This is a genomic window from Dyella lutea (assembly GCF_024158035.1).
GTDB lineage: Bacteria > Pseudomonadota > Gammaproteobacteria > Xanthomonadales > Rhodanobacteraceae > Dyella_A > Dyella_A lutea.
In genome coordinates this window covers 559,650-614,547 of record NZ_JAMZEK010000002.1, presented here as the reverse complement: position 1 = coordinate 614,547, position 54,898 = coordinate 559,650, and the positions used below count along the sequence as shown (strand labels likewise).

Sequence of the window (54,898 nt, the reverse complement as noted above, 5' to 3'; positions counted from 1 at the left end):
TTTCGATCGGCCTGCTGGCGGGTTGTGCCGGCATCGACGTGCCGAAGCTGGATGCGCCCGTCCCGACCCGCTGGAACCACCCCGTGCCGCAGGCCTCGGCGATGCCGGTGGACCTGCGCGGCTGGTGGCGGGCCTTCCATGACCCCGCACTCGACGCCTTGGTCGACACCGCGCTACGGGACAACCTGCAGGCGGCCGAAGCCACCGAGCGCCTGCTCGCCTCGCGCGAGCGCTTCCGCAGCGCCCGGGTCCAGTACCTGCCGCGCCTGCGCGCCAAGACCGAGGACGCCATCGATCCGGATGCCAGCGCCTCGTTCTTCGTCGCCGGCTTCGATGCCACCTGGGAACTGAACCTGTTCGGCCGCGGCACGGCAACGAACCGCCAGGCGAGCGGCGCCGTGGATGCCAGCGCGGCCGAGTTGCAACGGATCCGGGTCAGCCTGGTCGGCGAGGTCGTGCGCGACTGGCTCGAGCTGCGCGCCGCCCAGCAGCGCGAGGCAACGCTCGATGCCATGCGCGACCTGCGCCAGCGCCTGTTGCAGCAGGCGCAGGTACGCGTCCGGCTGCGACTAGCCGCCCCGCAGACCGAGTCCCAGGCCGAGGCGGACTTGGCCCAGGCCGAGGCCGCCCTGGCCGAGCCGCGCGGCGAGATCGACCGCCTGTCCCAGCAACTGGCCGTGCTGCTGGGCCGCAATGAACCCGATCCTGCGTGGCTGAAGCCGGCGCCAGTGCCCTCGCTGGGTGAGCTTCGCATCGACCAGGCCCCGGCCGACCTGCTGCGCACGCGCCCGGAAATCGCCCGCGCCGAGGCCGAGGTACTCCGGGCCGCGGGCGACGCCGGCATCGCCCGTGCCGACCTGTTGCCGCGGCTGGGCCTGGGGGGCTCACTGGTGTGGTCGACCAACCTCACCACTCACCGTCGCACCAGCGACAATGCCCTGCTCTCGGCCGGCCCGGCGATCGACATCCCGCTGTTCGACTGGGGCGCGCGCGAAGCCGAGCTGCGCGCCAGCAAGCACGACCTGAAGGCCAGCGTGTACGCCTACCGCCAGGCCGTGCTGGAGGGCGTGGCCGAAGTGGAAACCTCGCTCGGCCAGCTTGAGCGCCAGCGCGAACGGCAGGATGCGAGCAAACGCGCCCATGCGGCGCTGGCCCGCGCCGAGCAGGCTTCCGCCACCCGCGTGCAACTGCATCTGGCCGCGCCCGCCGAGCAGATCGACAGCCAGCTGGCGCTGGCACAGGCGTCACTGGCGCTGACCGAGGCGACCGCCGCCCGCGACCTGGCCTTCGTCCGCCTGTACAAGGCGCTGGGCGGCGCGCCGCTGCCTGACGACGCGGCGTCTGCCGCCGACGTCGGCAAGGAGCCGCGCTGATGGTCGCGCTGGCCCGCAAGACACTGGTGTACGAGTGGCGGCGCTTCCTGCCGGCGATCCTGGCCGTCGGCTTCGCCGGCCTGCTGCAGCTGCTGCAGGCGGCGCTGGTGCTGGGCATCTTCTCCAGCGCCAGCGTGTACATCACCGGTTCCAGCGCCGACCTGTGGATCGGCTACCCCGGCACGCAGAGCGTGAGTCTGGGCCGGCCGATCGACCCGGACGTGGAAATGCGCCTTCGCATGGACCCGGCGGTGGCGAGGGTCGAGCCGTTCTACTGGGTCGACGCCGACTGGCGCGGCGCCCACGACACCGGCGGCGAGTCGGTCTACGTCACCGGTATCGACGCACGCGCCGACGGGCTGATGTTCTCGCAGGCGCTGCCGCCGGCGCTGCGCGAGCGACTGGCCGAACCCGATGCGGTAATCGTGGACCGCGCGGACGTCGACAAGCTGGGCGTGACGGTCGGCGACACCGCGGTGATCAACGGCCACCGCGTGCGCGTGGTCGGCGAGAGCAGCGGGCTGCGTGCACTCGGCGGCGTCAACGTGGTGACCTCGCTGGATACCGCGCGCCAGCTCGACAACGACCCCACCGACCTGGGCCGCCCGACCTACCTGCTCGCCCGCCTGCACGATCCCGCCCAGGCCGACGCGGTGGCCGCGCGCCTGCGCGGCGACAAGGGCTTCGGCCCCTACGACGTGTGGACCGCGCGCACGTTCGCGCGCCGCTCGGTGCTGTACTGGATGCTCGACACCGGCGCGGGCGCTGGCGTGGTGTTCCTGGCCGGCATCGTGTTCCTGGTCGGCGCGGTAATCACCAGCCAGACCCTGATGGCCGCGGTGGCCGGCTCGGTGCGCGAGTACGCCACGCTGAACGCGCTGGGCGTCGGCGTCGGCAACCTGCGCTGGGTAGTGCTGGAGCAGGCCTTCTGGGTCGGCGCGATCGGCCTGCTCGGCGCCACCGTGCTCGGCTTCCTGCTGCTGGTGGCCGCGCGCAGCCAGGACGTGCCGGTGGTGCTGAACATCCCGATCACCCTGCTGTGCGTGGTGCTGGCGATGGCCCTGGCCGCCGTCTCCGGCCTGGTGGCGATGCGCAGCCTGCGCCGCGCCGACCCGGCGAGCCTGCTGCGATGAGCCGTCCCGCGCCCGTGACTGCCACTGCAACCGTCGGCCCGGCCCTGCGCGCCGAGGGCATCGCCAAGGCGTTCGTCTCCGGCAAGGTGCGCACCCAGGTGCTGGACGGCCTCACGCTGTCGATCGAGGCCGGCGAACTGACCCTGATCTCCGGACCGTCCGGCTGCGGCAAGAGCACGCTGCTGGCGATCCTCAGCGGCCTGCAGAAGGTCGATGCCGGCCGCGTGATCGCGCTGGGCAGCGAGCTGGGCGGGCTGGACAGCCGCGCGCTGGAGCGCTTCCGCCTGCTGCATACCGGCTTCGTCTTCCAGGGCTTCAACCTGTTCCCCGCGCTCACCGGGCTGGAGCAGGTGGAACTGCCGCTGCACTACCTGGGCCTGTCCGGCCGGCAGGCGCGCGAGCGCGCCACCCAGTCGCTGGACGAGGTCGGCATGACCCCGCGCATGCACCTGCGCCCCAGCGAGCTGTCCGGCGGCGAAAAGCAACGCGTGGCGATCGCCCGCGCGCTGGCCAAGCAGCCCGAACTGCTGTTCGCCGACGAACCGACCAGCGCGCTGGATGCCGCCAACGGCCAGACCATCATCGATATCCTCCACCGGATCGCCCGCACCCATGGCACCACCGTGCTGTGCGTGAGCCATGATCCCCGCCTGATCCGTCACGCCGACCGCGTGCTGTCGATGGAGGATGGCCGCATCCTCAGCGACCGCCGTCCCGCGCCGCCGGCCGCGACGCCCGAAGGAACCGCGCCATGAAGCCGCTGCACCTCACCCTGCTCGTACCCCTGTTGCTGGCGGCCGCCGGCTGCTCGCACGAGACCCCGCCGACGCCCGCCAGCGTCGCTCCCACCTATGCCGCCGTCGCCCGCGGCCGCATCGACGTCGAGGGCGGCCTGCTCAAGCTCGACGTGGCGCGCGAGGGCACCCTGACCGCGGTCGACGTGCACGAGGGCGACCGCGTGGCCAGGGGACAGGTGCTGGCGACGCTGGACCCGGAGCCGGCCCGCCTGCAGTTGGAGGCAGCTGAGGCCGCACTGGCGCAGGCGAAGGCCCAGCGCGAGCTGATCGACGGCAAGCTGAAGACCAGCCAGGTCCAGGCCAAACGGCTGGCCGAAGCGGCCCAGGCCGGCGCCGGCGATGGCCAGAGCGCCGATGCCGCCGCTGCTGCCGTGCAGTCGCTGGTGGCCGAGCGTGCGGGGGCCGACGCGGCGGTGGCGATGGCCACCCAGAAGCGCGACGCGGCCCGCTATGAGCTGGACCTGCGGACCCTGCGCGCACCGCTGGCCGCCCAGGTGGTCAAGATCACCGCGCAGACCGGTGCCAGCGTCTCGCCCGCCTCCGGCGCCCTGTTCACCCTGCTGCCGCTGACCCCGCCGATCGTGCGGGCGGAACTGAGCGAATCCTACGTCGACGCGGTGAAGGTCGGCATGACGGCCACCGTCAGCACCGACGGCAGCGGTGCGGACCGCAGCTGGCCGGCCCACGTGCTGCGCATCGGCCGCGTGGTGGGTCCGTCCACGCTGGAGGACGACCCGCAGCAGCGGGCCAATCTGCGCACCGTGAACTGCGTCCTGGCCTTCGACCGGCCGCCGCCCGACGATGTGCGGGTGGGCCAGCGGGTGCTGGTCCGCTTCGGCCAACCCGCCAACCCCGCGAAAGTCCACTGAAAAGCGCACCCGGCAGGCTGTCAGCCCATGCGCAGGAATACCCCGTGATCCGACCCACCGATTTTCTCCTCGAAGGCGACCGCCGCGGCGTGCTGCTGATCCACGGCCTGACCGGCACGCCGATGGAGATGCGCCTGCTCGCCAAGGGCCTGAACAACGCCGGCTTCACCGTCTACGGCATGCAGCTGGCCGGCCACTGCGGCGACATCGACGACCTGCTCGCCACCGGCTGGCGGGACTGGTATGCCAGTGTGGAGGCCGCCGCCGACAAACTGCTGGAGCGGGTCGATCACCTGTTCGTCGGCGGTTTGTCGATGGGCGCCCTGCTCTCGCTCAAGCTCGCCGCCGAGCGGCCGCGGCAGGTCGCCGGTGTCGGCGTATACGGCGCCACCTTCCGCTACGACGGCTGGAGCATCCCGTGGACGGCGAAGCTGTCGTTCCTGTTGCCGCTGGTGAAGAAGCTCGGCCTGGGCCGCCACCGCATGTTCGAGGAACAGCCCCCCTACGGCCTGCGCGACGAACGCCTGCGCAACCAGGTCGCCGCGGCGATGCGCTCGGGCGACAGTACCGTGGCCGGCCTGCTCGGCAACCCCTGGCACTCGCTGGCCGACCTTTACCAGCTGTCCAACCACGTGCGCGGCCTGCTGCCGAAGGTGGTCTCGCCCTGCCTGGTCGCCCACGCCAGCGAGGACGACGTGGCCAGCGTGCGCAATGCCGAGACCGTGCTGCGCGGCGTGAACGCGCCGACCGAACTGCTGCTGCTGGACGACAGCTACCACATGATCACCATCGACAAGGAGCGCCGCACGCTGATCGAGCGGTCCGCGCGCTTCTTCGACGCCATCGTGGCCGGCCGCGACGCCGTCGCGGCGGCGGCCTGAGGCCGGCCGTGCCGCTGCTCACCGTCGCACTCTGGCTGGCCAACGTGGTGCTGGATACCGGCGGCCAGCTCGCCTTCAAGGCGGCGGCAGGCGATCCGGCTGCCGGCGACGGCTTCGCCCGCTGGAAGTACATGGCTTCGCGCCCCTGGCTGTGGCTGGGCGTGGGTTGCTACGTGTTCGAGTTCCTGGTTTGGATCGCCTTCCTCTCGCTGGTGCCGCTGTCTGAAGGCGTGCTGCTGGGGTCGATCAACATCGTGGCGATCATGGTCGCCGGGCGTTTCCTGTTCGGCGAGAAACTCACCCGGTTGCGCGTGGCCGGCATCCTGCTGGTGAGCGCCGGCGTGGCGATCGTGGGAGCCGGCGCATGAAGCGCTTCTACCTGGTCGGCTTCGCCCTGCTGATGACGTTCGACACGCTCACGCAGATCTCCTTCAAGATGGCCGGCAACCATGCGCTGCCGGTCGAGGCCAGCGTGGCCTGGCTGTGGCGGCTGTTCGGCGAGCCGTGGGTGTACGGCGCGGTGCTCGGCTACCTCGGCGCCTTCTTCACCTGGATGAGCCTGCTCAAGCACGCACCGATCGGTCCGGCCTTCGCCGCGTCGCACCTGGAGGTGGTCAGCGTGATGCTGCTGTCGGTATGGCTGTTCCACGAGCCGCTCACGGCGACCAAGCTGATCGGCGCGACGGCGATCATCGCCGGTATCGTCTGCCTGGGCCTGGCCGAACGCGAGGAAGCGCCGCCCGACGCGGCGTGACCGTCATGCTCCGCCGGCTGCGCGAGATCCCCCCAACCGCCGGCCTGCCCCTGCAGGCCGCCGACCTGCTGCCGCGGGGCGACGCGCTCGCCGGGCGACTGGCGGCGCAACTGGGAACGCCGCCGCTGCAGCTGGAATGCTCCGGCACCGCGGCCCTGCTGATTGCCCTGGCGACGCTGCGCGAGCGCGCGCCTGGCCGCGACGTGGTCGTGGTACCGGCCTTCACCTGTCCGCTGGTGGCCATTGCCGTGCACCGGCTGGGTCTGACCCTGCGCCTGTGCGACACCCGTCCGGACCACTGGGACATGGACCGCCGTGCGCTCGCCGAGCTTTGCGACGAGCGCACACTGGCGATCGTCCCGACACATCTCGGCGGCCTGGTCGCCGATCTCGACGCGCCACTGGATGTCGCCCGCGAGCACGGCGCCTTCGTGATCGAGGACGCCGCGCAGGCGCTGGGCGCGCGCGACGGCGGCCACAGCGTGGGGCTGCGCGGCGACATCGGTTTCTTCAGCCTCGCCGCCGGCAAGGGCCTGTCGATCTTCGAGGGCGGCCTGCTGGTGACGCGTGACGACGACCTGCGCCATGCCCTGTACGCCACCGCCGCACGCGACGTGCCGGCAAAGCCCGGCTGGGAGCTACGGCGCAGCCTGGAGCTGCTCGGCCTGGCCGCTTTGTACCACCCGCTCGGGCTGCGGCTGGCCTACGGCGTACCGCTGCGCCGTGCGCTGCGCGAGGGCGATCCGGTCGCCGCGGTCGGCGACCATTTCCCGCCCGAGATTCCATTCCATCGCGTCGGGCGCTGGCGCCGCGGCGTGGGCTCGCGCGCGGCGACCCGGCTGCCGGCCTTCCTTGCAGCCAATCGCACGCGCGCACTGGCGCGCGTCGCCCGGTTGCGCGCGCTGCCCGGGGTGACCGTGTTCGGGGAGACCCCGCACACCGCCGGCAGCTGGCCGTTCCTGATGTTGCTGATGCCCGACGCGCACCGGGCCCGCGCGGCGCTGGCCGCGCTGTGGACCTCCGGCCTCGGCGTGAGCCGGCTGTTCGTGCACGCACTGCCGGACTACGCCTACCTCGCCGACCGCGTGCCGCGCACGTCGACACCGCACGCCACCGACTTCGCCGCGCGGGCAATCACCATCAGCAACAGCCACTGGCTTGACGACGCCTCGTTCGAGCACATCGTCGCGGTGCTCGCCCCCATGCTCGACTGAACGCCACGGCTTCCGTAAGCCCGGCCTAAGCCGGCGATAAGCCCGAACTAAGTGCCATCCCTGAGGCTGGCGTAGCCACCCCGCGACCCACCGCGGAGAGGTGGCCACATTGTCCACACGAGGATTCCATCATGCGCAAACTCGCCGTTCTCGCCGCCAGCCTTGCCCTGTGCGGTTCCGCCTTCGCCGCCACGAAGCCTGCACCGAAGATCGACATCGCGACCGCGCGGGCCATCGCGCTGCACGCCGTGCCCGGGAAGATCGTCAAGGAAGAACTGGAAACCGAGCGCGGCGGCAGCGGCCTGCGCTACTCGTTCGACATCCGCGCCAAAGGCGTCGTTCACGAAGTGGGCGTGGACGCGCGCGACGGCAAGCTACTGGAGAACAGCATCGACGACGGCAAGGACTGAGCGTCCGTCCGCCTCAACCTGCCGCGGCGACGCCCTCGATCGCGCGCAGCAGCTCGCCGTTCAGCGCGTGCTGCTGCGCCTGCCACTCGGCCAGTTCGCCGACGTCCACTTCCGGTTGGTCATCGATCGCGGCCAGCCGCCGTTTCCACCAACTGCGGTAGCGGTAGGCGGAGATCTCGCCGGTGATGTCGCTGCCGACCAGGCCGCCGGCGCGCAGGCTGTCGATCACGCCGATCGCGTGGGACAGCTTGAAATGGCCCTGGTCCCAGTTGGTGCGGGCCACGTCGGCGGCGAACACGTCCTTGTCGATCGACAGGTAGGTCGGCAGCGGCGCATCACGCTGCTCGGCAGCGAACGCCTGCACCAGCGCACCGGCGTCATCGAAGGCATGAAATGCGTGCGCCAATCCGGCACGCGCCGCCCAGTCCACGTCCACGCCCACGCTCCAGTAGCTCAGGCGCCCCTCGCGCAGCGGCGTGCGGTAGTTCTCCCAGGCATGGCCGGCACCGATGTCGGACGAACCGATGCCGACCACGTGCACGTGGCTGACCGTCGGCAGCATCGCCACGCGGCGTACCCAAGAGCCGCAGTGCACGCCGAACGGGTAGCGCATGTTGTCCGGGTGGTTGTCCAGCACCACCACCTGGAACGGCACGGCAGCGCGCACGCGCTCGACCAGCGGCCAGGTCAGGTGATGGAAATCGCCGCTGCCCAGCATCACCGTGCCGTGCTCGGCCGGCAGGGTATCGTCGAGCACGCGCCGGAAGCGTTCCATGATGCGCAGCGAACAGCCGAAGCGCAGCGCTTCCTGCCAGTGCTCTAGCGGAATCACCAGCCGCTGCGGCAGCGGCCCGACGGAACGGTCGATATCGAGGACGATGGGGCGGGTCATGCCGGGTCCATGGCCTTGGCCGGCTGCACCGGCTCGCTTTCGAAGTGGTGGGCGATGCGGCGGAACAGCGCGCGCAACAGCGGGTTGCGCACGTAGACCGCGTGCCGGGTCATGCAGAAACGCGCACCGAGCTGGCGCTTGACCGCGGTATCGGTCCAGCCGGCCACGTAATGGCTCAGCCCGCGACGCCGCGCGTGCTCGAGGTTCTCCATCCAGCTGACGAAGTACAGGTTGTGCTCGCGCGCGGCCGGATAGGCCAGCCCGATGTACTTGTCCACCAGCTTGCCGGCGTACTCGTAGCAGAGGTTCCAGCCGATCAGCTCGTCGCCGGCGAAGTAGGTGAACACCAGGCCGCCGCTGCCGGCATCGCGCAGCAGCGCACGCAGGTAATCGGCCGAGAGGTGGTCGAAGTGGATCTCGCTCTGTGCGTAGACGTTTTCGTACAGCGCGATGAAGCGCTCCATCACCGATTCGATCGCGAAGGCCGCGTCGCCGGTGCGCCAGGTCTCGATACGCAGGTCCGCGCGCGAGCGCAGCTTGCGCTTCATCTCCTTGCGGCGGCTGCGCGAGAGGCGCGCGAGATAATCCTCTTCACTGTCGAAATCGATCGGCACCCAGGCCAGCGCCATGCCCTCGAGCAGCACACAACCCTCTGCCTCCAGCGCACGCGCCAGCGCGGCCGAGCGCAGGTTGTCGGCCACGTCCAGCAGCGGCGATTCCGGGGCGATGTCCTTCACCACCAACAGTGCGCAGTCGCGGCCGTAGCCGGACACCAACTCGCCTGCCAGCGCTTCGGGTTCGGCGTTACGCGGCAACGGTGCGAACTCGGTCGCAGTGCAGCCGACGAAGCGGGTGCGCCAACGCAACAGGCGACCCCAGCGGGCATAGCCCGGCAAGGCCATCACCCGCTGGCGCAGCGCGTCGTCCGCCGTGGTCAGCAGGTCGAACGGTGCCACGAAGGTGGGCATGCCCGAGGGCGTGGTGGCGGCCACAAAGCCGTCCGGCGGATGGGCAAGGAACTGCCGCAGCAGGTTCTCCGGCTCCAGTTGAGCGAGATAGGCCATGGACGTCGTCGACCGTGCGCGCCCGATGCCTCAGGCGGCGCGCACCGCCAGCACGGCGTTGAGGCCGCCGAACGCAAAGGAGTTGCTGAGTGCCGCGCGCACCTTGAGCTGGCGCGGCTGGTTGGGCACATAGTCCAGGTCGCAGGCCGGATCGGCCATGTCCAGGTTGGCGGTCGGCGGCACCACGCCGTCGCGCAGCGCACCGAGCACCGCGACCAGCTCCAGCGCGCCAGAAGCGCCCAGCGCATGGCCGTGCATCGACTTGGTCGAGGACACCGCCAGCTTCGGAGCATGGGCGCCGAACACGGCATGGATCGCCCGCGTCTCGGTGGGGTCGTTTGCTGGCGTGCCGGTGCCGTGGGCGTTGATGTAGTCGATGTCCTCGGGTGCCAGACCCGCGTCGGCCAGCGCCTGGGTCATCGCCGAACCGCTGCCGGCCGGGTCGGGGGCCACGATGTCGCCGGCGTCGGCACTCATGCCCACGCCGGCCAGCACGCCGAGGATGTTGGCACCGCGCGCCTGCGCATGGGCCATCGACTCGAGCACGAAGACACCGGCGCCCTCACCCAACACCAGGCCGCGGCGATTGGCGCTGAACGGACGGCAGGTGTCGTCGGCCAGCACGCGCATGGCTTCCCACGCGCGCAACGCGCCGTAGCTGAGGCAGGCTTCGGTACCGCCGGCCACGGCGACGTCGATCAGGCCGGCGCGGATCATCAACGCAGCCTGGGCAATGGCGTGATTGGTGGACGCGCACGCACTGGCCACCGCGAACGACGGCCCACGCAGGCCGTGCGCCATGCTGATCTGGCTGGCCGGTGCGTTGATCATCAGCCGCACGATGGTAAGCGGATGCAGGCGCGTGGCGTTTTCCGCGTAGAGACGGCGGCTCTGCTCATCCTGGGTGGTCTCGCCACCCACGCCGGTACCGACCACCACGCCGGTGCGGCCACCGAGACCGCCGGCGGCGAAATCCAGGCCGGACTGGGCGATCGCCTCGTTCGCCGCGAACAGCGCGAACTGCGAGGCGCGATCGAGCATCGGCAGCGCGCGCTCGCCGAAATGCGCGGCCGGATCGAAGCTCTCCGGCACCTGCGCGGCGATGCGCACGCGCAGGTCGGCGGCGCGCTCGTGGCGCAGCGGGCGTATGCCGCTTTGCCCCTCGCGCAACCCGGACCACAGGGCCTCGGCACCTTCACCGAAGGCGCTGATCGCGCCCATGCCGGTGATGGCGATGGCGCGGTTGTCGACTTCGGTCACTGCGCGCCGCCTTCCCCGCCGGCAGCCTGGGCGGCCACCACGGCATCGATCAGGTGCTGCACCGTGTCGGTGTCGAAGTTGGTGCCCTGGTCGGGGAAGTGGATGTCGAAGTGTTCCTCGATATCGAAGATCACCTCGATCGCGTCCAGCGACGCCACGCCCAGGTCCTTCAGGGTGGAATCGTTGCGGATGGTGGCCACGTCGATCTTCGCCTGCTTGGCGATGATCGCGAACACCTGGTCGCGGATGGCGTCGATGGATTGCGGCTCGGTCATGTCGAAAGCGTCCCTGGTTGGAATTACATCGAACGCTTCGCCTTGGTGATCAGCTGATCCAGCAGTGCGATGGCCAGGTCGATCTCCTCGTGGGTGATTTCCAGCGAGGGGGCGAAGGTGATGACGTTCTTGTACCAGCCGCCGACGTCGAGCACGAGTCCGATCTTCTTGCCGTTGTGCTCCAGGTCGCCGGCCAGGCCGATGTCGACCATGCGGTCGAGCAGCGCCTTGTTCGGGGTGAAGCCGTCGTCGGTGCAGATCTCGGCGCGCAGCGCCAGGCCCAGGCCGTCGACGTCGCCGATCTCCTTGTGCTTCTTCTGCAGGTCCTTCAGGCCCTCCAGGAAGTGCGCGCCCTTCTTCGGTACGGAGGTCTCGTAGTCCAGCTCGTAGCCCATCTTCATCACCTCCAGGCCCAGCGAGGTGCCCAGCGGATTGGAGTTGAAGGTGGAGTGGGTGGAGCCCGGCGGGAAGATGGTCGGGTTGATCATCTCCTCGCGCGCCCACAGGCCGGAGAGCGGGTTCAGGCCGTTGGTCAGCGCCTTGCCGAAGACCACCGCATCCGGCACCACGCCGAAGTGCTCGATCGACCACAGCTTGCCGGTGCGCCAGAAACCCATCTGGATCTCGTCGACCACCATCAGGATGCCGTACTGGTCGAGCACCTTCTTCAGGCCCTTGAAGAAGCCCATCGGCGGGACGACGTAGCCGCCGGTGCCCTGGATCGGCTCGACGTAGAACGCGGCGTACTCGCACTGGCCAGTCTTCGGGTCCCACACGCCGTTGTATTCGGTCTCGAACAGGCGGGCGAACTGGTTCACGCAGTTCTCCGAATACTCTTCCGCGGTCATGCCCTTCGGGCGTCGGAACGGGTACGGGAACGGCAGGAACATCGCGCGCTCGCCGAAGTGGCCGAAGCGGCGGCGGTAGCGGTAGCTGGAGGTGATCGACGAGGCGCCCAGGGTGCGGCCGTGATAGCCGCCCTCGAAGGCGAACATCAGGCTCTTGCCGTTCTTGAAGTTGCGCACCAGCTTGAGCGAATCCTCGATCGCCTGCGCGCCGCCCACGTTGAAGTGCACGCGGCCGTCGAGGCCGAACTTCTTCTTCGCATCGAGCGCGATGGTCTTGGCCAGCTCGATGCGGGTCTGGTGCAGGTACTGGCTGGCCACCTGCGGCAGCAGGTCGATCTGGTTCTTCAGCACGTTGTTGAGGCGCTGGTTGGCGTAACCGAAGTTGACCGCCGAGTACCACATCTGCAGGTCCAGGAACGGCGTGCCTGCCGTGTCGTACATGTAGCTGCCGTTGCAGGTACGGAAGATCTTCGGCGGGTCCACGTAGTGGACGGTGTCGCCGAAGGAGCTGTACTTGGCCTCGTCGGCGAGCAGCTGCGCGTCGTCGATCACCAGGCCGGTGTTCTTGTCGAAAGCGTTCATGAAATTACCGGAAAAAGAAGTAGGGATCAGGGGGTAGCCACGGCGTCCTGCGTCGCCTCGGCGAGCAGGCTGCCGTCGAGCAGGCGGGGCAGGAAGTCGAGCGCGTCCTCGAAGCCGGTGATCGGCACGTAGGGGATGCCGGCGGCCCGGCAATGCTCGATCAGGCGATGCTTGGCGAACACGAAGTCGACGCGGTCGGCGGCGCAGAAATCCGAGGCGCCGTCGCCGATCAGCAGGGTACGGGTGGTGCCGGAGGCGCGGGCCTGCGCCACGCAGGCGCACTTGCAGGTACCGCTGCGGCAACCCTCGGCCTGGAACGGCGAGGTGAGCTGCCAGCGCTGCGGCGGCGTGCCCGGCGCCAGGTGGTTGGCGGCCAGCGGCAGGTCGTCGAGGCCGTAGCGGCCGAGGATCTTGTGGATCGCGTAGTCCAGGCCGTCGCTGACCACGCGGATCGGCACGCCCAGTTCGCGCGCCTTGGCCACGAAGCCGGGGAAGGCGTGGTCGATCCACAGGTGAGACAGATGGGTGTCGAGCTGCTCGCGCGTCATGTCGAGCAGGGCGACCTGCCCGCTCATGCATTCGCGCGAGCCGATGCGACCGGCACGCCAGTCCTGCTCCAGCGCTTCCCAGCCGGGGCGGCCGTAGCGGTCGAGCAGCGAGTCGATCACGTCCTCGACGGAAATGGTGCCGTCGAAGTCACACAGGATGGTCCAACCGGAAACAGGCACAGGCGTCTTCACGTTCGTAGGCATGGTGAAAGGCTAGGCAGGCAGTCTTTCCCCGTCCTTTCCCTTTCTTGCGATTCTTGCGATGGCCCGGATGTCATCGCTGGCGCGCCTCGCGCGTTGACCGGAAAACCGGATCCCTGCCCGAAACCCCACGACGCCCATGCCATCGAGCGCCCGACTCATCCTGTCCATCTCCCTGACACTCACGATGCTTCCGCTTGCCGCCAGGGCCAGCGAGAGTACCGTGGTTGCGGTAGGCGTGGGAATGCAGCGCATGCCTGCCTGGCCCGGTTCGCGGCACCAGCGCGAGGATCCGGTGCCGTACATCGATGTCGAACTGCCCGGGATCGGCAGCCTGTCCACGCTGGACGGGCTGGAGGTGGAGCTGCTGCACGGCCCCGCGCTGCGCGGCGGCTTCTACGGCAGCTACCAGTGGGGCCGCGAACGCACCGACCTGGGTCCGCTCGGCGGCAAGGTGCCCAGCCTGGCGCCCCGCCTGAATGCCGGCGGCTACCTCGAGTGGCAGCTGAACAAATCCGTGGATGTGGGGACCAACCTCAGCCACGACACCGCCGGCGCCGGCGCCTACCTCAACCTGTACGCCGACACCGACCTGCCGTCGATCGGCCCGCTGGAGCAGGCGGCGAGCGTGCGCTGGTCGCTGATGAACGGCGCCGCGATGAACCGTTTCTTCGGCATCGGACAGGCCTCCGCCAGCGCGCTCGGCGTTCGCGCCTGGCGCCCTGGCGGTGGCAGCGAAATGGCCTCGCTGGAGTACGACCTGTATCTGCCGACCAGCAAGCACACCGGCCTGGCGCTCTCGGTGGTCTACGGACGCCTGCTCGGCGGCGCGGCAAACAGCCCGCTGGTGAGCCGCTTCGGGTCAGCCACGCAGTGGACGCAATCGCTGGCCTTCATCTACCACCCGTGACGGCGGCGGCACCGCCACCACCAGCAACGCGACCAGCAGATGCACGCCGGCGATCAGCCAGCGGCTGCCGGCCACATCGACCGTGTCCGCCGGCAACAGCGGATCGAGCACGCCGTTGGCCAGGTTCCAGCCCCAGTGCAGGCCGACCGCGGCCCACAGCGTGCCGGCACGGCACAGCGCGGTGGCGTAGGCGACGCCCATGCAGAAGATCATCAGCCACTCGTTCGGCCCCCGCTCCAGCCGGTACAGGTGGTTGAGCAAGAAATAGCCGGCCGAAAACACGACGAAGACGACGCCTCGGGGCCAGGTGATGCCGGCCGCGCGGTACCAGAAGCCGCGCGTCAGGATGTCCTCGGCAAGCGACGGCACGAACGTGGACAGCGCCAGCACCGGCAAGGCGGCGAGCAGCGCATGGAAACCGGCCGCGGACAGCGCCGGTCCGGTCGGCGCATAGATGCCGAGCCGCTCACCGACCAGGATCGCCAGCGCGTTGGCGATCAGCGCCACCACCAGCCCGAATGCCAGCCATGCCGCCGACGAGGAGCGCCGGTCCAGTGCATAGGCGCCGTAACCGCGCCAGCCCAGCCAGCGCGACAGCGGCCAGGCCGCCAGCACGCAGGTGATCATCAGCGCCGCCTGCAGCGGAAAACTGTGCAGCAGCCGCTGGCCGATCCCCTCGGCCGACTGGTACAGCACGAACAACACCGCGAACGCGATAACGGCCCGCCCCCGCGGTGCCTCCCTGTTCCCCATGAATGCCCCTTTCCCCTCCAAGGACGCGGCTCCCGCCGCCCGCGATCAGCGGTCGTCGCGCGTCCAGATGAAGCCGTCCTCCTCGCGCACCGGGAAGGTGGCGACCGGCTCGTAGGCCGGCGGGCAGGTCACCGCGCCGGTACGCAGGTCGAAGCGCGCGCCGTGGCGCACGCATTCCACCTCGAAACCATGCACCTCGCCACCGGCCAGCTCGGCGCCGTCGTGGGTGCACACGTCCTCGATGGCGTAGAGGTCGCCGTCGATGTTGTAGACCGCGATCGCGGTGTCGCCGTCCCAGGCGATGCGGAACTCGCCGGGAAGGATCTCGCTGCGGGTGCCCACCTTCACCCAGCCCGCCGGGCCGCTCATGCGGCCACCCCGGCCAGCGGCTTTTCCAGCACCTCGAAGCGCAGGTCGTCGCGGCGCGGGATGCCGAAGCGCTCGTCGCCGTACGGGAACGGCTTGCTCTGGCCGGTGCGCACGTAGCCGCGGCGCTCGTAGAAGGCGATCAGCTCCTCGCGCTGCACGATCACCGTCATGCGCATGCGGTCCACGCCCCAGCGCTCGCGCGCCACGCGTTCGGCCTCGGCGATCACCTGCTTGCCGATGCCGCCGGTCTGCCGCGCGGGATCGACCGCGAACATGCCGAAGTAGGCCGCACCGTCCTGCTTCTCCAGATGGCAGCACGACACCAGCACGCCATCGAGCTCGGCCAGCAGCACCAGGCTGTCCGCACGGCCGATCGCCTCGCCGACGTCCTGCGCATCGGTGCGCTGGCCGTCGAGCAGGTTCGATTCGGTGGTCCAGCCACGCCGGCCGGACTCGCCGCGATAGGCCGATTCGACCAGGGCCACCACGGCCGGGATATCTGCCGCGGTGGCGGCACGAAAGGTGGGGACGGGGAAAGAGCGCGTGATCATCCGCCGATCATAATCCGGCCCCGTCCCGGGCCGCATGCTGCGATGCGGCCCGGTAGCGACCCGCCCCGGAGTCCCGGGGGCGGCTTCGCGCAAGGTGTCGCCGCTGCCAGCGCGGCCCGCATGGGCGGACCTGCGTCGCCACGCCGCGGACAAGCCGCGGCGTGGCGGAAGAGGCTCAGGCCTCGTCCACGCGGGCGGTCAGGGTCGGCGGGCCGGAACGCAGGTGACGGCACAGGTTGAAACCGCGCGACAACGTCTCGCTGCCGTCGGCGTGGATCACGTGAACGTCGTAGCGGCAGCGGTACACGCCGTGCACAGCCACGCCCAACTGGTGCCCCTGCGCCAGCGGGCGGTCGGCCAGCGTCAGCTGGGCCCATTCGGAGGAGCCGACCGGCGCGGCTTCCACCGCGACGATGGGCGAAGCAGCCGCATTGACCACGCGCAGGTACTGGGTGGCGGCGGCCGGTGCCGCGAACGGCAGGGCGACGAGCAGGGCGATCAGGGTCTTGGACATGGGGATTCTCCACGACGGGCGCGCACGGCTCCGCGGCGCCGCGTTCACGCGGCACTCGATGCGCAGGGACAGGGGGAGGAGCGGCGCCGGCGGCGGAGCGTGCGCCGGCGCGGGTGCCCTCAGGCCGCAGGACGCGGCCGCGGGCGGGGCGATCAGTTCAGCTTGCGGGCGATCGCGAAGTACACCAGGTTGCCCAGGCCCGTGGCGCCGGCCAGCACGGCGATCATGCCGGGGGTCAGCTCATGCCAGTCGGACTGCTGGATCAGGGCGAAGCCGCCGGCCAGCGCCAGCAGGATGATGCCCCAGCGCAGCGAGGCGTGACGGCGGCGCACCTCCTCGCCCTGCAGGATCGAGCGGATCAGCTCCTCCGAGCCGCCCACGCCGACCATCTTCTGGCGAAAGCGCGCATCGATGACCGACTTGATGGCGTAGGTGATGCAGAGGAACAGGACAATGGGGATCAGGTTGCCGTCGATCATGGGGTGCTCCAGCGGTGGTTGGGTGACGGGGCCATAGATACGGGCACCGCGACGGCGGTTGCATCCGGACTCGCGGCCTGCCCCAAGGCTCGCATGGATGGGCTCCGGCGCGGGTCCTGGCCCCTCGCCAGATAGCCTCCTGTATACCGACCTCATTCCCGCGAAAGCGGGAGGAGCCTTTCAACGGCGTATGCCGGTCATCCATGTTGCCCCCTCCATAGGATCAAAGTGGATTCCCGCTTTCGCGGGAATGACGTCCAAAAAGGGGCGGCGTCGCAAGCTCTCAGGCGAGGCGCACGCCGAAGCGTCCAAGGACAACAGCCTCGTCCCGCAAAAAGCCCCTCCCAAAAGTCATCCCACACCGATGCAACCGTCCGGCACATGCGCGTATCTGTGCCCCGATGGAAGCTCGCACCCGATGACCGACGACCGCGCCCTGGTGGATGCCGTACTGGCGAACAAGCCGGGTGCGTTCGCGCGCCTCGTGCGCGAGTACCAGGGGCTGTGCTGGCACATCATCCAGCGCATGGTGCGCAATCCGGAGGATGCCCGCGAGTTGTGCCAGGACACCTTCCTCAAGGTGCACCAGCACCTGCACCAGTACCGCCACGAGAGCGCGCTGAAGTCGTGGATCGGCCGGGTCGCCTACACCGTCGCGCTGCGCCACCTGGAGCGCAAGCGCATCGCCATCGTCGACAACGCGCTGGGCGAGGACGACGACCTCTCGCTGCTGGACTCGATCGGCGACGGCCGCGACCTGGAAAGCGACTGCGCCGACGAGGAGATGCACGGCCACCTGCTGGCCGCCATCGACACCCTGCCCCCGCTGCCACGCACCGTGCTCACGCTTTATCATCTGGACGAACTGAGCATTCCCGAGATCGCGCAGGTCACCGGCCTGGCCGCCGGCACCATCAAGAGCCACCTGTTCCGCACGCGCCTGAAACTGCGCGAGACGCTGGAAACCCGGCTGGGAGTTCCGTCATGAGCAAGCATCGCGACATCGATTTCTTCGAACAGCCTGCCGCCGCCCGCGAGTGGCAGGCACAGGAAGCGGCACTGCAGGCCGCACGCGAGGGCCGCGCACCAGCCGATGCCCGCGAAGCCGCCTATCGGCGCATCGACGCCGCCGCTCGCGCCGACGATGCGATCGGCCTGCCCATCGACTTCGCCGAACGGCTCGCCGCCGGGGCCGGCCCCGTACCCACCGCCGCCACCGCCCCGGAAACCGGCTTGGAGAAACAGCTCACCCGCCTGCTGCTTGCCGCCCTCGTCATCGCCGGCCTTGTCGTCGCCGTGCTGCAGGGCGGCAGCTGGTTCCAGGCCGATCCAGCCGCGTGGTCGGTCGCCGGCAATCCGTGGGTGCTGGCGCTGCTGGCGTGTCTTGGGGCATCGCAGGGAGCGGAGTGGTTGCGGCGGAAGCTGAGCTGATCGCGCGACGACTTCCTGCTCCCTACCGTCCGGACGCCATGGATGCGATCGCGGCGCCTCCCGCCAAGTCCCTCGCTGCCAGACACCGCCAACTGGAAAGTATCCTTCGACCCGGCTTTTGGCGGAACATGTAGCGCATGTCGCGCCTTGTCGATCAGATCAAACAAGCCCTTACCGCATTCACCGGCTGCAGGACGACGCCTGCACTGATCGGCGGACTGGCGCTGGCGGCTCATCAGGTCGTGCGCGCTACCCGGGACGTGGACTTCCTCGCCGATGCGGACGACGCAGACCGGCTGCACGGCATCCTGCTCGACCTGGGCTATCGCTGCGTGCATCGCAGCGAGGATGCCGCCAACTATCTGCGCGGCGATGAGGGTCTGGACTTGCTGTACGCGCATCGCCCTATCGCACGGCGTTTGCTTGCCGACGCAGCGGAGCGTTCCACGGCCTTGGGATCGCTACGCGTGATCAGTGCCGAAGGCCTGATCGGATTCAAGCTCCAGGCGCTGGTCAACAACCCGTCCCGCACCCGCGACCTCGACGACATCCGGGCGCTGTTGCGGGCCCAGCGCGGGAAGCTCAACATGGCCGAAGTCCGCGAATACTTCGCCTTGTTCGATCGCACGGAATGGCTCGATGAGCTCCTCGCCCAAATTGCCGACGAATCCTCCTGATCGGGTGGCCGAGCCGCTGGTCGGGGGCTACGTCGTGTCGGTTTCGCCGCCGGCAAAAGACGATCTGTCCGACTGGGTCGAGCTGATGGAAGCGGTGGAGGCGTTGTGCCCCGTGTGGCCCGCGAGGGAACCCACAGCGAGTTCCTGGAAAGGTTTGCTCTGACAGTTGCCTTGCAGGTGAACCTGACCCTCGCGCTTCACCCCGGTTTCTGCCCAGCCCCCGGCCGTCTTCCATGACAGCGACCTGGCCACTGACCACTCCAGCCCATCCATGCCACCGCCGGCGCACTCCGGTGAAGGCCTTCGGTCGTCAATCGGCAGGCCCGAGTCGCTCCGCTCAGCCCATCGCAGCCCGAGCCGCTTCCGTCAGCCACTGCATGGCACCGCGATAAGGGCCGGGGCCGTGGCTGATGCGGGCCACGCCGAGCTCGGCCAGGCGCGCGCGGCCGGGCACGCCGGGCAACACCATGATGTTGAGCGGCAGCGGCGAGGCGTCGGCCAGGCGCGCGATCAGGGGCTCGGCGATCACCCCGGGCACGAACAGGCCGCTGGCCCCGGCGTCGGCATAGAGGCGGGCGCGCCGCAGCGCCTCTTCCACCATGCCCATGTCGTGCGCTTCGGCCGGCCTCTGGAAAAACACGTCGGTACGCGCGTTGATGAACAACGGCGTGCCGGCCTGGTCCGCCGCCTGGCGCGCGGCGGACAGACGCACGGCCTGGTCGGCCGCGTCGCGCAGGCTGCCGTCGGCCGGAAAGCTGTCCTCCAGGTTGCAACCGACGGCGCCGGCCTCGAGCGCGGCGGCCACGGTGGCGGCGACATGCGCCGGCGTCTCGCCATAGCCGCTTTCCAGGTCGATGGTCACCGGCTGGGTGACCGCGGCAACGATGCGGCGCAGGTTGTCCAGTGCGAACGGAAACGGCATCTGCTCGCCATCCGCGAAACCGTTGGCGGCGGCCACCGACCAGCTGCCGGTGGCGACCGCGCCGGCACCGGCCTCGGCCACGGCGCGCGCGCTGCCTGCATCCCAGGCGTTGAACAGCACCAGCGGCTGGCCGCGCACATGCAGGGCATGGAACAGCCGGGCCTTGTCGTTCTGTGTGGTCACATCCAACTCCAGCGGGTTATCCAGAAAAGTATTCGGAAAGGACGGCGACACACGGTGCCGCCGTCGCGGCCACCATCGGCTCAGGCTTGCTGCGCAGCCTGCGCGGAGGCGTAGGCCTCCTTCAGCTTCGTCGCACACTCGTCGCAGCACACCTCGACGACCGCCCCGCCGATCCGCACCTGGATGGCGGTGTCGTCCAGTTCGTAATCGCAGGCAGCACAGGTTCGCTTGCTCATGTCGGTTCTCCTTGCAAAACGGGAAGAGAGACCTTCCAGCGCCGCCCCGCTCATGGGGGCCGGGCAGGAAGGTGATCGACCCCGCGCGGGGTGGAGACAGTAGACCCCCGTGCGACTTCCGGCAGCTATCGAAAACTTTAGCGATCAGCGCCGCAGCGCGATCTGCCGGAACTCACTGGGCGTGCGCCCGTACATTTTCTGGAACGCCGCGGTGAAGTGGCTGTGGCTGGAGAAGCCCAGCTCCATGCCCAGCGCAGCCAGATCCTCGTAGTCGCGCAGCAGATCCAGCGCGCGCGCCAGCCGCAGCCGCAGCTGGTAGCGGTACAGCGGCACACCCTCCACCTGGTGGAAGCTCTGGGTGAGATAGACCGCCGAAACGCCAACCTCCGCCGCCACCTCGGCCAGCGTCCAGCGCCGCGCCAGGTCGCGTACCAGCACCAGCTTGGCGCGATCGACCAGCCGCTGACGCGCCTGGCTGGCGCCGGCCACGTGGGTCGTGCGCGGTGCCAGCGCACGATGCGCGAGCGTCAACGCGAGGCTCTCGCCTTCCATCGGCTCGGCCACGCCCTCGCGCAGCGAGTGGCGCAGCAAGGCCACCAGCACCTGCGCGCGCGGGTCGATGCGCAAGCGCGTCTGCCGAAAGCGCAGCGGCTCACCTGGCGCCAGCAGCTCGGCCGGGGCGATCTCGCGCAGCAGCACCTCGTCCAGCGTCATCGACAGGCTGGCATCGCCGCCCGGGTTCGGGTGGCTGATCCGGTAATCCTCGCCGGCGTTGAAGAACAGCACCTGGCTGGCGTCCGCCACCGCGTCGTCCGCGTCGACATGGCGCACGTAGGTGCCGCGGTAGGGAAACACCAGATGCGTACGGCTGGCGCGTTCGACCGCGCTCTTGTGCCGGCAGCTCCCCGCGCAGACCACGTCGCGCAGCTCGACCATCGGCGTGCTGAGCAGCGTCTGGACCTGGAAATCGGGATGCTCCGAGGACATGCTGCGATTATGGTGCTGCGGGTGACGAGAGAGGCTTGCCTGAGGGACGCCCTGGACACGCTCCGCATGCGGTCGCCAGGCAGCTTTCAGGGGCGGGCTCCGATCCGCTCCGTTACGCGCGTATGCGTCAGGCCCGGCGCATCCTTCCGGCCAGCATGCGCCCGAGAAACAGCAGGCCTGTGCGGATGTAGCGGTGGATCACCAGCGCGATCAGCGCCAGCACCGAGCCGACGATGCTCGGCAGCACCCCGCCGAACACGTAGGCCATGCCGAGCACGAAACCGAGCAGGCACTCCGCGCGGTGGATCGGCAGCACCAGCGCAACCAGGAACAGCGATTCGAACATCACGCCGGTGATCCGGTCGTCGCCACGCATGAAAAAGATCGACAGCAACACGCCAAAACACAAGGCGCCAGCGAAACCTAACAGCGCATGCCGCGTCGCGGCTGCGTCCTGCGCGACCACGCGCCGGTGCGTGCGCCCCAGCAGGAACCAGGTCATTCCCGGCAACATGAGGCCGCCCCAGCCGTTCGAGATGGCCGGCATATCGGCGCGATCGAGAAAATGGTGACTGGGCACCCCTCCGTGGAAATGTTGCCAGGCGAGGAAAATCCACTCGGCCAGGGCGACAACCGCCGTCATGGCTACGCGCAAGCGCGCGAATCGTCGGTCGTCCATGCTCCCTCCGGGGTGCCGCAGAAATGTCCGGCAAACGGCCCAGGCGCCTGCGGGACCATTCGAGCCAGAACCATCATCGCGACGGGTCCGGCAAGGACACAGTGCCGTTCGTCACCGATCGTGGCGTCATCCGCTTCGTTGCGCGGCGGACCCGGGCTGCTGCCGAGAGGAGCATCTGCCACCGCACAGAACGTGGCCCATACACACAGGCCGGCGACGGCACCGAGCATCGCCATGGGTCACCACTCCGACTCCGCATCCCCAATGCGATAGATGGCCAGGGAGACACGCCAACGGTCACCCCAAGCGCCATGCACCACGCCACCGTCAGTCGCCCGCTCCAGCCCGGGCTGTGCGCCGCAAGAACCCTGCGACCTTGCACCGGGACGGCCTGCCCTGCCCGATCGGATCAGCCCCCCGGCCGCTTGCCGGTATTGGCCTCCAGCTGGGCCGCAAACGCGCGCTGGTAGGCCGGTCGCGCTTCCCCGCGCGCGACGTAGGCGGCGAGACCGGGGAACTCGTCGAGGAGGCCGGAGGGCCGCGTCCGCAGCAGCACCGAGACCATCATCAGGTCACCCGCGCTGAACGCGCCGTCCAGCCACTCGGCGTCGCCCAGGCGGGTGGCGAGCAGGGAGAGGCGCTGGCGGATGCGCTCCTTCACCAGCGGCAGGCGCTCCGGCGTCCACGGCTTGTCGCCCTCCTGGAACCGCGCGGTGACGAGCTCCAGGATGCACGGCTCGATCGAGCTGAGCGCGGCGAACATCCACATGACGGCGCGCGCCCGCGCGTCGGCGTCCTCCGGCAACAGGCCCGCATGCCGGTCGGCGATGTGGAAGACGATCGCCCCGGTCTCGAACAGCGCCAGCTCGCCCTCCTCGTAGGTCGGGATCTGGCCGAACGGATGCAGCCGCAGATGCGCCGGCTCCTTCATCGCCTGGAACGACACGTAGCGCACGTCGTAGGGCAGGCCGGCTTCCTCCAGCGCCCAGCGCACGCGCGTATCGCGGGCCAGGCCCATGCCGCCGTCGGGCGAGCGTTCGAAGGCGGTGATGGTGATGGTCATGGGGTGTTCCTCGGAATAGGTGGCGGGCGGCGATACGGACCGGTCATCGACAGGTGACGTTCCGCATCGGGCTCGTCGCCTGTCGAGGGGACGACGGGCGGTGTCGGCGGAATTCGACATCCCCCTGCGCGTCGCGCTCCGGTCGCAACCGTTTCTCGGCTCACCCGGGCGCCGAAAAACCCGCTAGAGCCGCCCGCTGCGGCAGTCCGCGACGTCCGCTGTCTTCACGTGGGTATAGGCGCGTAGCCGGGGCACCTGCGCCACCATGGCGTCCTGCTTCTGGCGCATGACGTCCAGCGCGTTGCAGAACCGGGGCGAACTGACCATCTTTTTCGCGCCCTTCTCCACGCTCCGCGCACCGCCATCGGTGCCCATGTGCAACACGGAGTCGAACAGAAACCGCGGCACGGCGGTCCGGACGTATTTCTCGGCACCGATCATGGACACGTCGACGACATCAAGGGCCGCGTCACGATAGGCCAGGGTCGCCGCCTGCTGCGTAGCATCGAGCGCGACCTTCTCGTCGCCGAGCACCAGGCTTCCATCGGTGCCGATGTGTGCCACCGGCTCGCCCTTGGGGCCATTCAGATCCAGGGGTTCGGCATGGGCCTTCACGCGGTCGGCCTCGATCTCACGGCGCGCGTCGCTCATGCAGCCGGCGAGCGAGAGGGCAACCAGCGCCATCCCCAGCACCCTTCGCATGACACGTCCCTGCATGGCTGCTCCCTCCTCGTCCGACTGGCGCGATATCGCAGAGCACGCCTTCGCAGTCCACGGCCACAGCAGCAACCGTTAGCTATCGAGCGTGCTTCCTGCGAAACCTAGACCCGTGGGAAGGTGCGGACAATGGGACTAACGACACAGGCCTCGGGTAAAGGTCGGCCCGCGGGACCGCCGCTGCGATCACTCCGACCCGCGCGTTCCACGCGACCAAGCCTGCGCAAATGCCTCGACACCGACCCGCTGCGGTACGGCCCGTCCGACCACCCGCACCCACGCATCCGCCCCCGCTTCATTACAGCCGAGGGCGCGTCGCGCAACAGGGACGGTGGCGCGCTTGTCCCCCTGCTACTGAAGCACCGCCACGCCATAACCCGGCAGGTCCAGCGTGCCGTTGTGGGCGCGGTCGGTCAGCACATCGCGCTTGCGGCCATCGAAGGAGACGGTCACCGGGACGTCGGTGGTGTTGACGTACACGGTGCGATCGTCGACCACACGGGCGATGACGCCATCGGGCGTGACGGGACCGCGCTCGATCGCCAGCTTCGCATAGAGCGAGCGGACCAGCGGACCGAGGAACGCCGCTTGCGATGCCGTGGCGAGATAGATCGCCTCGCCCTTGCCAAAGTGGTTGAGGGTGATCGCCGGGCTCTTTTGCGGGGTGTTTCCGAAGCTCGCCAGCACGCTTGCCGTGCTCGGCTCGAGCACTTCGTAGTAGCCGGCGGAACCGGTCAGTTCCTTTCCTTCGAAGCGGAGGGTGATCGGCTGCTTCGAACGATAGAACGGATCGGTGCGCAGCCCGAAGACGTCGGCCAGGCGTCCCGGCAGTGGCGTTTCGAACCACTTTCCGGTCTCGTCGACCTTGGCCGAATAGCCGGTCATGACGACGGTGCCACCCCGGGCGACATACTGCCGGATCGCCTTCGCCGTCGGCTCGTCCATCACGTAGGTGGCCGGCAGCAACACGAGTTTGTAGTTGTCGATCGGGTCGTGGGCGATGTCGATCACCGCCACGTCGATGTTGTCCTTGAAAAAGGGCTGGAAGGCGGCCTTGAGCTGGTCGCTGTAGTTGTCGGTGAAGTACTGCCTCATGGTGTTCGGCCCGGGCGGCGGGTTGGTGATCCACGCCGTCTCATATGAATCCTCGATCGCGACCTGCGGCTGGCCCCGGCGCGGGAAGCCCATCGTCTGCAGCTGCTTGAACTCCTTGGCCATCCGGGCGAACTCGCCGACCTTCCACGAGGGCCGGCCGTCGTGGTCGAGCAGGCCGAACAGCGATTGCTCCTCGCCGCCGATGTGCGAGTTGAAGGTCCAGGCCAGGAACGTCTGGGCGTAATGGAGCAGCCCGAAATAGGCCCACATGCGCGAGCGGCCCGGCACGCCGTAGTCGCCACCGCCACCGGCGGTGAATTCGTTGAACCAGACCGGCGTGCGATGCCCGGCCTTGATCATCATGACGTCGAACGCGGCACCCAGCGGGTCGCGGGTATCGGGGTAGAAGCCCTCGGCTCCGTAGGTCGAATACCGGTTCCATGAACGCAGGTAATCGAAGCCCTTGGCCGGCGCGTCGGGCCACAGGTTGGAGACGGCGGGCAGATCGGGCGCGACGTGCTTGCGCACGTCGTCGAGGTCGCTGAGATCGGCAATGGTCACGTCGGACCAGAAGCGATGCAGGTCGAGGTTGCGTTCGTTCGGCCCCGGTCCCTCGCCATAGGGCAGCTCGACCTGGCTCCAGTCGTTTATCCGGCGCGACCAGCGCTGCGTGGCCCAGGCCTTGTTGAGCGCCGCGATCGTCCCGTAGCGCTGTTTGAGCCAGGCGACAAAGCGCGCACGATCGCCTTCCGAGTAGGACATCGGCGAGCTGCCCACCTCGTTGTCGTAGCCGACCGCTACCACCGCCGGGTTGTGCGCATAGCGCGCGAGCATCTTCTCGGCGAGCTGCCGGACCAGACGCCGATAGTCCGGGTCGCTGATGTCGTCCCAGTAACGGGTGGCTGGATGGAGCCGCACGCCGTCCTGGTTGACGATATCGACGCCCGGGTACTTCTGATGCAGCCAGACCGGCGCCGGCAGGCCGGGAATGTCGAGGATCACCTTGATCCCGGCGGCGTGCATCTGGGTCAGGATCGCGTCGAACCACGCGAACTCGAACTGGCCTTCGCGCGGCTCGAACGAGTCCCAGGAGAGATCGCCCATGCGCACCATGGTGAAGCCGGCCTGCTTCATGATCGCGATGTCGTGCCTGATCTGCGCCGGGCTGCGGTCGATCGGCTGGTAACAGGTGCCGACGAACAACTGCCCCTCGCCCGCCGGGTTGGCATGGCCGACCGGACTCTGCGCCTGTGCCAGCTGCGTGGCGGTAAACCCGGCACCCAGTGCAAGCGCGATCGCGACTTTCAACACCCGGGCAGTCGCGCGTTCTTTTGAATTCATCGGTCGTTGTCCACGTCGAAGGAGAGTGGCCGGCGTCGTGCGGCTGCGCACGCGCTCAGGCGAAGGTGATCTCGAACACGCTGGCGTGGCGGGTCGGTAGCGTCGCGGGGACATCGATGAGCAGCGCCTGCGCGGCCTGCCGAAAGGCGATCGCACCGTGATGACCGAGCAGCCGCACGTGCTGCACCGGTCGTCGGGAGTAAGGATTGCCGCTGGCCAGCGAGGCGATGGCGACACTGCCCCTCGGTTCGCCGAGGGTGATCGCGAAAAGGCGATCGCCCCGGGTCGTGAAGCGGATGTCCCGGGCGGTGTAGGCGACTTGTTCCTTGAACATGCCCGCAGCCGCTTCGGTCGGCCCCTCGCCGTCGATCTTCCACGGCCGCGTGCCGTGGATGGCCTCCGCGTTGACTGCCATCCATGCGGTGAGCTCGGCGAGCAACTGCCCGGACTCGGGCGGCAGGCTGCCGTCGGCATGGAGCACGACGTTGAGCAGCAGGTTGCCGTTCTTGCTGACGATGTCGGCCAGCATGGTCACGACCTCATCCGCGGTCTTGTAACGGTCGTTCTCGTTGAAGAACCAGTCGCCGTTCGAGGTATCGGTCTGCCAGGGCAGCGGGTTGATACCCTTCAGCACGCCGCGCTCGACGTCCTGCACGGCCCATTCCTTGTGGAATTCGCCCGACCCGGAATCCTTGCAGTTGTAGACCGCATCCAGCTTTCCGCTGCGGGCGATGCTGCTGTTGTAGAGATCGGCGACCAGCGAGCGACCGATCGCGCCGAACGGCAGCCCGCCGTCGGAATAGAGCAGGTCGGGTTGGTAGCGGTCGACGAGATCGCGAATCCGCCGGTACCACGTACGTTGATAGTCGGGGTTGCTGGTGTACCAGCTGCCCGGCGTGTTGCGGAAGGGCTGGTCGCGATTGTCGTGGTAGAGGTCTTCATAGCGAGGATCGGCACCGTCGTAGTCGATCCCGAGCTTCGGCCAGAACTGGTCGTACAGATGGTTCGGATACCACCAGCAATAGCTGGCGCCGAGATGCTCGGACACCCCGAAGCGCAGGCCGCGCCGCGTCGCCGCCGCTTTCCATGCACCGACGATGTCGCGCTTGGGCCCCATCGCTGCGGCGTTCCAGCGGTGATGCCGCGAATCCCACAGGTCGAAATTGTCGTGGTGCACGCCCATCGAGACGAAATACTTCGCCCCTGCGGCGGCATATTTTTCCATCAACGCATCGGGATCGAACTTGTCGGCGGTCCACAGCGGGATGATGTCCTTGTAGCCGACTACCGAGGGGTGACCGTAGTTCTTGACGTGATGGTCGTAGTGGGGGTGCCCCGGCACGTACATGAAGCGCGCATACCAGTCGCCTTGCCGAGGCACGGCCTGCGGCCCCCAGTGCGCCCAGATGCCGAACTTGGCGTCCCGGAACCACTCGGGGGTCTGGTATGCCTTGAGCGACTCGACCGTTGGCTCGAAGCGACCGGGTACCCGTGTGGGTATGTCCAGGCCGCCCCGCTCAGGGCGACCGGTTGCGCGCACCGACATCCCGGAGGAAAGCGCTGCGGCGATCGACCCGATCGATGCCCCCAGAAAGTTTCGTCGGTTGAGCCTGACCATGGATTCCCTCCTGCCGATGATGGGCGGCATCGCTTGTCGTTCGAGGCAGGACCCAGCGGATCGGTGGCCACCCCGCTCATCCACTGCCGATGCACGTGCGCTGTCGATACCGCGGCGTGGTCGAATGCCGACCTGCGGAGCGGATGCGGCACCACGCGGACGAGCCGGCCGCGGCTATCGGATGCAGGCAAGGCAAGACCGCGTCGCCGGCAGGTGCGACGATGCAGGTCCAGCCCGTCACGCATGCGCCAAGACGGGAGCGATGGCTATCGCGGCTGAGGTACGGCCCGACGCAGATTCATCCCGCGCGGAGTGGATACCGTGTCCGCAAGCCAGCTCATGCGATCCCGGTGCAACGGGTGGTCCGATCCCCATCGGCGTCATGGCAAGCAACACCCTCCTGTCGCCGCGAAAAGCACGTCAATCGCGCATCCCGCTTCTCGCACGCGGGCTCACGCCAGGAAAGCGCACCCGACTTTTCGGGAGTCATAGTGCCACCCCGTAATTAGTCTGATGATTACGAACTTTCCCATTCGGACTGATGCTTTTGCATGTGCACCTGCATCAGGCAGCACCTGTGCATAACGCAGGTGCGGAAAGCCTGGGCCGAAACGGCATGCATGACAGATCGGATCGTCCAGTCCGCAATCCATGCGTTGTACGCAATCGCTTTGGCCGGTTAGCGCGCACCGACATGGCATGCACGCCGTGCACCTGTGCACCCGCCATCACCTGTCGACCGGACTATTCCGGTTGTCGAGATAGCTGGCTTGTCCGCCGTCATCTCCCCAAGCGGCACCATGCTGACCGGGACGCCGGCATGCATCTTCTTCAGTCGCCGGTCTTCGCCACGCAATCCCAACATCCAATCAGATGGCGAGGTCGGCTCGATCGTTCGATTTCCAGCGAAGGTCAAAACACAGGTCACAGTGCACTTTCGAGTGTTTGCTTCGGGCCGAAAGTCGATATCTACGGCGAATTCTGCTCCGCCTGCTCCAGGAACAAGCTCTGCAGATCACCCGCCAGATCCCGCCCATCGCTGATCAGACGAAACTGGCACTCCTCGCCGCCGAGCGGGCAGCTGCCGTCGATCACGCCGAGCACATTGGCAGTGGCATCGATGGTCACCTGGCGGGTCAGCTCAAGCAGCACCTCCCGCTGATCGGCGGACAGGTCGCGGAAGACGCTCAGGACGCGTCGCCAGTAGGGATCGGAAGCCCGATCGATGTCGGTGTTCAGCAGCAGGTCTCGGTAGGTAGCGTGGTTTTCCTCCACGACTGCCGCGTTGAGTTGCGCTACGAAGTCGTGGGGTGTCATGAAGCCTCCAGAGTTCCGGGCAAAGAAGGGGCAGAGTCCACTTTCGCTAGCTTGCCTCACGCTGAAAAGTGGCCTCGACCCAGCCTTGAGCAAACACCTCCAAGCTCTTCCGCGCCGGCACGCTTAGTCCAAACACCCGCACCCACCCATCGGCCGCCACGATGAACGCCTGCCGCGCCTGATTCGTCGCCTGCCGCGCCGCCGCCTGCTGCTGCCGCAGGCGCACCAGGTGCGGCGATGGCGGCCCGGGCCGCACGAACTTCTGATCGCGACGCAGCGCATCGGCCACCTGGGCGGTGCTCACCGCCGCGCGATGCACGGCCTCGCTCGCTTTCAGCAGCGCGTGCAGCGCCTCGCGCTTCTGCGGCGTGTCGACGAACTCCGCCGGCAGGCCCGCGAAGTCACCGGTATCGAGGCGGGCCAGCACAGCGGCATGGGGGAATGGTGCGGGAGTCTCCGGCATTACGCGGCACGCGGCCGGATGTGCTTCAGTTCGGCGGCGAGCTGGCGTCGGGCACATTCGAGCTCGTAGTTCTTCTGCAGGTTCATCCAGCTTTGGGCATCCGTGCCGAAGTACGCGGCCAGCCGCAGAGCGGTGTCGGCGGTGATGCCGCGCCGCTCGTTAGCGATCTCGTTCACGCGGGCGGCAGTGACGCCAATGGCAGTCGCCAGCGCATTGGCTGAGAGGCCGAACGGCTTCATGAACTCTTCGCGCAGGATCTCGCCGGGGTGTACCGGTGGAAGCAGGGTCTTGCGGGCCATGTGGTCACCTCGTTTCAATGGTAATCCGTGATTTCCACGCCGAAGGCGTCGCCATCCTTCCAGACAAAGCAAACACGAAACTGGTCGTTGATGCGGATGCTGTGCTGCCCGCTGCGATCACCCTTCAAGGCTTCCAACCGATTGCCTGGCGGAACTCGCATGAAGTCCAGCGTGGCAGCGGCATGGAGTTGGGCCAGCTTGCGCCGGGCCACGCTCTCGATGTTGATCCAGCGGCGTACACGCTCGCCATTGGCGAGGGCCGCCGTGTCCTTGTCGGCGAAGCTCCTGATCATGGCCTTATTGTATATCGGTAAACGATAGTCTCAAAGACTTGCCCGGGGTTCCTATCTGGCAATTCCTGGCGCGTGCCGCCGGAGTACCGCCGCGCCGCATCAACGAGATTGTGCTCGGCAAGCGTGGCATCACTGCGGATACCGCCGTGCGCCTGGCTGCTGCGCTGGGAACGAGCGAACGTTTCTGGCTCGGGCTCCAGGCAGGCTACGACCTGGAAGAAGCCCATCGGGTGTGGGGAAAGCCGTCGACCGTATCGAGCGCATCGCCGCGTAAAGTTCTCCGCTTCAGAAGCCCTGCGGGCGCTCGCCAGCCACGTTGACCTTCGCCTCCAGCGCGCGGCCGACCCGGCCAAGCGTGCCTTCCTCGAACAGGCGGCCGACCAGGGTGACGCCATACGGAACGCGGTGCGGCTTGGCCAACATCGGCTGCGGGTGCGCCGGATTGGGCGCCCAGTCGCTGCGCACCTGGTTCACCTCGACGAAGCCGGTGCGCAGGGTCAGCGAGGGCTGGCCGGTCATGTTGGAGATCACCATCATCTCGTCGCGCAGCGAGGGCACCAGCAGCAGGTCCACCTCGCCCATCACGCGCTCCATCTCCTTCGCCACCCGGCGGCGCATGCGATCGGCCTGCACGAAGTCCACCGCGGAGAGGAAGCGCGATTCGCGGAACAGGTTCGGCCAGGCGTCCGGCGTCTGCTCGCGCATATGGTCGGCGTCGCCGGAGAGCGTCAGCTCCTCGAACGCGGCGGCGGACTCGGCGAACAGCAGCAGGTTGAGATCGTCGTACGGCCAGTCGGGCAGAGACACCTCGGTCGGCACCAGGCCGAGCGCGCGCAACTGCTCGAGCGCGGCACGGTCCAGGTCGGTGGCCGGCGCCTCCTTCATCCAGGCCGGGAAATAGCCGACCTTCAGGCCCCTGATCGGGGCGTTGGCGTCGTAGTCGAAATGCGCCGCCACGCTGGCGGTATCGCCCGGATCGGTGCCGCGGATGGTGTCGAGCACCAGCATGGTGTCTTCCACCGAGCGGGTGATCGCTCCGAGCTTGTCCATCGTCCAGCACAGCGTCATCGCGCCGGTGCGCGGCACGCGGCCGTAGGTCGGACGCAGGCCGGTGGTACCGCAGCGCATGCACGGGCTGATGATGCTGCCCTGGGTCTCGCTGCCGATAGCGAACGCCACCAGGCCCGCCGCGGTGGCCGAGGCCGGGCCGGCGCTGGAGCCGGAGGAACCTTCCTGCGGCAGCCACGGGTTCATGGTCTGGCCACCGAACCAGATGTCGTTGAGCGCCAGCGCGCCGAGGCTGAGCTTGGCCACCAGCACCGCACCGGCTTCGTTGAGCTTGCGGGTCACCGCGCCGTCTTCCTTCGGCACGCGGTGCCTGAACGGCTCGGCGCCGTAGGTGGTGGGGATGCCGGCGGTGTCGAGCAAATCTTTGGCGCCCCACGGAATGCCGTGCAGCGGACCGCGGTAATGGCCGGCGGCAATCTCCTTGTCGGCCTGCGCGGCCTGCTTCAGCGCGTGCTCCTCGCACAGCGTGATCACGCAGCGCAGCTCGGGGTCGAAGCGCTTCAGGCGTTCGAGGTAGATCTTCGTCAGGCGGGTGGAGGTGAGTTTGCGTGCGTGGATCCACGCCCCGAGCTGGGCCACCGAGGCGAAGGCGATGTCCTCGTCCTTCGCCAGCAACGGCATGGCGGCCACCCTGGACGGCGCGAAGCGGTCGTGGGCCGGACCGACGTGCGCGCGCCCCATCGCCGGGAACCAGGTGGTGGCCGGTGCCAGCCCCTCTTCCAGCGCGACCTTGCGCGGACCGGTGCGGCGCTCGAGCAGGGCGGCCATGGAGGTGGGCCAGTTGGCCACGGCCATGGCGCGCTGCGCCTCGGTCATCGTCACCTGCTGCAGCTTCTCCGCCTCGGCGAAGGTGGCGGTGGTGAGCTTGGGCCCCACCGGCGGCGCCGTATTGAACGCGCCGGGCGAACCGGGCGGCGGCGTGGTGCTTTCACCGGTCTGCGCCAGCGCGCCACCGGCCACCACGGCACCCAGCAGGCCAAGCGGCGCCTGGGTCAGGAAATCACGACGCGTCTTCATGGTTCTCCCCGATGCGCCCCAGGCCGGGGCGCGTTGCTGTCGATACTGGTGCCGGCCCGCGCGGTGCGAGGGCGGCGTCCGGACGGGCCGGAACGGCTGCTCACTGTGGACGAGCGCCACGGCGCGCACAACTCGACTTAGGTGAGGTGGTTGGTCGCGGTGGTGGCAGGTTCTTGCGGAAGTCGCCGCGGCCTGGAACGCGGCCTGCAGGTTGCCCGCATGCGATCCCGGACAGATACGCTGGCCGTGAAGCGCTGCACACTGCCTCGGCACGTTGTCGATCTGCGCCTCTCCGCTTCGTCGTCAGTGCATTCCCACCGCAAAGGAGATCCCATGAAATACCTCGGCCTGGCCTACTTCACCCCCGAGAAATTCACCGCCCTGCCGCCCGACGCCGTGAAAGCCATCGTGAGCCAGTGCCCGGCCATGGACGAGAAGATGCGCGCCACCGGCAAGGTGCGGGTCTCCGCCTCGCTCGGCGACCTCGAAAACTGGCGCACCCTGCGCCCGCGCGCCGGCAAGACGCAGATCACCGACGGGCCGTACATTGAGTCGAAAGAAGTGGTGGGCGGCCTGTTCATCATCGAGGCGGACAGCCATGACGAAGCCCTGCGCATCGCCGCCATGCATCCGGCCGCACAGATCGGGGAGGAAGGCGACTGGGCGGTGGAGTTGATTCCGATCGAGTTTTATCTGGAGCCGTGAGGGTTGGGTGTCCGCCTCGCGCGAGCTTTGGCGCTTGTGTCCCGCGGCCACTCGGGCAAGAGGCGGCGTTGCGCCTGCGCTCACGGCGTGACTGAGGACTGCCGGAGTTGGCGGCAGCACGCGCCTCATTGCGGCCAAGCCACCCATGGGCACAAGCCCGGCGTCCGGCCGACACCCGGATCACTGGCGCCTGACAGGAAGGCTCACTTCAGCTTGATGACGACCTTTCCCTTCGCGCGACCGGCCTCCACATAGGCTAGAGCCTCGTTAGTCGAGGCGAACGGAAACACGCGATCCATCACGGGGCGGATGGCCCCGGCGTCGATGAGTCGGGTGATCTCGCGCAGTTGGCTCCCACTCGCCTTCATGAAGAGGAACGAGTAGCCCACGCCCAATCGCCGCGACCTGCGCCTCACACCGGAGCTCAGCAGCCGCATCACCAGGCGCACCGGGCCGCGTGCCCCGATCTCGCGCCCGAACTCGGGATCGGGCGGCCCGGAAATGGAGATGAGCTTGCCGCCACGCTTGAGGACGCGAAGCGACTTGTCGAGCGTCTTGCCGTCCTGGCTGTTCAGCACGACGTCGTAGTCGCGCAGGACGGTCTCGAAATCCTGCGACTTGTAGTCGACCACGACGTCCGCGCCCAGACTCCGGACGAGTTCGACATTGCTCGTGCCCGTGGTCGTGGCGACGGTGGCACCCAGATGCTTGGCCAGCTGGATGGCGAAACTGCCGACACCGCCCGAGCCGGCCTGGATGAAGACCTTCTGGCCTTTCTTCAGGCCCGCTCTCTCGACCATCGCCTGCCATGCCGTCAGCCCCACCAGCGGAATGGAAGCGGCCTCTTCCATCGTCAGCCCTTTGGGCTTGAGCGCGAGCGAGGCTTCCTTGACCGGCACGAACTCGGCGAACGTGCCGATGCGGAAATCGTCCACCCGCGCGTAGACCTCGTCACCCGGTTTGAACTGGCGCACGCGCCGGCCCACCCTGACGACGACGCCTGCCACGTCGTGCCCGAGGATGAGCGGCAACCGATACGGCAGGATGAGCTTGAACTCGCCGCTGCGGATCTTGGCGTCCAGCAGGTTCACGCCGGCGGCATGCACTTCGACCAGGACCTCGTCGTCGCGGAGTTCCGGGGTCGGCACGTCGGCCAGACGCAGGGCCGCTTGCTTCTGATAGCGATCGACGACGAATGCTTTCATGACCTCACCGCCGACGCCGCGTCGAGCCGCAGATCCTTTCGTATGCCTGCATCCATCACCCCGGCGGGAGCGAATCGCCGCAGCCACGCCAGCCGCCCGGCGAGCCGGCCCGCCGTGTAGCGAAGTCGCGGGCTGGCCTCGTTGGCGGCCTTCAGCACGACCTCCGCCACGACACGCGGCTGATCCGCCGTGGCCATCACTTCCTGCACGCGCCGGCCAACAGCGACGCGTGCCTCGCGGTACGCATCGAGCTGGGCGTCCGGCTGCAGGAAGTTCGCGTCGAAGGGCGTGCTGGTGTAGGCAGGCTCGACCACCGAGACCCGGATGCCCCGGGTGCGCAGTTCATGGTCGAGCGATTCGGAATAGCCCTCGATCGCGTGCTTCGTCGCGGAGTAGAGCGCTCCGTACGGCATGGGCAACAAGCCAAGTACCGAGCCCATGTTGATGATCCGTCCGGCACCCTGTTTGCGCATGTGCGGAAGCACGGCGCGCGTCATCCGGACGATTCCGAAGAAGTTGGTGTCGAAAATCGACTGGGCCTGCTCGATCGAACTTTCCTCGGCTCCGGCCGGAGCCACGCCGAAGCCGGCGTTGTTGACGAGCAGGTCGATGCGCTCTTCCCGCTGCATCAACTGCGCGACAGCGTCGGCGACGGATGCATCGCTGGTCACGTCCAGGGTCAGCATCTCGTACGCGCGCCCGCCCGCACAGCCGCCGCGTCGACTCGTGCCGTACACCGTGTAGCCCGCGCTCGCTAGCAACTCGGCAGTCGCCTGCCCAATCCCCGATGACGCACCGGTCACGAGGGCCACCTTCTTGCTTTGATTGTTCTTGCTCATGACGCTGCTCCGTCCGGCTGTAGGGGATGGGCACGTCGCTGGTGGCACGAGCCGGGCGACGCACCGCGGTAGTTGAGAGACTTTTTCAGGCACTTTCGCATGATGATCATCATGTTTATGAGCGAACGAATGAGCCGGGCGCTTCCCAGGCTCAGTGTCCGCTGGAGGTCAGGTGTTTGAGTGCCGCCTTGCGCAGGCTGTCCGAAAGAGCGGGTTCATCGACGGCGCGGGCCAGCACGACGGCGCCCACCATGGTGGAAAGCGTCATGAGCGCCCTTTCGTGCGCGCTCTGCTGGCCCCAGTCCGCGGATTGGCGGGCGATAAGATCGGCGGCCGCCTTGATGTGACGCGTCACGATACGGCGCACCTCGGGCGCCTGGCGCGAGGTCTCCGAACCCAGCGCAGCCAGGGGGCAGCCCGTTTCCAACTGCTCGACATGTTTCTTGGAGAGATAGGCGGCGAGCATGGCGTCGAGCGCTTCATCGGGCGGCGCGCTGGCGGCCACCTCGGCGGCGTTGGCCACCGACTCTGCGCACGCCGCGGCCGCCGCTTCGGCCAGCATGGCCTCGCGGGACGGGAAGTGCGAGTAGAAGGCGCCGTGCGTCAGACCGGCCTCTTTCATGATGTCCGCAACGCCCGTGCCGGCGTATCCACTGCGACGGATCGCCCGGGCGGCGACACCCACGATGCGGTCATGGGTGGCGTCTTTGGCGGCGGCGCGGGCGTTGGCAGATGTCTTTCGCATGATGGTCATCATACGCATGCCTTGCCCGCTTGGCTACTGCCTCGCGGCGAGGCGGCCCGTGGCATCGAACGGCAGCGCCACGAGACCGGAGGCCTCAGGACGTGGACATTGGAGAAAGTGCGGGTGGCGCGGTGATCGCCACAGCCAAGGCAATCGACCGCTGGAGCTCACGGAGCAAGCGTTGCTTCGCTGAACCCGTCGTCGGGCGAAGGAAGGTGGCGTGTCCTGCGCCCGAACAATGCGTGCCGCAGACCTTCGCACGATAAGTGCGTCAACTGCCCAGCAATCGCCCCACGTCGGCATCCTTCTCTGTCCAGAGCGCGTTGACCCACGCCTGGAAGCGCTCGCGGAAAGCCGCATCGTTCTCGTAGTCGCCGCGCAGGGCGGGATCGATGACGCGCTGGCGGATGTGCACGCGGATGTCGCGCACGCGGCCGGCGATGAGATCCATCATGGACCCGGCGCCCTGGGCGTAGACGATGGTGACGTCGACGATGGCGTGCAGGCCCTCGCCCATCGCATCCAGCACGAAGGCCACGCCGCCGGCCTTGGGCCGCAGCAGGTGCGTATACGGCGAACCCTGGGCGTCGTGCTTGGCGCGGGTGAAGCGCGTGCCCTCGACGAAGTTCATCACCGACACCGGCATGTGGCGGAATTTCTCGCAGGCTTTGCGGGTGGTCTCGCGGTCCTTGCCGGCCAGTTCCGGATGCTTCGCCAGTTCTTCGCGCGAGTGGCGCTTCATGAAGGGGAAGTCCAGCGCCCACCACGCCGGTCCGAGCAGCGGCACCCAGATCAGCTGGCTCTTGAGGAAGAAGCGCAGGAACGGGATGCGGCGGTTGAACACCTTCTGCAGCACCGGGATGTCGACCCAGCTCTGGTGGTTGCACAGCACCAGGTAGTTGCCGTCGCGCTTCAGGCCCTCCAGCCCCTCCACCTGCCAGCGGGTGCGGGTAAACAGGTCGAACAGCGCGCTGTTGACACCGATCCAGCTCTCGGCCAGCGCCACCAAGGCCCGCGACAGCGCTACACGCGCGCCGTGCACCGGCAGCAGCAGCTTGACGAAGGTGAGCGCGAACAGCGGCAGCACGTGCAAGATCGTGTTGACGATCAGCAGGGCGATGGCGAGCGGGATGCGCAGGAAGGCGGGGAGCGAGGCGAGCATGGGATGACCGTCATGGGATGGGGCACAGCGTAGCGCGGCGGCGGGTGGGTGGCTTGATTGGGGTCAGGTGGCGGGGCGGGCTTGGCATGGCAAGGCCGCACACGGTGGCGCTGCAGTTGGATCCGCCTCGGCACACAAGGCCAGGACGCCACGTTGATACCGGAAGCCCCGTGCTCGTCATCCCAGCGGAGGCTGGGATCCAGTGACTTGTGCGGGGACCAAAAAGCGGAGGCGCTGGATCCCAGCTTCCGCCGGGATGACGGTGAGGGCTATCCAGGTCAAGGGCAGCTGGAGCAACCGGCCACGTGCTGGTCGAGCGCAAGCCCCATCACATCAACAACTTGCGCACCTTCACCAGCGCCTCGACGAACGCATCCACTTCCTCACGGGTGTTGTAGAACGCCAGCGAGGCGCGCAGGGTGGCGGGCACACCGTAGAACTGCATCAACGGATGGGCGCAGTGATGGCCGGAGCGCACGGCCACGCCCTGCAGGTCGAGCAGGGTGGCCAGATCCGTTGCCTGGGCGCCTTCGACCAGGAACGAGATCACTGGCTCCTTCTCGGCCGCCTCGCCGAAGATGCGCACGCCCGGCACCTCTCGCAGGCGTTCGGTGGCGTAGGCCAGCAGCTGTTGCTCGTGGGCGTGGATCGCCTCGAAGCCGAGCGACTGGTAGTAGTCGATCGCCGCGCTCAGGCCGACGAAGCCGGCAATGTTCGGCGTGCCGGCCTCGAACTTGTGCGGCGGCTCGGCGAAGGTGGTGCCGTCGAAGCGCACCTCGCGGATCATCTCGCCGCCTCCGAAGAATGGCGGCATCGCGGCGAGGTGTTCCTTCTTCGCCCACAGTGCGCCGGTGCCGGTGGGCGAAAGCATCTTGTGGCCGGTGAGCGCGTAGAAATCGCAGCCCAGCGCCTGCACGTCGACCGGGCGATGCGGCACGGCCTGCGAACCGTCGACCAGCAGTGGGATGCCGCGCTTGCGACACTCGCGGGCGATCTCGCGCACCGGGTTCACCGTGCCCAGCACGTTGGACACATGGGTGACACAGGCCAGCTTCACCTCGGGGGTGAGCAGGTCGACGAAGCGCTCCACGATCAGCTCGCCGCGTTCGTCGATCGGCGCCGCCTTCACCGTGGCACCGGCGCGCTGGGCGACGAGCTGCCACGGCACGATGTTGGCGTGGTGCTCCATCACCGTAGTGACGATGGCGTCACCCGGCTTGAGGCGCGGCAGCGCGTAGCTGTAGGCGACCAGGTTGGTGGCCTGGGTGGTGCCGGAGGTGAGCACCAGCTCGTTGCGCGAGGTGGCATTGATGAAGGCGGCGAGCTTGTCGCGCGCGCCCTCGTAGGCGCTGGTCGCCTCCTCGCCGAGGAAATGCACGGCGCGCGAGACGTTGGCGTTGTACTCGCGGTAGAAGCGGTCCACCGCCTCGATCACCGCCGCCGGCTTATGGCTGGTGTTGGCGTTGTCGAAGTACACCAGCGGCTTGCCGTGCACCGAGCGCGACAGCAGCGGGAAGTCGGCGCGCACGCGCTGCACGTCGAAGGCGGTCGGGGTGGCGGTGGCGGCGTTCATCGGCGATCCGGTGGCGAAGAGGTTCAGGCCTGCGGCAGGTGCCGGGCCACGAGGTCGGACAGGTGCTCGCGCAGCGCCTCGTTCGGCAGGTCGTCCAGCACGGCGCGGCAGAACGCGGCGGTGAGCATGGCGCGTGCCTGCGCCTCGGGGATACCGCGCGAGCGCAGGTAGAACAGCGCGCGCGGATCGAGCTGGCCGACGGTGGCGCCGTGCGCGGCCTTCACCTCGTCGGCGTGGATCTCCAGCTCGGGCTTGGTGTCGATCTCGGCGTTGGCGGACAGCAGCAGGTTCTTGTTGCTGAGGCTGGCGTCGGTGCCGTCGGCGCCCGGCGCCACGTAGATCGCGCCGCGGAACACGCCGCGCGCGCGGCCGTCGGCGACGCCGCGCCACAGCGCCTCGGACGAGGAGTTGCGTGCGGTATGACGCACCAGCATCTGCGTGTCCGCGTGCTGGCGACCGTGCAGCACGAAGGCGCCGCGCGTCTCCAGCCGCGCGCCGTCGCCGGCCACGTCGGCCTGCAGTTCGTGGCGGCTCAGCGCGCCGCCCAGTTCCAGCGCATGCAGGGTGGCGTGCGCACCGGCGCGCAGCTGCAGGCCGGTGCGACGCACCAGGGTGCTGCCCTCGGCGGCCGACTGCAGGATCACGTGCTGCAGCCGCGCCCGCTCGCCAAGCGCGATGTCGGTGACCACGGTGCCCAGGTGGGCGTGCTCGCCATGACCCAGATGATGCTCGACGAGCGAGAGCGAAGCGCCCTCACCCAGCTCGATCACCTGGCGCAGGTGCCACATCGCGTCGCCTTCCGAGGCGGCACCGACGAAGCACAGGTGCACCGGCACCTCGATCTGCGCGCCCGCTGCGACGCGCAGCACCACACCCTCGGCGGCGAACGCCGCATTGAGCTGGGCGAACGCGTCACCCGCATCGCGGTAGGCGCGCGCCAGCGCGAAGCGCAGCGGCTCGGCGTCGCTGGCCAGCGCCTGCGAGAGCGGCTGCAGGCTCAGGCCGGCAGGCAGCGCATCGAGCGAGGACAGATCGGCGCGCAACACACCGTTGACGAACACCAGCCGCGGACCGTCGACGCCGGGCAGCGCCAGCGCCGCCGCATCGATCGCCCGCGTGGCCGCTGCCGCATCGCCGGCGGCGTAGCGGCGCTGGCCCAGCGCACGCAGCGCGGTGTACTTGAACGCTTCCACGCGCGTGTCCGGCAGGCCGGCGGCCAGGAAGGCGTCGAGGTTGTCGCGTCGTGCCGCGTCCAGCCAGGCGATGCCGCTGACCGGCAACGCCGCCTCGCGCTGCGCCTCGACGAACGGAACGGGGGCCGCGGCCTGGCTCATGCCGGGGCTCCGGCCGGTTCCTCGCGCAGCCAGGCGTAGCCCTGCGCCTCAAGCTTGAGCGCCAGCGTCTTGTCGCCGCTCTCCACGATGCGGCCATCGGCCAGCACGTGCACGAAGTCCGGCTGGATGTAGTCGAGCAGGCGCTGGTAGTGGGTGATCATCAGCACCGCGCGCTCGGGCGAGCGCTGCGCGTTGACGCCGGCGGCGACCTGCTTGAGTGCGTCGATGTCGAGCCCTGAGTCGGTCTCGTCGAGGATCGCCAGCTTCGGCTCCAGCACCGCCATCTGGAAGATCTCGTTGCGCTTCTTCTCGCCGCCGGAGAAGCCTTCGTTGACGGCGCGATGCAGCAGCTCGTCGGAGATCTGCATGTCCTTGAGCTTCTCGCGCACCCGCTTGAGGAAGGCCATGGAATCGAGCTCCTTCTCGCCGCGCGCCTTGCGCTGCGCGTTGAGCGCGGTGCGCAGGAAGTAGGTATTGTTCACGCCGGGGATTTCCACCGGGTACTGGAAGGCCAGGAACACGCCGGCGGCGGCGCGCTCCTCCGGCTCCATCGCCAGCAGGTCGACGCCGTAGAAGCTGACCGAACCGGCGGTGACCTCGTAGCCCTCGCGCCCGGACAGCACGTTGCCCAGGGTGGACTTGCCGGCGCCGTTCGGGCCCATGATGGCGTGCACCTCGCCCGGCTTCACGGTGAGGCTGAGGCCCTTGAGGATTTCCTTGCCTTCGACGCGGGCGTGGAGGTTTTCGATGATCAGCATGGCTAGGGTTTTCGCAGTAGTGGCGTCAGGGCGCCTTGGGGACGACGAACGGATGACGGACGAGATCGGGGCAAGGAGCGCTGTCCTGCTCGCCGTAGGCGTCGCCGCGCAGGTAGTCGCAAAGGCGGGCCGTCCGTTCGCGCTCGAGGCTGGCCTGGTAGAGCGCATAGGCGGCCGGAAAGGCGGTGCCGCGATCGGGACCCTCGGAATCGGCAAAGCGCGCCGCAAGGTCCGCGTCGCGATAGCTCAGCCAGGCCCGCTGCGCCTGGCGCAGCTTCGCGATCATCTTCGGGTACGCGGCCCACTTCCGCAGCACGGCCTGGTAGGTCGCGTTGAGCTCCTCATCAGCGGCCTTGCCAACACGGCCAGCGCATTGGTTCATGTCGTACTGGCTGGCTGCCTTAGCGCAAAACTTCGCAACCACCGCGTTATCAGCCGGTGGCTGGTCGGCGCGCACGGGAGCGGCCATCAACCAGGCCAGAATGACAAGCGCAACGAGCGCGACGAACCTCATCCGACGGCACCTTCCAGGGAAACTTCCAGCAGCTTCTTCGCCTCCACCGCGAACTCCATCGGCAGCTCGCGGAAGACCTGCTTGCAGAAGCCGTCGACGATCATCGACACGGCGTCTTCCTCGCCGATGCCGCGGCTGCGGCAGTAGAACAGCTGGTCGTCGGAAATCTTCGAGGTGGTCGCCTCGTGCTCGACGATCGCGGTGGGGTTCTTCACTTCCATGTAGGGGAAGGTGTGCGCGCCGCACTGCTTGCCGATCAGCAGGCTGTCGCACTGGGTGTAGTTGCGCGCGTTGTCGGCGCCCTTCTCCACCTTCACCAGGCCGCGATAGCTGTTGGAGCTCTTGCCGGCGGAGATGCCCTTGGAGACGATCTTCGACTTGGTGTCCTTGCCGAGGTGGATCATCTTGGTGCCGGTGTCGGCCTGCTGGAAATGGTGGGTGAGCGCGACGGAGTAGAACTCGCCCACCGAGCGATCGCCGCGCAGCACGCAACTGGGGTATTTCCAGGTGATCGCCGAGCCGGTTTCCACTTGGGTCCAGCTGATCTTGGAGTCGTGGCCGCGGCAGTCGCCGCGCTTGGTCACGAAGTTGTAGATGCCGCCGACGCCGTTCTCGTCGCCGGGGTACCAGTTCTGCACGGTGGAGTACTTGATGGTGGCGCGCTCCAGCGCGACCAGTTCCACCACCGCGGCGTGCAGCTGGTTCTCGTCGCGCTGCGGTGCGGTGCAGCCTTCCAAATACGAAACGTGGGCGTCGTCCTCGCAGATGATCAGCGTGCGCTCGAACTGCCCGGTGTTCATCGCGTTGATGCGGAAGTAGGTGCTCAGCTCCATCGGGCAGCGCACGCCCTTGGGCACGAACACAAACGAGCCGTCGGAGAACACCGCCGAGTTGAGCGCTGCGAAGTAGTTGTCGCCCACCGGCACCACGCTGCCCAGGTACTGCTGCACCAGCTCGGGATGCTCGCGGATCGCCTCGCTGATCGAGCAGAAGATCACGCCGGCCTCGGCCAGCTCCTTGCGGAAGGTGGTGCCCACGGAAACCGAGTCGAACACCGCGTCCACCGCCACGCCGGCCAGCTTGGCGCGCTCGTGCAACGGCACGCCGAGCTTCTCGTAGGTTTCCAGCAGCTTGGGGTCGACCTCGTCGAGCGACTTCGGCGCCTTTTTCGGCGCGGCGTAGTAGCTGATCGCCTGGTAATCCACCGCCGGCACGTTGAGCTTGGCCCAGTCCGGGGTCGGCATGGTCAGCCAGTGGCGGTAGGCCTTCAGGCGCCACTCGGTCATCCACTCCGGCTCGCCCTTGCGCGCGGAAAGCGCGCGCACGATGTCCTCGTTGAGGCCCGGCGGCAGGTAGTCGGTCTCGATGTCGGTGACGAAGCCGGCGGCGTAGCGACGGCCGAGCGCCTCGATGACCTCGGCGTTCTCCACCGGCGCGGTGGTCTCGGTGTGTTCGCTGCTCATGCGGTGGTCCTGCCCTTGATCTCGCTGATGGCGATGGTCGCCAGCGCCGGCGTGGCCGGCGGTCGAAGCATGTCGGCCAGGCTCACGCCGCGCAGGGCGTCGTCGAGCACCTGGTTGATCCGCCGCCAGCTGCCGCGCACGCCGCACTGCGACTCGCGCTCGCACTGGCCGTCGGTGCCGCACTCGGTCATGCCGATACGCCCTTCCATCGCCTCGACGATCTCGCCCAGGTTGATCTCGCCGGCCGGGCGCGCGAGGCGGTAGCCGCCGTTGACACCGCGGAACGATTCGACCAGGCCGGCGTGCCCGAGCGACTTCAGCAGCTTGCTCACCGTCGGCAGCTCCAGATGGGCTTCGTCGGCGATCTGCGCCGTGCTGAGCACATCGTCGGGATGCGCGGCGATGCAAGTCATCACCACGGTGGCGTAATCGGTAAGGCGGCTGACGCGGAGCATGACGGGAGATTCCGACAAATCAGACCAAAATGGTACGGATTACGGTCGCAACGGTCAATCCGGACACGACGTCGCAGGAATCATTGCACCATGCATGGGCAAGGCCTCGCACCGCTTTCGGGCGCGGCGACCGCATCCGCCCCTATCCTGCCCGCGCAGGTCGAGTGACAGGGCCACTTTCCGGCGCAAACCAGCGGCCAACAGGTGCTGGCACGCAATCTGCTGTGCTGCAGCAGAACCAGTCGCGAGGGGGAAGCGCACGTCATGAAGTGGATTACCGCCATCATCAAACCGTTCAAGCTCGACGAGGTGCGCGAGGCGCTGGCCGAGGCCGGCGTGCAGGGGATGACCGTGACCGAGGTGAAGGGCTTCGGCCGTCAGCACGGCCACACCGAGCTGTACCGCGGCGCCGAGTACGTGGTCGATTTCCTGCCCAAGCTGAAGATCGAGATCGCGGTCAGCGACGACCAGGCCGAGCGCGCCATCGAGGCGATCGGCACCGCCGCCCGCACCGGCAAGGTCGGCGACGGCAAGATCATGGTGTTCGATCTCGAACAGGTGATCCGCATCCGCACCCAGGAGGTCGACGCCGATGCGCTCTGACCGCCTGCTCGCCCTGCGTCGCCCGGCCGCGCTCCTCGCTGGCCTGCTGTTCGCCCTCCCCGCCTTCGCGCAAGGCGCGACACCCAAGCTCGACAGCGGCGATACCGCCTGGATGCTGACCGCCTCCATGCTGGTGCTGCTGATGACGATCCCCGGCCTGGCGCTGTTCTACGGCGGCATGGTGCGCGCCAAGAACCTGCTGTCGGTGTTGATGCAGTGCTTCGCGATCACCGCGCTGGTGACCGTGCTGTGGATGGTCTACGGCTACTCGCTGGCCTTCAGCACCGAAGGCATGCACGCCGGCCAGGTCGACCTGCACTCGGTGATCGGTGGGATGGACCGCTTCATGCTCGCCGGGCTCAAACCCGACTCGCTGTACAACACGGTGCCGGAGAGCGCGTTCGTAATGTTCCAGCTCACCTTCGCAATCATCACCCCGGCGCTGATCATCGGCGCCTTCGCCGAGCGCATGAAGTTCAGCGCCCTGCTGTGGTTCAGCGGGCTGTGGCTGACCTTCGTCTACCTGCCGATGGCGCACATGGTGTGGGGCGGCCCCGGTTCGCTGCTGGGCGACCTGGGCGTGCTGGACTTCGCCGGCGGCACCGTGGTGCACATCAACGCCGGCATCGCCGGCCTGGTGGCGTGCCTGGTGATCGGCAAGCGCAAGGGCTACCCGACCACGCCGATGCCGCCGCACAACCTCGGCTACACGGTGATCGGCGCCAGCCTGCTGTGGCTGGGCTGGTTCGGCTTCAACGCCGGCTCGGCAGTGGCCTCCAACGGCAGCGCCGGCATGGCCATGCTGGTGACCCAGATCGCTACCGCCGGTGCGGTGATCGGCTGGACCGCGGTGGAGTGGTTCGTGCACAAGCGCCCCAGCGTGCTGGGCGCGGTATCGGGCGCGGTGGCAGGTCTGGTCGCGGTAACCCCGGCCTCCGGCACCTGTGGCCCGGGCGGTGCGCTGGTGCTCGGGCTGATCGCCGGCGCGGTGTGCTTCTTTACCGCGACGAAGCTGAAGAACAAGCTCGGCTACGACGACTCGCTGGACGTGTTTGGCGTGCACGCCATCGCCGGCATCATCGGCGGCCTGCTCACCGGCCCGCTGGCGGCCGCCACGCTGGGCGGCTTCGGCAACGTCGCCTCGCTCGGTGGCCAGCTGTGGATCCAGGCCAAGGGGGTGGGCTTCACCATCGTGTGGAGCGCGGTGCTGAGCTACGCGATCCTGAAGATCCTGGATATCGCCATCGGCCTGCGCGTGGATGCCGAGCAGGAGCAGATCGGTCTGGATCTCTCGCAGCACGAAGAGAAGGCCTACAACCTTTGATCGATCCGACGCGGGACGGCCCGGCGGCCGCCCCGCATCCCGGCAGCCGGATGGCGCTGCGGACGCACAGGCCTAATGGCCGAAGCGTGTGATGAAATCGCCGGCCGGGATGGGTTCGCCCAGATAGTGCCCCTGGCCGAAGTCGCAGCCCATCTCCGTCAGCAACGCCCGCGTCGCCGGATCCTCGACGCCTTCGGCCACGGTGAGCAGATCGAGGTGGTGGGCCATGTCGATGATCGCGCGCATCAGCTTGGCGCCGCGTGCATCGCCGGCAAGCCCGCGCACCAGCGAGATGTCGATCTTCAGTTCGGTGGCGGGAAATTTCCGCAGATAGGCGATGCTGGCGTAGCCGGTGCCGAAGTCGTCGATCGCCACACCCAATCCGCGGTCGCGCAGGCGACGAAGCAGGCGCACGGTCTGCTCCAGGTCGTTCACCAGTGCCGTCTCGGTCACCTCGGCAACGATGCGCTCGGGCGCGATGCCCCAGATCTCCAGCGCGCCGATGAGCTTCTCGACCAGCCCCGGCTGGTCGAACACCCTCGGCGAGAGGTTGATCGAGAATTTCATCTCCGCTGACGGCGACAACTGCGCCGCATGGCGGAGCGTGGCGTTGATGCTCCAGTGGGTGAGCGGGCCAATTAGTCCGCTCTGTTCGGCGAACGGCACGAAGTCCGCGGGCGAGATGCCGCCGCTGGCACCGCCCGCCGGCCAGCGGGCCAGCGATTCGGCCGCGGCCACGCCGCCGTTCTGCAGGTCGAAGATCGGCTGCAGGAACACCGCCAGGCGGTTGCTCTCGATCGCATCGCGAAGCTCGCCATAGCGCACTGTCACCGGATCGCTGGCACCGTCGTGGACGGCGTGCTGTTCGCCCAGGCGCAGCGCCTCGTCCATCGCCATGTCGGCGCGCAGCAGTACCGCCTCGGGAGTCCCGCCATGATCCGGATAGAGCGCAATCCCCATCACCGGCCGGGCCCGCCACGGTTCGCCCTGACCCGCGACCGGCTGCTCGAAGGCCTGCGTGAGCCGGGTCGCCGCCAGCAGGGCGTGCTGCGCATTGCGCATGCCCGGAAGCAGCAGCGCGAAGAGATCCTCGCCGACACGCAACACGGTATCCACCGGCCGCAAGGCGACGCCGACCAGGGCGGTCACCTGTGCGACCGCCGCGTCCGCGGCGGCAAAGCCGAAACGCAGCCGGCGCTCGCGCAGCCCCTCGATCCGGAGCACGACTGCCGCCACGCGATCCTCTCCCGTCCGGGCCCGAATCGCGGCATCGAAGGCCGACAGCAACACATCGCGATTCAGCAAGCGGCGACTCCCCGTCCGCTCCGGTCGTCGGCCCCGGGCGTCATTGCAGAAACAGGTCCGTGGTATCGATGCCGTACTCGCCCGGCGCCAGGCCCCGGCGGATGTGGACCTGCGGCTTGCCCTCGGGCTGGTTCATCAGGTCCATCACCTGGAAGGTGGTCAACGCCAGCTTGTCCGGTGTGCTAAGGATCACCACGCGCGGGGTCAGCCGGCGTGCCTGGTTCTGCGCCAGCACCACCGCCACCTCGCCGGTGGTGAGCTCGACCATCGAACCGGTGGGATAGACGCCCAGGCAGACCTGGAACTGCTCGACCAGCTCGGCCTGGAACTGGGTTCCCTTGGCTGCGTAGATCGCGCGCAGGGCCTGGTGGCGGGACACCGCCGGCCGGTAGGTGTGCTCGCTGATCATCGAATGATAGGCATCGATGATCGACAGCATGCGACCGGCCAGCGGGATCTCCACGCCGGCCAGCCCGGCCGGATAGCCCTGGCCGTCGTGCCGCTCGTGGTGGGTACGGACAATGTCGATCACGTCGGCATCGCGCAGCTCCGATGCATGGAGGATGTCCAGGCCGTGGGCCACGTGCTGGCGGATCTGCTCCATCTCTTCCGCGCTCGGCCTGCCGGGATGCGTCAGCAACTCCGCCGGTACCCGCGCCTTGCCCACGTCCATCAGCAGGCCGCCTGCGGCCAGGCTGACGATGGTCTCCTCGGCGAAACCCATATGCCGGCCGAACAGCGCGGCCAGCACGCTGCAGTGGATGGCGTGGTTGTAGGAATAACTGTCGCGACGGCGCAGGCCCTCGACCCAGAAGAACGCATCGGCGCTGCGCAGCACGCTGGCGACCAGCGGGCGCACGGCCTGCTCGACGCTTTCCACCGGCAGCTCGCGCCCCTGCATCACGTCGTCGAAGACCCGGTCGACCAGGGTAGACGCCTGCTCCATCGCCTCGCGGGCGCGCGGCAGTTCCTCGGCGAAGTCCACCTCGTCGCGATAGCCGATGCGTGCCTGGAAGCGTGCCTCGGGCAGCTCGGTGCGGTTGAGGATCTTCAGCGGGACGTTGTCGATAATCACCTGCCGGCGTGCATCGACGTAGACGAAACGGCAGAGCTCGCGGAGCCTGTCGATGTCCTCCAGCGAGCGCACCTCCAGCCCCTGCAACGGGAACGGGGTCTGCTCCCATGGCAGATCGAGCCGCGAGACGTACATGCCGAGCTTGATGTCGGCGACGTCGATGCAACGTTCTTCCAGTTCAAACGCCATGACGTACACCGCGGGCGGGCCGGTGCCGCGGACCGGCCCCGGGGCACGGACCGTCCACGTTGCCCGACGATGTCGTCGCGCGCGCGACGGTCACCGGGAGACGTAGTCCGGACAGATGCGACGACAAGACCAGATGCATCGAACTCAAAGGCAGGAATTCCCTCGGCTGGCCGGCCTGCATCACCCGGGCGCTGCGGCCGCCGTCCGCCTAAGGTGGCCCACAATGCGCGCCGGTTCAAGCGGTAACGCAGCGTCGGGAAAAATCATTTCGACCATAGACTTACCGGTGATCGGCAGGAAAACGGTTTCGCAACGCCGGCGCCTCCCCGGCTTCCGCGGACGGGCGCTGACGCTAGACTGGCATTTTTCGCCCGGGCCTTGCCGCCGATGACCTCCACCGACCGCGCCAACGAACGCCTCGCCTGGCTGCGCCGCACGCTCGGCGACGACCGCCTCACGCTGGAGAGCGCATCGTCCGACGCCAGCTTCCGCAGCTACTGGCGTACCCACCACGATGGCCGCAGCTGGATCGTGATGGATTCGCCACCGGCCCTGGAGGATCCGGCGCCGTGGCTGGCGATCGGACGCCGCCTTGCCGACGCCGGACTGCATGTGCCGGCAGTGCATGAGGCCGACTTCGCGCTGGGCTTCCTGCTGATCGAGGATCTCGGCACCCGCACCTACCTGCCGGAATTGAACGAAGGCTCGGTCGAACAGCTCTACGGTGCCGCGCTCGACGCGCTGCTGCGTATCCAGACCCGCATGGGTACCGCGGACCTGGCCCAGTACGACCGTGCGTTCCTGGCCCGCGAGCTGGCGATCCTGCCGGAATGGTTCCTCGGCCGGCACCTGGGCGTGACGCCCGACGACGACGAGCTGGAAACGCTGGAGGAAGCCTTCGGCGTGCTGCTGGACAGCGCGCTGGCGCAGCCGACCGTGTTCGTGCACCGTGACTTCCACAGCCGCAACCTGCTGGTGATCGACGACGACACGCCGCTGGCCAGCCCCGGCATCATCGATTTCCAGGGCGCGCTGGCCGGCCCGATCGCCTACGACCTCGCCTCGCTGCTGCGCGACTGCTACATCGCCTGGCCGCGCGAGCGCGTCGAGGCCTGGGTCGAGGCCTATCGCGAGCGCCTGCACGGCGCCGGGCTGATCGAGGATGAGGTCGACACCGCCACCTTCCTGCGCTGGTTCGACCTGATCGGGCTGCAGCGGCACCTGAAGGTGCTGGGCATCTTCTGCCGGCTCGCCTACCGCGACGGCAAGCGCGGCTACCTGGCCGACCTGCCCCGCGTGTTCGACTACGTGATCGACATCGCCGGCAGCTACCCCGAACTGCAGCCGATGGCCGACCTGCTGGCGCGACACGTCGGCGACCGCGACCTCACCACCCATCCGGTACCCGCATGAGGCATGCGCTGATCTTCGCCGCGGGCCTGGGCGAACGCATGCGCCCGCTCACCGACCGCACCCCCAAGCCCCTGCTCGCCGTCGGCGGCAAGCCGCTGATCGTGTGGCACCTGGAAAGGCTGGCGGGGCTCGGCGTGCACTACGTGGTAATCAACACCTCGCACCTGGCCGACCAGTTTCCCGAAGCGCTGGGTGACGGCGCCCGCTGGGGCCTGCGCATCCGCTACGCGTACGAAGGAGCGACACCGCTGGAGACCGGCGGCGGCATGCTCAACGCACTGCCGCTGCTGGGGCCGGAACCGTTCCTGGCGATCAACGGCGACATCTGGACCGACCTCGATCTCGCCCGCCTGCCCGCCGAGCCGCGCGGCGTGGCGCACCTGGTGATGGTGGGCAACCCGCCGCACCATCCGACGGGCGACTTTCACCTGGACGCCGCCGGACAGCTGCACGCCCGGGGCGAGCCGCGCCTCACCTTTGCCGGCGTGGGGGTCTATCGCCGGGAGGTGCTCGATGGCTGGCAGGAGCATGCATCGGCGACCCTGCCCGGCCAGCCGCCGCGCTTTCCGCTCGCCCCCCTGCTGCGCACCGCGATGGCCCGCGCCGCAGTCGACGGCATGCATCACCGCGGGCACTGGACCGACGTAGGCACGCCCGAGCGCCTGGCCGAGCTCGAGCGGACGTTGTTCCCAGGCAGTCGCTAGGGCAATCGCGTCGTCGTTGCCGCCGCCGGGTAGCCGGCGGCCTGGATTGCACGCACCGCCGCAGGCATCGCCCCCTCCCGACCGGGCCTGACTGTCGTGGACATGCCTGCGTCCTGCACGGCCCGCACCGCGGCCGGCATCGAGGGCAGGCCCTGGGCAGCAGGCGTCGCCAGGCCGACCGGTGCCGCGTCAGCGGCAGCCCCGGTCGCGGCGGGGCGCGACTCGACCACCGTCGGTGTCGACGGTGCGGTCACCGTCATCGCCGGTGCCACCGGCGAGGCGGCAAGCGAAGCGGCGATGGCCGGGGCAGCATCCGCCGTCGGTCGGACCGAAGCGGCCGCTGCCGGCGCGCTGTCGGCCCCTTCCGGAGACTTGGCTGCCTCGGCGGCCTCGTGGGTCATCACGATGATGCTGATGCGGCGGTTGATCGCCGCACCCGGGTTGTTCCTGTCGAACGGCACCGAATCGGCCAGTCCGACCACGCGGGCGATCTTGCCGTTCTGCAGGCCACCCTCGATCAGTGCGCGCCGCGCCGCATTGGCACGATCGGCGGAAAGCTCCCAGTTGCTGTAGTCGCGGCCGTTCGAATAGGGCGCGTCGTCGGTGTGGCCGGAGATGCTGATCGGGTTCGGCACCTTGTTGATGAAGCCCGCCAGCTCGTGAAGGATGTCGACGGTGTAGTCCTTCAGCCGGGCGCTGCCGAGGTCGAACATCGGGCGGTTCTGCTTGTCCACGATCTGGATGCGCAGACCTTCGGAAGTGATGTCCAGCAGCAGCTGATCCTTAAACGGTGCCAGCGCCTGGCTCTTCTCGATGGCCGCATTCAGCTGCTTCATCAGGTCTTCCAGGCGCGCCTTCTCCTGCGCCTTGGCGAGCTTCTCCAGGTCCGCCTTGGAGGTCTGCGGCTTGGCATACCGGCGCTCGTTGCCCGGACCCTTCGGAATGTCCATCGCACCGCCCAGCTTGATCATGCTGTCGCTGGCGCCGCCGGCGCCCACCTGTCCCGGTGGTGCGACGGTGGCCTGGCCCTGCTGCATGCTGGGGTTGTTGAAGTACTCGGCGATCGCCGCCTTCTGCTGCTTGGTGCCCTGGCCGAGCAGCCACATGACCAGGAAGAACGCCATCATCGCCGTCACGAAGTCGGCATAGGCGACTTTCCAGGCCCCACCGTGGTGCCCGCCGCTGACCCGCTTGATCTTGCGGACGACGATGACTGGTTCGCTCTGGTCCTCACTCATGCCGCAGCGCCCTTGAGGTGCAGCTCGAGATCCTGGAAGCTCGGCCGGGACTGCGACGACAGCGACTTGCGCGCGAACTCCACCGCCACCTTGGGGTTGTAGCCGCGCAGGTTGGCGATCAGCGCCACCTTCACGCACTCGAATGCCTTGCTGTCCTCCTTCACCTTGGACTCCATCGCCTGCGCCAGCGGACCGATGAAGCCGTAGGCCAGCAGGATGCCGAGGAAGGTGCCGACCAGCGCGGCGGCGATGTGTTCGCCGATGGCGGAGGTGTCGCCGCCGTTGAGCGAGCCCATCGTGATCACGATGCCGAGCACCGCCGCCACGATGCCGAAGCCGGGCATCGCGTCAGCCATCTTGGCCACCGCGTGCGCCGGAGCCTCGGCTTCGTGGTGGTGGGTTTCCAGCTCGTAGTCGAGCAGCGGCTCGAGCTCGTGCGCGTTCATGCTGCCGCTGACCATCAGGCGCAGGCAGTCGGTGATGAAATCGACGAGATGGTGCTCGCGGATCAACCGCGGATACTTGGTGAAGATCGGACTCTCTTCCGGGTTCTCGATGTGCGACTCGAGTGCCAGCAGACCTTCCTTCCGCGCCACGCTGAAGATGTCGTAGAGCAGCGAGAGCAGGTCAACGTAGTCCTGTTTCTTGTACTTGGGTCCCTTGACCAGACCGATGGCGTCCTGGATCGATGCCTTGACGATCTTCGACGGATTGGCGCTGAGGAACGCGCCTAGCGCCCCACCACCGATGATCAGCAGCTCGTAAGGTTGCCACAACGCGGCGAGATGTCCGTGGGACAGCACGAAGCCGCCCACCACGGCGATGATCACGACCAGGGCACCGACGACGACAAGCATGTTCCATTCCGCCTTTGATTGAAGATGCCGTGACCCCAGCACCTTCCGTTTATCGGCGGACCCGTCGGCAAGTTGAGGCTTTCCGTGCGAACGGTTGCATGAACGTGCGCACAAAAGAAAAGCCCGGCATGAGCCGGGCTTTTCCGTTGCGGACCGCTGCGCCGATCAAGGACGGCGGGCCAGCTCCGGGTTCTCCTTGGTGACCGGCATCAGGTCCTTCTTCGACACGCCCAGCCACAGCAGGATCGGGCTGGCGACGAAGATCGAGGAGAGCGTGCCGACCACGATGCCGATCAGCATCGTCACCGCGAAACCCTCCACCGCCGGCCCGCCGATGAAGTACAGCGCGGCCATGGTGATGCCGGTGAAAAGCGAAGTGATGATGGTTCTCGACAACGTGGTGTTGATCGAGCGGTTGAGGATCTCCTCCGGCTCGGCCTTGCGCGCGGAGCGGAACAGCTCGCGGATACGGTCGAACACCACCACCTTGTCGTTGATCGAGTAACCGATCACCGCCAGCACCGAGGCCAGCACGGTCAGGTCGAACTCGCGCTGCACCAGGGCGATCACGCCCAGCGTGACCAGCACGTCGTGCACCTCGGTGACCAGCGCGGCGATCGCGAAGCGGCGCTCGAATCGCATCCACAGGTACAGGCCGATGCCGATGATCACGAAGATCGCCGCCACCGAACCGTCGCTCTTCACCTCGTCGCCCACGGCGGACGTGACGAAGCTGTGGCTGGTCATCGTCACGCCAGGCGTCTCCGCCTTCAGCGCAGCGAGCACGTCGTTGGCCACCTTGTCGGCGGCGGCGGAGCTGGTCGCGCCGGTCTTGTCCGCGGCGGCGTCGGCAGTGTCCTCCTTGGCCTGCAGGCGGATCGACATCTGCCGCGAACCGCCCAGACTCTGCACCAGCGGGTTCTCGAAACCGTGCTTCTGCAGTGCCGCGCGCACCTGGCCGACGTCGGTCGGCTGCGGATAGCTCACTTCCACCGAGATGCCGCCGGTGAAGTCCAGCGCGTAATTCAGGCCTTTGGTGAAGATCAGCCCGACCGACGCGATCATCAGCAGCGCAGCGAGGCCGATCGTGTACTTGCGGATGCCGAGGAAGTTGACGTTGGCGTTGTGATTGAAGATTTCCATGAACCATTCCTTCAAGGGGTCCCGGCCATGGATGGCCGGTCGCGCCGCGGACCCGTCCGCTGCGCGGAGCCCGGTACGGACAGGTGCCGGACCGGGCGAGTCGCCGGCCGCCCGGGACGGGCGGCCGGCGGCACAACAACTACACCGACAGCGTCTTGAGCTTGCGGTTGCCGTGGATCAGCGCGGTGATCGCGTGGGTCACCGTGACCGAGGTGAACATCGAGGTCAGGATGCCGATCAGCAGCGTGACGCCGAAGCCGCGGATCGGGCCCGAGCCCATCGTGGTCAGCGCCAGTGCGGCGATCAGGTGGGTGACGTTGGCATCGAGAATCGTTGCCCAGGCCTTCTCGTAGCCGGCGCGGATCGAGGCATGCGGCGTCGAGCCGTTGCGCAGCTCCTCGCGGATGCGCTCGCAGATCAGCACGTTGGCGTCGATCGCCATGCCGAGGGTCAGCACGATACCGGCGATGCCCGGCATGGTCAGGGTCACGCCGATCAGCGACATCACCGCGACCAGGATCACCAGGTTGAAGAACAGCGCGATGTCCGCCACCAGGCCGAACAGCTTGTAGTAGATCGCCGCGGCCAGCAGCACCAGCGCCAGGCCCAGCATCACCGCCTTGAAGCCCTTGTTGATGTTGTCCTGGCCCAGGCTCGGGCTCAGCGCCGATTCGGAAACGATGTCCACCGGCGCGGCCAGCGAACCGCCCTTGAGCAGCAGCGCCAGCTCGGAGGCCTCCTTCGGGCTGCCCAGGCCGGTGGTCTGGAAGTTCTTGCCGAACACGCCGTCGATGCGCGCGTCGCTGATCACTTCCTCGGTGACGCGCGGCGTACGCACTTCCTTGCCGTCGACGGTCTTGGTGTCGTACGTGGTCTCCACGTAGACCACCGCCATCGGCTTGCCGACGTTGTTGGTGGTGAAGTCCAGCATCCGCTTGGCGCCGGCGGCGGTCAGCGTGACATTGACCGTCGGCGTGCCGCTCTGCGGGTCGGTGCCGGAGGTGGCATTGGCCAGCTGGTCGCCGCTGACGATAAGCTGCTTGGCCACCAGCACCGGCTGGTGTGTACCGCGCATGTAGTACAGGCGCGCATTCGGCGGCACATTGCCGGTCTTCGCGGCATCCACGGCCTGCGGATCCCCCGGATAACCGATGCCGGGGTGATATTCCAGCGTGGCCACCGCGCCGATCACCTTCTTCGCCTCGGCCGGGTTCTGCATGCCGGCCAGTTCGACCACGATCTGGTTCTCGCCCTGCTGCTGGATCACCGGCTCGGACACACCCAGCGCGTTGACGCGGTTGCGCAGCGTGCTGACGTTCTGCTTGATCGCCCCCAGCGCAATCTCCTGCAGCTTCTGCGGCTTGACCGCGGCGTTGAGCATGAAGCGGTCGCCGCTGCTGTCGCCGTTGTTGACGTTGAGGTCGGGGTACTCGCTGGCGATGTCGCTGGCCGCCGCGTTGCGATCGGCATCCGAGCGCAGCGCGATGTTGATGCCGTCGCCGCGTCCCTTGACGCGCGTCACCGACTCATAGCGGATGTTCTTCTGCCGCAGCAGGCTGCGGATGTCATCCGCATAGCGCTCCTCCTGCTGGTCGATCACGCTGTTCTGGTCGACCGCCATCAGGAAGTGCACGCCACCCTGCAGGTCCAGGCCCAGCGGCATCGACTTGGCGTGGATCGCGCGCAGCCAGGCCGGCACGGTCGGTGCCAGGTTCAGCGCGACGGTGTAGTTGTTGTTGTCGCCGAGCGCGGCCTTGATCACGTCGGAGGCTTTGGCCTGCACGTCCGCGTTCGAGAAGTTGGCCACCAGGTGATCGCCGTCGATCGCCAGTCCGGTGTAGGCGATCTTCTGCGCGGCCAGTGCGTCGGCCACCTTCTGCTGCACGCTGGCATCCAGCGGTGCGCCGTGGTTCGCTTGCACCTGCACCGCCGGTACCGGCGGGAAGGCGTTGGGCAGCGCGTAGATGATGCCGAACACCAAAGCCAGCGCGACCAGCGCGTATTTCCAGCGGGGGAAATCACTCATGCCTTGCATCCATCAAAGCCACCTGCGGCGGCGGTAACGTGGAAACGGACGCGGCGCGCCCCAGGGGCGCGCCGCGCTTGTCGTCAGGAGGCCTTCAGCGAGCCCTTGGGCAGCACTTGGGAGATCGAGCCCTTCTGCACGCGCACCTTGACGTTCGGCGCGATCTCGACGGTGAGGAAGGCCTC

59 protein-coding genes and 1 pseudogene (2 of these 60 only partly in view) are annotated in these 54,898 nt (G+C 68.2%); 19 read left to right on the top strand and 41 right to left on the bottom strand.

Annotation, left to right across the window (positions count from 1 at the left end; genetic code table 11):
- The 9 genes from NC595_RS10230 to NC595_RS10190 form a co-directional block, all read left to right on the top strand.
- Positions 1-1,373, top strand: partial view of a TolC family protein gene (locus NC595_RS10230; protein ID WP_253566210.1) — the 3' portion only. It extends 40 nt beyond the left edge of the window; the window shows 1,373 of its 1,413 coding nt (coding positions 41-1,413); its start codon lies beyond the left edge, outside the window; its stop codon occupies positions 1,371-1,373.
- Positions 1,373-2,506 (top strand): ABC transporter permease, encoded by a 1,134-nt coding sequence (locus NC595_RS10225; RefSeq protein ID WP_253566209.1) that lies wholly within the window; start codon positions 1,373-1,375, stop codon positions 2,504-2,506. Before NC595_RS10230 ends, NC595_RS10225 begins: the two co-directional genes overlap by 1 nt.
- Entirely contained in the window at positions 2,503-3,261 is a 759-nt protein-coding gene (locus NC595_RS10220; protein WP_253566208.1) for an ABC transporter ATP-binding protein, read from the top strand. The genes NC595_RS10225 and NC595_RS10220 overlap by 4 nt, the downstream gene beginning before the upstream one ends.
- Complete coding sequence (locus NC595_RS10215) at positions 3,258-4,172, top strand: HlyD family secretion protein (RefSeq protein ID WP_253566207.1); 915 nt, start codon at positions 3,258-3,260, stop codon at positions 4,170-4,172. The genes NC595_RS10220 and NC595_RS10215 overlap by 4 nt, the downstream gene beginning before the upstream one ends.
- 44 nt (positions 4,173-4,216) lie before the next feature.
- Positions 4,217-5,053, top strand: a complete 837-nt coding sequence (locus NC595_RS10210) for an alpha/beta hydrolase (RefSeq protein ID WP_253566206.1) — start codon at positions 4,217-4,219, stop codon at positions 5,051-5,053.
- Between the two features lie 8 nt (positions 5,054-5,061).
- Complete coding sequence (locus NC595_RS10205; RefSeq protein ID WP_253566205.1) at positions 5,062-5,421, top strand: EamA family transporter; 360 nt, start codon at positions 5,062-5,064, stop codon at positions 5,419-5,421.
- Positions 5,418-5,807, top strand: a complete 390-nt coding sequence (locus NC595_RS10200; protein WP_253566204.1) for a DMT family transporter — start codon at positions 5,418-5,420, stop codon at positions 5,805-5,807. The genes NC595_RS10205 and NC595_RS10200 overlap by 4 nt, the downstream gene beginning before the upstream one ends.
- Before the next feature lie 5 nt (positions 5,808-5,812).
- Positions 5,813-7,021 carry a DegT/DnrJ/EryC1/StrS family aminotransferase gene (locus NC595_RS10195; protein WP_253566813.1) on the top strand — a complete coding sequence of 403 codons (1,209 nt, stop codon included), beginning with the start codon at positions 5,813-5,815 and terminating at the stop codon, positions 7,019-7,021.
- A gap of 131 nt (positions 7,022-7,152) precedes the next feature.
- Positions 7,153-7,431 carry a PepSY domain-containing protein gene (locus NC595_RS10190; RefSeq protein ID WP_253566203.1) on the top strand — a complete coding sequence of 93 codons (279 nt, stop codon included), beginning with the start codon at positions 7,153-7,155 and terminating at the stop codon, positions 7,429-7,431.
- Between the two features lie 13 nt (positions 7,432-7,444).
- Here the strand turns inward: NC595_RS10190 and NC595_RS10185 are convergent, their stop codons facing one another.
- From NC595_RS10185 to NC595_RS10160, 6 genes are read right to left on the bottom strand one after another with little or no spacing between them, the layout of a single operon-like run.
- Positions 7,445-8,323: an arginase family protein gene (locus tag NC595_RS10185; protein ID WP_253566202.1), complete on the bottom strand. Its 879-nt coding sequence runs from the start codon at positions 8,321-8,323 to the stop codon at positions 7,445-7,447.
- A complete protein-coding gene (locus NC595_RS10180; protein ID WP_253566201.1) occupies positions 8,320-9,387 on the bottom strand; it encodes a GNAT family N-acetyltransferase in 1,068 nt (355 codons plus the stop codon). Before NC595_RS10180 ends, NC595_RS10185 begins: the two co-directional genes overlap by 4 nt.
- A gap of 30 nt (positions 9,388-9,417) precedes the next feature.
- Entirely contained in the window at positions 9,418-10,647 is a 1,230-nt protein-coding gene (locus NC595_RS10175; RefSeq protein ID WP_343214900.1) for a beta-ketoacyl-[acyl-carrier-protein] synthase family protein, read from the bottom strand.
- Positions 10,644-10,922 carry an acyl carrier protein gene (locus NC595_RS10170; protein WP_063672099.1) on the bottom strand — a complete coding sequence of 93 codons (279 nt, stop codon included), beginning with the start codon at positions 10,920-10,922 and terminating at the stop codon, positions 10,644-10,646. Before NC595_RS10170 ends, NC595_RS10175 begins: the two co-directional genes overlap by 4 nt.
- Positions 10,923-10,945: 23 nt before the next feature.
- Entirely contained in the window at positions 10,946-12,352 is a 1,407-nt protein-coding gene (locus tag NC595_RS10165) for an aspartate aminotransferase family protein (protein WP_253566200.1), read from the bottom strand.
- A 26-nt stretch (positions 12,353-12,378) separates the two neighbouring features.
- Entirely contained in the window at positions 12,379-13,104 is a 726-nt protein-coding gene (locus NC595_RS10160) for an MtnX-like HAD-IB family phosphatase (protein ID WP_253566199.1), read from the bottom strand.
- Positions 13,105-13,354: 250 nt separating this feature from the next.
- On the opposite strand from NC595_RS10160, the gene NC595_RS10155 reads away from it, so the two are divergent.
- Entirely contained in the window at positions 13,355-14,011 is a 657-nt protein-coding gene (locus NC595_RS10155) for a MipA/OmpV family protein (RefSeq protein WP_253566198.1), read from the top strand.
- Here NC595_RS10155 and NC595_RS10150 read toward each other — a convergent pair.
- The 5 genes from NC595_RS10150 to NC595_RS10130 form a co-directional block, all read right to left on the bottom strand.
- Positions 13,964-14,764 (bottom strand): CPBP family intramembrane glutamic endopeptidase, encoded by an 801-nt coding sequence (locus tag NC595_RS10150; RefSeq protein ID WP_253566197.1) that lies wholly within the window; start codon positions 14,762-14,764, stop codon positions 13,964-13,966. The genes NC595_RS10155 and NC595_RS10150 overlap by 48 nt on opposite strands.
- Positions 14,765-14,809: 45 nt before the next feature.
- Entirely contained in the window at positions 14,810-15,133 is a 324-nt protein-coding gene (locus NC595_RS10145; protein ID WP_017463303.1) for a non-heme iron oxygenase ferredoxin subunit, read from the bottom strand.
- Complete coding sequence (locus tag NC595_RS10140) at positions 15,130-15,684, bottom strand: GNAT family N-acetyltransferase (protein WP_253566196.1); 555 nt, start codon at positions 15,682-15,684, stop codon at positions 15,130-15,132. Before NC595_RS10140 ends, NC595_RS10145 begins: the two co-directional genes overlap by 4 nt.
- A gap of 175 nt (positions 15,685-15,859) precedes the next feature.
- Positions 15,860-16,198, bottom strand: coding sequence for a hypothetical protein (locus tag NC595_RS10135; protein WP_253566195.1), 339 nt, complete (start codon positions 16,196-16,198; stop codon positions 15,860-15,862).
- Positions 16,199-16,350: 152 nt separating this feature from the next.
- Positions 16,351-16,677, bottom strand: coding sequence for a hypothetical protein (locus NC595_RS10130; RefSeq protein ID WP_253566194.1), 327 nt, complete (start codon positions 16,675-16,677; stop codon positions 16,351-16,353).
- A gap of 418 nt (positions 16,678-17,095) precedes the next feature.
- Here NC595_RS10130 and NC595_RS10125 point away from each other — a divergent pair, with 418 nt between their 5' ends.
- From NC595_RS10125 to NC595_RS10115, 3 genes are all read left to right on the top strand, one after another.
- Positions 17,096-17,665, top strand: coding sequence for an RNA polymerase sigma factor (locus tag NC595_RS10125; protein ID WP_253566193.1), 570 nt, complete (start codon positions 17,096-17,098; stop codon positions 17,663-17,665).
- Positions 17,662-18,108 carry a hypothetical protein gene (locus NC595_RS10120; protein ID WP_253566192.1) on the top strand — a complete coding sequence of 149 codons (447 nt, stop codon included), beginning with the start codon at positions 17,662-17,664 and terminating at the stop codon, positions 18,106-18,108. Before NC595_RS10125 ends, NC595_RS10120 begins: the two co-directional genes overlap by 4 nt.
- Before the next feature lie 137 nt (positions 18,109-18,245).
- On the top strand, positions 18,246-18,785 hold the full coding sequence (locus NC595_RS10115; RefSeq protein WP_253566191.1) for a nucleotidyltransferase family protein: 540 nt from the start codon (positions 18,246-18,248) through the stop codon (positions 18,783-18,785).
- Between the two features lie 337 nt (positions 18,786-19,122).
- Here NC595_RS10115 and NC595_RS10110 read toward each other — a convergent pair whose 3' ends face one another.
- The 12 genes from NC595_RS10110 to NC595_RS10055 all read right to left on the bottom strand — a co-directional run bounded on the left by NC595_RS10110 (position 19,123) and on the right by NC595_RS10055 (position 29,998).
- Positions 19,123-19,890, bottom strand: a complete 768-nt coding sequence (locus NC595_RS10110; RefSeq protein WP_253566190.1) for an isocitrate lyase/PEP mutase family protein — start codon at positions 19,888-19,890, stop codon at positions 19,123-19,125.
- A gap of 80 nt (positions 19,891-19,970) precedes the next feature.
- A complete protein-coding gene (locus tag NC595_RS10105; RefSeq protein WP_169816709.1) occupies positions 19,971-20,126 on the bottom strand; it encodes a hypothetical protein in 156 nt (51 codons plus the stop codon).
- 144 nt (positions 20,127-20,270) lie between these two features.
- Entirely contained in the window at positions 20,271-21,113 is an 843-nt protein-coding gene (locus tag NC595_RS10100; protein ID WP_253566189.1) for a helix-turn-helix transcriptional regulator, read from the bottom strand.
- 127 nt (positions 21,114-21,240) lie between these two features.
- On the bottom strand, positions 21,241-21,792 hold the full coding sequence (locus NC595_RS10095) for a hypothetical protein (protein WP_253566188.1): 552 nt from the start codon (positions 21,790-21,792) through the stop codon (positions 21,241-21,243).
- 409 nt (positions 21,793-22,201) lie between these two features.
- On the bottom strand, positions 22,202-22,855 hold the full coding sequence (locus NC595_RS10090) for a glutathione S-transferase family protein (protein WP_253566187.1): 654 nt from the start codon (positions 22,853-22,855) through the stop codon (positions 22,202-22,204).
- A gap of 183 nt (positions 22,856-23,038) precedes the next feature.
- Positions 23,039-23,572 (bottom strand): hypothetical protein, encoded by a 534-nt coding sequence (locus NC595_RS10085; protein ID WP_253566186.1) that lies wholly within the window; start codon positions 23,570-23,572, stop codon positions 23,039-23,041.
- 351 nt (positions 23,573-23,923) lie between these two features.
- Positions 23,924-26,008, bottom strand: coding sequence for a beta-galactosidase (locus tag NC595_RS10080; RefSeq protein WP_253566185.1), 2,085 nt, complete (start codon positions 26,006-26,008; stop codon positions 23,924-23,926).
- Between the two features lie 55 nt (positions 26,009-26,063).
- Positions 26,064-27,548 carry an alpha-L-fucosidase gene (locus NC595_RS10075; protein WP_253566184.1) on the bottom strand — a complete coding sequence of 495 codons (1,485 nt, stop codon included), beginning with the start codon at positions 27,546-27,548 and terminating at the stop codon, positions 26,064-26,066.
- A gap of 1,047 nt (positions 27,549-28,595) precedes the next feature.
- Entirely contained in the window at positions 28,596-28,943 is a 348-nt protein-coding gene (locus tag NC595_RS10070; protein ID WP_253566183.1) for a hypothetical protein, read from the bottom strand.
- Between the two features lie 46 nt (positions 28,944-28,989).
- Positions 28,990-29,370 carry a hypothetical protein gene (locus NC595_RS10065; RefSeq protein WP_253566182.1) on the bottom strand — a complete coding sequence of 127 codons (381 nt, stop codon included), beginning with the start codon at positions 29,368-29,370 and terminating at the stop codon, positions 28,990-28,992.
- A 35-nt stretch (positions 29,371-29,405) separates the two neighbouring features.
- Positions 29,406-29,705, bottom strand: a complete 300-nt coding sequence (locus tag NC595_RS10060; protein ID WP_253566181.1) for a HigA family addiction module antitoxin — start codon at positions 29,703-29,705, stop codon at positions 29,406-29,408.
- 14 nt (positions 29,706-29,719) lie between these two features.
- Entirely contained in the window at positions 29,720-29,998 is a 279-nt protein-coding gene (locus tag NC595_RS10055) for a type II toxin-antitoxin system RelE/ParE family toxin (RefSeq protein WP_253566180.1), read from the bottom strand.
- A 65-nt stretch (positions 29,999-30,063) separates the two neighbouring features.
- Here NC595_RS10055 and NC595_RS10050 point away from each other — a divergent pair.
- Positions 30,064-30,272 (top strand): annotated as a pseudogene (locus NC595_RS10050) (HigA family addiction module antitoxin); the annotation flags it as partial.
- Positions 30,273-30,283: 11 nt separating this feature from the next.
- Here the strand turns inward: NC595_RS10050 and NC595_RS10045 are convergent.
- On the bottom strand, positions 30,284-32,083 hold the full coding sequence (locus tag NC595_RS10045) for an amidase (protein WP_253566179.1): 1,800 nt from the start codon (positions 32,081-32,083) through the stop codon (positions 30,284-30,286).
- Between the two features lie 333 nt (positions 32,084-32,416).
- Here NC595_RS10045 and NC595_RS10040 point away from each other — a divergent pair, with 333 nt between their 5' ends.
- Positions 32,417-32,788 (top strand): YciI family protein, encoded by a 372-nt coding sequence (locus NC595_RS10040; protein ID WP_253566178.1) that lies wholly within the window; start codon positions 32,417-32,419, stop codon positions 32,786-32,788.
- A gap of 203 nt (positions 32,789-32,991) precedes the next feature.
- Here the strand turns inward: NC595_RS10040 and NC595_RS10035 are convergent, their stop codons facing one another.
- The 10 genes from NC595_RS10035 to NC595_RS09990 all read right to left on the bottom strand — a co-directional run bounded on the left by NC595_RS10035 (position 32,992) and on the right by NC595_RS09990 (position 42,836).
- Complete coding sequence (locus NC595_RS10035) at positions 32,992-33,993, bottom strand: NADP-dependent oxidoreductase (protein WP_253566177.1); 1,002 nt, start codon at positions 33,991-33,993, stop codon at positions 32,992-32,994.
- Positions 33,990-34,832, bottom strand: a complete 843-nt coding sequence (locus NC595_RS10030; protein WP_253566176.1) for an oxidoreductase — start codon at positions 34,830-34,832, stop codon at positions 33,990-33,992. Before NC595_RS10030 ends, NC595_RS10035 begins: the two co-directional genes overlap by 4 nt.
- A 151-nt stretch (positions 34,833-34,983) precedes the next feature.
- On the bottom strand, positions 34,984-35,589 hold the full coding sequence (locus tag NC595_RS10025) for a TetR/AcrR family transcriptional regulator (RefSeq protein WP_253566175.1): 606 nt from the start codon (positions 35,587-35,589) through the stop codon (positions 34,984-34,986).
- A 259-nt stretch (positions 35,590-35,848) separates the two neighbouring features.
- Entirely contained in the window at positions 35,849-36,739 is an 891-nt protein-coding gene (locus NC595_RS10020; protein WP_253566174.1) for an acyltransferase, read from the bottom strand.
- Between the two features lie 328 nt (positions 36,740-37,067).
- Positions 37,068-38,312, bottom strand: coding sequence for a cysteine desulfurase (locus NC595_RS10015; RefSeq protein ID WP_253566173.1), 1,245 nt, complete (start codon positions 38,310-38,312; stop codon positions 37,068-37,070).
- A gap of 23 nt (positions 38,313-38,335) precedes the next feature.
- Complete coding sequence (gene sufD / locus NC595_RS10010) at positions 38,336-39,646, bottom strand: Fe-S cluster assembly protein SufD (protein ID WP_253566172.1); 1,311 nt, start codon at positions 39,644-39,646, stop codon at positions 38,336-38,338.
- A complete protein-coding gene (sufC, locus tag NC595_RS10005; RefSeq protein WP_253566171.1) occupies positions 39,643-40,404 on the bottom strand; it encodes a Fe-S cluster assembly ATPase SufC in 762 nt (253 codons plus the stop codon). Before sufC ends, sufD begins: the two co-directional genes overlap by 4 nt.
- Positions 40,405-40,429: 25 nt before the next feature.
- Entirely contained in the window at positions 40,430-40,918 is a 489-nt protein-coding gene (locus NC595_RS10000) for a lysozyme inhibitor LprI family protein (RefSeq protein WP_253566170.1), read from the bottom strand.
- Entirely contained in the window at positions 40,915-42,381 is a 1,467-nt protein-coding gene (gene sufB / locus NC595_RS09995; protein ID WP_253566169.1) for a Fe-S cluster assembly protein SufB, read from the bottom strand. Before sufB ends, NC595_RS10000 begins: the two co-directional genes overlap by 4 nt.
- Positions 42,378-42,836, bottom strand: a complete 459-nt coding sequence (locus NC595_RS09990; protein WP_063672168.1) for an SUF system Fe-S cluster assembly regulator — start codon at positions 42,834-42,836, stop codon at positions 42,378-42,380. The genes sufB and NC595_RS09990 overlap by 4 nt, the downstream gene beginning before the upstream one ends.
- A 264-nt stretch (positions 42,837-43,100) precedes the next feature.
- Between NC595_RS09990 and NC595_RS09985 the strand changes: the two genes are divergently transcribed.
- Complete coding sequence (locus NC595_RS09985) at positions 43,101-43,439, top strand: P-II family nitrogen regulator (RefSeq protein WP_017461301.1); 339 nt, start codon at positions 43,101-43,103, stop codon at positions 43,437-43,439.
- Positions 43,429-44,763 carry an ammonium transporter gene (locus NC595_RS09980; RefSeq protein WP_253566168.1) on the top strand — a complete coding sequence of 445 codons (1,335 nt, stop codon included), beginning with the start codon at positions 43,429-43,431 and terminating at the stop codon, positions 44,761-44,763. The genes NC595_RS09985 and NC595_RS09980 overlap by 11 nt, the downstream gene beginning before the upstream one ends.
- A 72-nt stretch (positions 44,764-44,835) precedes the next feature.
- On the opposite strand, the gene NC595_RS09975 is transcribed toward NC595_RS09980, so the two are convergent.
- Both NC595_RS09975 and NC595_RS09970 read right to left on the bottom strand, forming a co-directional pair.
- The gene (locus NC595_RS09975) at positions 44,836-46,068 is read right to left on the bottom strand and encodes a putative bifunctional diguanylate cyclase/phosphodiesterase (protein ID WP_253566167.1); all 1,233 of its coding nucleotides are present in this window, start codon (positions 46,066-46,068) and stop codon (positions 44,836-44,838) included.
- Between the two features lie 40 nt (positions 46,069-46,108).
- Entirely contained in the window at positions 46,109-47,332 is a 1,224-nt protein-coding gene (locus NC595_RS09970; RefSeq protein ID WP_253566166.1) for an HD-GYP domain-containing protein, read from the bottom strand.
- 387 nt (positions 47,333-47,719) lie between these two features.
- On the opposite strand from NC595_RS09970, the gene NC595_RS09965 reads away from it, so the two are divergent.
- The gene (locus tag NC595_RS09965; RefSeq protein ID WP_253566165.1) at positions 47,720-48,745 is read left to right on the top strand and encodes an aminoglycoside phosphotransferase family protein; all 1,026 of its coding nucleotides are present in this window, start codon (positions 47,720-47,722) and stop codon (positions 48,743-48,745) included.
- The gene (gene murU / locus NC595_RS09960; protein WP_253566164.1) at positions 48,742-49,449 is read left to right on the top strand and encodes an N-acetylmuramate alpha-1-phosphate uridylyltransferase MurU; all 708 of its coding nucleotides are present in this window, start codon (positions 48,742-48,744) and stop codon (positions 49,447-49,449) included. Before NC595_RS09965 ends, murU begins: the two co-directional genes overlap by 4 nt.
- On the opposite strand, the gene motB is transcribed toward murU, so the two are convergent.
- The 5 genes from motB to yajC all read right to left on the bottom strand — a co-directional run.
- Complete coding sequence (motB, locus tag NC595_RS09955) at positions 49,446-50,687, bottom strand: flagellar motor protein MotB (RefSeq protein WP_253566163.1); 1,242 nt, start codon at positions 50,685-50,687, stop codon at positions 49,446-49,448. The two genes, murU and motB, sit on opposite strands and share 4 nt — an antisense overlap.
- Positions 50,684-51,544 carry a flagellar motor stator protein MotA gene (gene motA, locus NC595_RS09950; protein WP_253566162.1) on the bottom strand — a complete coding sequence of 287 codons (861 nt, stop codon included), beginning with the start codon at positions 51,542-51,544 and terminating at the stop codon, positions 50,684-50,686. Before motA ends, motB begins: the two co-directional genes overlap by 4 nt.
- 165 nt (positions 51,545-51,709) lie before the next feature.
- Complete coding sequence (gene secF / locus NC595_RS09945) at positions 51,710-52,687, bottom strand: protein translocase subunit SecF (protein ID WP_253566161.1); 978 nt, start codon at positions 52,685-52,687, stop codon at positions 51,710-51,712.
- A 139-nt stretch (positions 52,688-52,826) separates the two neighbouring features.
- Positions 52,827-54,713: a protein translocase subunit SecD gene (gene secD / locus NC595_RS09940; protein ID WP_253566160.1), complete on the bottom strand. Its 1,887-nt coding sequence runs from the start codon at positions 54,711-54,713 to the stop codon at positions 52,827-52,829.
- Positions 54,714-54,796: 83 nt separating this feature from the next.
- On the bottom strand, positions 54,797-54,898 hold the final stretch of the coding sequence (gene yajC, locus NC595_RS09935) for a preprotein translocase subunit YajC (protein WP_063672189.1). It continues 234 nt past the right edge of the window; only the last 102 of its 336 coding nucleotides appear in the window; its start codon lies beyond the right edge, outside the window — the gene reads right to left on this strand; the stop codon is at positions 54,797-54,799.

Excerpts from the sequence above, each read along its gene's own strand:
- NC595_RS10225 (WP_253566209.1), top strand. The coding sequence starts at position 1,373 with ATGGTCGCGCTGGCCCGCAAGACACTGGTGTACGAGTGGCGGCGCTTC.
- NC595_RS10220 (WP_253566208.1), top strand. The coding sequence starts at position 2,503 with ATGAGCCGTCCCGCGCCCGTGACTGCCACTGCAACCGTCGGCCCGGCC.
- NC595_RS10215 (WP_253566207.1), top strand. The coding sequence starts at position 3,258 with ATGAAGCCGCTGCACCTCACCCTGCTCGTACCCCTGTTGCTGGCGGCC.
- NC595_RS10200 (WP_253566204.1), top strand. The coding sequence starts at position 5,418 with ATGAAGCGCTTCTACCTGGTCGGCTTCGCCCTGCTGATGACGTTCGAC.
- NC595_RS10195 (WP_253566813.1), top strand. The coding sequence starts at position 5,813 with ATGCTCCGCCGGCTGCGCGAGATCCCCCCAACCGCCGGCCTGCCCCTG.
- NC595_RS10190 (WP_253566203.1), top strand. The coding sequence starts at position 7,153 with ATGCGCAAACTCGCCGTTCTCGCCGCCAGCCTTGCCCTGTGCGGTTCC.
- NC595_RS10185 (WP_253566202.1), bottom strand. The coding sequence starts at position 8,323 with ATGACCCGCCCCATCGTCCTCGATATCGACCGTTCCGTCGGGCCGCTG.
- NC595_RS10180 (WP_253566201.1), bottom strand. The coding sequence starts at position 9,387 with ATGGCCTATCTCGCTCAACTGGAGCCGGAGAACCTGCTGCGGCAGTTC.
- NC595_RS10170 (WP_063672099.1), bottom strand. The coding sequence starts at position 10,922 with ATGACCGAGCCGCAATCCATCGACGCCATCCGCGACCAGGTGTTCGCG.
- NC595_RS10165 (WP_253566200.1), bottom strand. The coding sequence starts at position 12,352 with ATGAACGCTTTCGACAAGAACACCGGCCTGGTGATCGACGACGCGCAG.
- NC595_RS10160 (WP_253566199.1), bottom strand. The coding sequence starts at position 13,104 with ATGCCTACGAACGTGAAGACGCCTGTGCCTGTTTCCGGTTGGACCATC.
- NC595_RS10155 (WP_253566198.1), top strand. The coding sequence starts at position 13,355 with ATGCCTGCCTGGCCCGGTTCGCGGCACCAGCGCGAGGATCCGGTGCCG.
- NC595_RS10150 (WP_253566197.1), bottom strand. The coding sequence starts at position 14,764 with ATGGGGAACAGGGAGGCACCGCGGGGGCGGGCCGTTATCGCGTTCGCG.
- NC595_RS10145 (WP_017463303.1), bottom strand. The coding sequence starts at position 15,133 with ATGAGCGGCCCGGCGGGCTGGGTGAAGGTGGGCACCCGCAGCGAGATC.
- NC595_RS10140 (WP_253566196.1), bottom strand. The coding sequence starts at position 15,684 with ATGATCACGCGCTCTTTCCCCGTCCCCACCTTTCGTGCCGCCACCGCG.
- NC595_RS10135 (WP_253566195.1), bottom strand. The coding sequence starts at position 16,198 with ATGTCCAAGACCCTGATCGCCCTGCTCGTCGCCCTGCCGTTCGCGGCA.
- NC595_RS10130 (WP_253566194.1), bottom strand. The coding sequence starts at position 16,677 with ATGATCGACGGCAACCTGATCCCCATTGTCCTGTTCCTCTGCATCACC.
- NC595_RS10125 (WP_253566193.1), top strand. The coding sequence starts at position 17,096 with ATGACCGACGACCGCGCCCTGGTGGATGCCGTACTGGCGAACAAGCCG.
- NC595_RS10120 (WP_253566192.1), top strand. The coding sequence starts at position 17,662 with ATGAGCAAGCATCGCGACATCGATTTCTTCGAACAGCCTGCCGCCGCC.
- NC595_RS10115 (WP_253566191.1), top strand. The coding sequence starts at position 18,246 with ATGTCGCGCCTTGTCGATCAGATCAAACAAGCCCTTACCGCATTCACC.
- NC595_RS10105 (WP_169816709.1), bottom strand. The coding sequence starts at position 20,126 with ATGAGCAAGCGAACCTGTGCTGCCTGCGATTACGAACTGGACGACACC.
- NC595_RS10100 (WP_253566189.1), bottom strand. The coding sequence starts at position 21,113 with ATGTCCTCGGAGCATCCCGATTTCCAGGTCCAGACGCTGCTCAGCACG.
- NC595_RS10095 (WP_253566188.1), bottom strand. The coding sequence starts at position 21,792 with ATGGACGACCGACGATTCGCGCGCTTGCGCGTAGCCATGACGGCGGTT.
- NC595_RS10090 (WP_253566187.1), bottom strand. The coding sequence starts at position 22,855 with ATGACCATCACCATCACCGCCTTCGAACGCTCGCCCGACGGCGGCATG.
- NC595_RS10085 (WP_253566186.1), bottom strand. The coding sequence starts at position 23,572 with ATGCAGGGACGTGTCATGCGAAGGGTGCTGGGGATGGCGCTGGTTGCC.
- NC595_RS10080 (WP_253566185.1), bottom strand. The coding sequence starts at position 26,008 with ATGAATTCAAAAGAACGCGCGACTGCCCGGGTGTTGAAAGTCGCGATC.
- NC595_RS10070 (WP_253566183.1), bottom strand. The coding sequence starts at position 28,943 with ATGACACCCCACGACTTCGTAGCGCAACTCAACGCGGCAGTCGTGGAG.
- NC595_RS10060 (WP_253566181.1), bottom strand. The coding sequence starts at position 29,705 with ATGGCCCGCAAGACCCTGCTTCCACCGGTACACCCCGGCGAGATCCTG.
- NC595_RS10055 (WP_253566180.1), bottom strand. The coding sequence starts at position 29,998 with ATGATCAGGAGCTTCGCCGACAAGGACACGGCGGCCCTCGCCAATGGC.
- NC595_RS10045 (WP_253566179.1), bottom strand. The coding sequence starts at position 32,083 with ATGAAGACGCGTCGTGATTTCCTGACCCAGGCGCCGCTTGGCCTGCTG.
- NC595_RS10040 (WP_253566178.1), top strand. The coding sequence starts at position 32,417 with ATGAAATACCTCGGCCTGGCCTACTTCACCCCCGAGAAATTCACCGCC.
- NC595_RS10035 (WP_253566177.1), bottom strand. The coding sequence starts at position 33,993 with ATGAAAGCATTCGTCGTCGATCGCTATCAGAAGCAAGCGGCCCTGCGT.
- NC595_RS10030 (WP_253566176.1), bottom strand. The coding sequence starts at position 34,832 with ATGAGCAAGAACAATCAAAGCAAGAAGGTGGCCCTCGTGACCGGTGCG.
- NC595_RS10025 (WP_253566175.1), bottom strand. The coding sequence starts at position 35,589 with ATGATGACCATCATGCGAAAGACATCTGCCAACGCCCGCGCCGCCGCC.
- NC595_RS10020 (WP_253566174.1), bottom strand. The coding sequence starts at position 36,739 with ATGCTCGCCTCGCTCCCCGCCTTCCTGCGCATCCCGCTCGCCATCGCC.
- NC595_RS10015 (WP_253566173.1), bottom strand. The coding sequence starts at position 38,312 with ATGAACGCCGCCACCGCCACCCCGACCGCCTTCGACGTGCAGCGCGTG.
- sufD (WP_253566172.1), bottom strand. The coding sequence starts at position 39,646 with ATGAGCCAGGCCGCGGCCCCCGTTCCGTTCGTCGAGGCGCAGCGCGAG.
- sufC (WP_253566171.1), bottom strand. The coding sequence starts at position 40,404 with ATGCTGATCATCGAAAACCTCCACGCCCGCGTCGAAGGCAAGGAAATC.
- NC595_RS10000 (WP_253566170.1), bottom strand. The coding sequence starts at position 40,918 with ATGAGGTTCGTCGCGCTCGTTGCGCTTGTCATTCTGGCCTGGTTGATG.
- sufB (WP_253566169.1), bottom strand. The coding sequence starts at position 42,381 with ATGAGCAGCGAACACACCGAGACCACCGCGCCGGTGGAGAACGCCGAG.
- NC595_RS09990 (WP_063672168.1), bottom strand. The coding sequence starts at position 42,836 with ATGCTCCGCGTCAGCCGCCTTACCGATTACGCCACCGTGGTGATGACT.
- NC595_RS09985 (WP_017461301.1), top strand. The coding sequence starts at position 43,101 with ATGAAGTGGATTACCGCCATCATCAAACCGTTCAAGCTCGACGAGGTG.
- NC595_RS09980 (WP_253566168.1), top strand. The coding sequence starts at position 43,429 with ATGCGCTCTGACCGCCTGCTCGCCCTGCGTCGCCCGGCCGCGCTCCTC.
- NC595_RS09970 (WP_253566166.1), bottom strand. The coding sequence starts at position 47,332 with ATGGCGTTTGAACTGGAAGAACGTTGCATCGACGTCGCCGACATCAAG.
- NC595_RS09965 (WP_253566165.1), top strand. The coding sequence starts at position 47,720 with ATGACCTCCACCGACCGCGCCAACGAACGCCTCGCCTGGCTGCGCCGC.
- murU (WP_253566164.1), top strand. The coding sequence starts at position 48,742 with ATGAGGCATGCGCTGATCTTCGCCGCGGGCCTGGGCGAACGCATGCGC.
- motB (WP_253566163.1), bottom strand. The coding sequence starts at position 50,687 with ATGAGTGAGGACCAGAGCGAACCAGTCATCGTCGTCCGCAAGATCAAG.
- motA (WP_253566162.1), bottom strand. The coding sequence starts at position 51,544 with ATGCTTGTCGTCGTCGGTGCCCTGGTCGTGATCATCGCCGTGGTGGGC.
- secF (WP_253566161.1), bottom strand. The coding sequence starts at position 52,687 with ATGGAAATCTTCAATCACAACGCCAACGTCAACTTCCTCGGCATCCGC.
- secD (WP_253566160.1), bottom strand. The coding sequence starts at position 54,713 with ATGAGTGATTTCCCCCGCTGGAAATACGCGCTGGTCGCGCTGGCTTTG.